Genomic DNA, 41,635 nt, shown 5'->3' on the forward strand with positions numbered 1-41,635 from the left:
GGGCGGGGCCCGTCCTGTTGAGTGCCAGGGCCCCGCCCCTTGCACGTACCGCCTTCCCGAGTAGTCGGCGCTACGCACACACCGCATTCGCCGCCCCGCCGCCGGTGGACTGCTCGAGCCTGCCCGGTCCACCCGATCGACCCACACCCCGGCCGCGCCCTCGGACACCCCCACCCCACCTTCCGGACGGGCTGCGGGTCCGGCATCGACGACACCACGCCTCCCGGACGTCGGCCGACCACGCTGAGAAGTGGGGTTCCCGTCGAGCCGCCGAACCGTCAGAGATGTCGCGGGCCGGATGCGCGCGCCGTAGCGCGGGCGGAACCGGCCCAACCGATGATTGATCGCATGAGAACCACACTTGACCGCGAAGGCCGGAACCAACTCGCCGCGCTCGTCGACCAACTGCCGGCCGTCCCCCCGGACGGCTCCAGGACCATCCCCGTGGACAACACGCTGCTCGAACTCGCGGCCACCCTCGTCGGACAGCTGTCGGCCACCTTCCACGACGAGCCGCTCGGCCGCGCCGCGGGCCTCGTCGCGGACCGCCTCCAGCTCAGCGTCCCGATGACCGCGATCCTTGCCCTGAAGAGCAAGGTCGAGGCCCACAACCTCGACATCCGATAGACCGCCTGCCACACCCCTCACGCGCATCGAAACCGCTGGTGAAGGCGGCAGCGGTCGCGGCGCACCGGCAGGGCCGCGAGACCGACGACACCGCCTGCTCGGCCCACCCGGCCACGAAGCCGATCCCCGCCCGGCCCCCGCGCCGCGCTCCTCACCCGCCGGCCGCGGGCACCACCGCCCGTGAACGCCGGGCTCGCGGCGGCCGGCACCACGAGATGGAGCCTGGCAGGGGTTCAGCCGGCGGCACGGGGGCCGGGCACGTCCGAGTCGACGGGGAAGACCCGATCGGCGCCGGTGATCTTCAGGACCCGGGCCACCGGGCGCGAGGGCCGGGCGAGGTGCACGGCCGTTCCGTGCCGGGCGGCCTCGATGCGCAGGCGCAGCAGCTCGTTGAGGCCGGAGGAGTCCATGAACGTCAGGCCCGCCAGGTCGACCAGCAGCATCGGCGGCGCCGGTCGGACCGCGAGGGCGCGGTGCAGGGCCGCGTGCAGCACCGGGACCTGGTCGAGGTCCAGCTCCCCGGAACACTCGATGACCGGGCCCGCGAGGCTGTCCCGGAGAACGGCAGCGAAGCCGTCCTCATGCTGGTGCTCGGACGTGTCGATCGGGTACTCCCATCGGTTCCCCGTGCGGTTGGCATGGCCACCCTATGGCGCCGCCGAACGCGCCTGCACCGGCCCGTGGCCAGCAGCTCGGGCTCACCGAGGATCCGGCCGCCGGGCAGCAGCGGCTACCAGGCGGCCGGGCCAGCCGGCCCGGCCGGCCGCTGAATGCGGCGCACGGTCAGCTCATCGAAGAAGTACCAACCCCAGGTGAGAGTGTCCGGTCCCCAGCGGACCAGCACCACCCACCGGGGGTCCCGCTCGTGCAGGCGCCACCGTTCGACCCGGCCCGGCCGCCACCGGCCGCCGATCCTGATTTCCACCCACCGCCAGCGGGGCTCGGTGTCCCGCGACCGACCGGGCCCGCCCATCAGCTGCGGCGGCGCCTGCTCCGCATCGCCGGGCACCCAGACCGGGTGGAGAGGACGGGAGTACGGCACCCGGTCGTCGGCCGGCGTTGAGGCCGCGCCGCCGGTGTCCCAGTTCATGGTCATCTCAGACCATCGCCAGCGGGCCGCGCACCGCCGAGGTCGACCGGCGGCCGGCGCGGTGGGCGTCCGGGTGGTCGATCCGGACAGCCCCATCGGCGTCCGGCAGCCACAAGGTGACGTCGCGCTCGCGGGCCGCCGAGCCCCGCCCACCTGCGCGCATCCGCAACCGCCGCGCGCGCAGCCGGCCCCGCCCCTGTCCGACCCCCTCCCACGTGCGAGCCATCACCTCCAGGCGCACCCGCGCCCCCGGCCACGGCCCATCGACCACCAGCACGCAGCCCGAGCGACGGGTGATCGACACCAGCTTCTCCGCCACCGACGGCGTCACCCTGCCGGTCGGGCGCAGCAGCAGGATGCCGGTGCCGTCGGCGAGGGCGGTGGCGACCTGCGGCCACTGCTCCCCCGGTGTCTCGACGACGACCAGGCGCTCGAGGTGGACGCCGAGCTCGGCGGCGGCCAGCAGGCCGAGGCCTTCGAAGCCGACCGCGGCGCACCAGGTGCCGGCCATGGTCGCGGCCGCGGTCAGCGCCAGCAGCAGCGCCGTGCCGCCACCCGTCACCGACACCACCGCCCCCGGACGCAGCCCCCGCTCCGGCAGCAGGTGCTCGAGCGCGGGCAGCACCGGGACCAGCGGGCCGGGGCGGGCCAGCTGGAGCTGCGGTGCCAGAGCGGCGAGGGAAGCCTCCATGCACCCATGGTCGAACATACATTCGAAAAAGGAAAGCGGGAAACGCGCAGGTCACCCGACCCCGGTGCGCGTCGACGCAATGAAGAGCCGACCGCTGTGCTGGCCGGGCCCGCCCGCGACGCCGGTCAGAGCTCCTGTGGCCATGGCGCGGGCGGCGGCGGGTCCACCCGGATCAACGAGGCCAGCGGGTGGCGCAGCTGCTGCCCGCCGGTGTACTCCAGCAGCGCTTCGGGGGCGCCGTCCGGGCCGGTGCGCAGCGCGGTGACGAGGGCGTGACGGGAGCGGTGTGCGCCGCTGAGGGTCCGGCCGTCGGGGTGGGCGACAACGTCCCCGACCGCGATGCCGTGCCCCGGGCGCGGTGGGTTCGCGCTGCGCAGGGGGATCGTCGTGGGGTCGGCGCGCTGGCCGAGCAGCGCCCAGCCGGCGTCGGTGATGGCGTGGTGCCGGCGTCCGTCGGGCAGGTGGGTCAGCTCCACCAACCCGTTGCGGGTGAGGTGGTTGCTGATCCCGGCGGTCATCTCCTGGGCACCGGGCTCGCCGTCCGCGAGGGCGCGCAAGGCCGCCAGCTTCTGCGGGGCGTCCGGCCGGGCGGATGACATCGCGGGACCTCCGGGTCGGGTTCGCCGGTCCCGGGTGGGACCGGTCCGTCACCGTCGTACCAAGGGGCGGGCACCGGTGTCCCGGGAACCGCGTCGGACCACCCGGCCCGGTGAGGTGTCAGGCGTCTTCGACGGTCAGGTCGGCCATGCCGTGCAGCAGCCGGCCCGCGGCCCGCGCCTCCCCCAACGCGGCGCTGAACGCCACCTTCGTGGCCTCGGCGGTCGCCACCTGCTCCGGGTCGGGCAGCGTTCCCGGGGCCGCCAGCACGACGACGACCCCGCCGCGGCTCCCGGCCGCCGCCAGCCAGCCCGGTGACAACGCGGCCGGCTCGGCCGGCTCCCAGGTGCGGCGGCCACCCACCAGCACCAGGCCGACCAGCGCACCCCCGCGGACGCGCACCGCGGCCGTGGTCACCGGCGGCTCGCCGGCCGCCACCACGAACCCGGTGTCCACCACGTCGGCGGCCAGGCCCTCGAACAGCGGAGTGCCCACCTCCAGCACCGCCTCGGCGAACGGCGGCCCGAACACGGCCTCGCACACCACGAACACCCACCGCACCGGCGCGGGAACTCCGCGGCCGCCCGCCGATCCACTCATGCCGGGTACAACGCGCCGCCGCCGTCCACGTACCGGCCTCAACACGCGCCGGGCGGCCGACCCGCCCGGCGTCCGGCCGGCGCCCGCCGGACGCCAGCGGGCGGCCGGTACGACTTCTCCCCCGCTTGGGTGACCCCGTCTCCTGACGGGTTATCAAGATCGCCCTGCTGCCGGTAGGAAGGTCCACGACAAATCGCCGACGAAGGAGCTTCCCCGTGCGCACCTCCCTCACCCGCGCAGCCACCCTCACGGCAGCAGCCGTGCTGCTCGCCACCGCAGCCGCGCCCGCGAGCGCCGCCGACGGCGCCGGCGGCGCACACCGGGAGGTCGGGCAGAGCATCACCGTGCCGCTGCGCGAGGCGATCGGCCGGCTCACCGTCGCCGACGAGGACCGCACCGGCTACGTCCGCACGGCGTTCAAGCACTGGGTGGACGCGGACAAGGACGGGTGCGACGCCCGCAAGGAGGTCATCAAGGCCGAGGCCCTCGAAGCACCCGCGCAGGGGCCGCGGTGCGCGCTCACCGGCGGGGTGTGGCTGTCGCTGTACGACGACGTCGTGGTCACCGACGCCGGCCGCCTGGACGTCGACCACCTCGTCCCCCTCGCGGAGGCCTGGGACTCGGGGGCGTCGGCCTGGTCCGCGGCCGAACGGCAGGCCTACGCCAACGACCTCGACGAGGCACGCGCCCTGATCGCCGTCACCGCGGCCTCCAACCGCAGCAAGGCCGACAAGGACCCCGCCGACTGGCTCCCGCCGGCGGCCGCTTACCGCTGCACCTACCTCACCGACTGGGTCGCCATCAAAACCCGCTGGAGCCTGAGCGTCGACACCCGCGAGCAGCAAGCGCTCACCGACATCGCGGCCGGCTGTACCGACACCGACATCACCGTGACGCTCGCCCGCTGACCCGGTCCCCGACGGTGCGGCCGCATCGGGCCGCACCGGCAGGAGGCGAGCCTCGGTGCTCGGGTCTGCTTTCTCAGGAGGTAGTGGGCTGGCCAGGGGCGAAGTGCCGTCGGCTCTCGGGGTCGTGCAGCCGGGCTCGGCGGCGGGCTTCCAGGACGCTCTGCTGGCGGGTCGTCAGGCACAGTGGTGCCGCGAGGACCTCGTTGAACCGGGCCCACCGGGTACGGGGTGAATCCAGCTGCGTTACCTGCTTGGGCACCTCTTGGAGCACGGTTTCCTCCGTCAATTCGGGCTCCGGGTGCGCCGCGTCCCACAGCGGGCGGAAGTAGGCGCGGTCGCCGCCCAGGATGCGCAGCAGGCTCAGGAGCTGGTGCCAGTCGTCGAGGGCGGAGTCGCTGAGCAGCGCGGTGACCTCGTCGGGGTGGAGTTGCCACCTGCTGGCGACGGCGATCTCGTAGGCGGTGGGCTTGCCGGCCCGTACGTGGAGGGTGAGCAGGGCGGATCGCAGGTGGCGCATGCCGTCCTCGGGGGTGAGGTCGGCAGGGGCGGTCGGGAGGTGGTCGGCGGGCTGGGGTTCGCGCAGCCGCTCGCTCTCCCAGACGTTGCGCAGGATGGCGGGGTCGGCGCCGCATGCCTTGGCGAAGCGTTCGGTGAGCGACCAGGTGGGGATCTTGTCGCCGGCGAGGATGCGGGAGATGTAGGAGCCGGAGCAACCGGAGAGGCGGCCGAGTTCCTGGAGGGAGTGCTGGCTGGTGCGGGCGAGCATCGACAGGACCGGGGCGAGCCTGTTGGTGGTCTGCCGGGGCTCGGGGGGTGGCGGGGCAGCGCTCTGGGCCGGCCGCTTCGGGGAGCTCTCGCCACCCGCGGCCGGACGGCCCGGCCCACGGCCGGGTGCGGGGGTGGTGGGCTGGGTGCGCAGGCGCACCAGCTGGCCGAGGCGCCTCTCGACGAACGCCGCGGTGTAGCGGTGGCGGGCGCTGTCCTCGCTCAGGTTGAGGAGTTCGCCGATCGCGGCCCAGGGGGTGCGGGCCGCGCGGGCCCGGCCGACCAGGCCTGCGGTCAGGCCCTCCAGTTGCGCCTGGGCCTGCATGGCCATGCGCAGCGGGTCGCTGGGGTCCTGATCGGGCCCGAGGGCGCTGCGAAGTTCGCGCAGGGTGTCCTGGATGTCCTTGGCGATCTCGGCGAGGGTCTCGTCGAGATCGGTGGAGGCCGACGGCGCGGAGGACTCGGCCGGCGCCAGCGGCGGGCCGGTGGGTACGGGGTGTTCGCCGGGGCGGGCGATCTTCTTGCGGTCCTTGTAGGCCTGCTGACGGCAGGGCGAGCTGCAGTAGAGCGCGGGGCGGCCGGTGCGCGGGGTGTCGTTGGGCGGCAGCGGGCGCCGGCACTGAACGCAGAGCGGGGAGGGCTGGGTGGTCATGGTCTCTCTGCCAGATGCGGGTTCGGAAAGGGGGAAACGAAACGGCGATCGGGGACCGGTGTGCCGTTGCACGGCCGGGGAGTCGCCGCCGGTTTCGTCGCCAGGAGGCCGGTGAGGGGGCCGGGCGGCGCTGGGGCCGCCCGGCCCGCCGGTCAGCCGCGCCGGCGGCGAACGGCCTGGTGAAGGCCGAGTGCTGCCGCGATGCCTGCCGCTGCCAGCGCGGGGAGCTCGGCGTGCGCCAGGTCGACGTGGATGTCGATCCGGGTGCTCAGCAGGAGCGGTGCCGCCGGGAGGGCAATAACCCTCATCGGCAGACCCTTTACCGATCGGTTCCGGGAGATTCGGGTTTCGTCGCCGCTGTTACAGTCCTTGGGACGGACGAAGGGCCCCTTGAGGAGTTTCGTCCGTGGACGCCGCGGGGATCTGGTCATTGATCGCACCCTTTCGGTGTTCGATTCAGAAGTGGTCGCGCAGGGGTTTCCTGGGTTCAAGGTTTGGAGAGACCACCCGGGGCCCCTGCGCGCCCGACTGTGACGATAGCTTCACTATCTGATACGAGCGAACGTGCTAAACCAGGACAAACGCCGCTATTTGGCGGTTTGCCCAGGACATATGCCAGCTCGGAATCTCGGAAACGTGAATTCTCGACCGTTTCCCCTCGAATTGGCTCGACTGACCCCTTCTATCTGATAGAAGCAGGTCACCGCACATTCGAATGGCTCGATCGAAATATCGGACGATGGCGTCGGTAGGGCTTACCTGGCGAGCGTGAGCGAGCCTTTCGTCTCCGGGCTGCGATCAGACCTGCCCGTATCTATGCCCACAGGTACTCGACCCCGGTTGACCGAAGCCGGCCGAGACGGCGTGCGGCCTGGATCGGGCTCGCCGCCGGGGCCCTGCCGCTGCCGGGTCCCCAACAACATCCGGTCGCCAGTACTCGTACCACCTCGAAAACCTGCCCTCCGTCGAGCAGGCCTCGGAGCTATCGCTGCCCTGCGAAGCGCGCACGGGAAGAACTGAGGCCCACGGCGGTCGGGGGGGACCCTCCCCGTTGCGGAATCCGAACACACCCCGGGCCGTGATGACCCTGGCCCGGGCTGGCAGATAGCCTGCCCTGCGTGATCTGGGTACAGCGAGGGCTAAGGGGCCGGGCATGAGCAGCAGGGTGATCGCGGTCTACAGCGAGAAGGGCGGGGTCGGGAAGTCCGCCCTGTCCGCCGGCCTGGCGGCCGCCGCCCGCGCACGGGACATAAAGGTCGTAGCGGGCGACCTGGATCCGCGGGGCACCTTCACCTCCGAGCTGGGCATCTCCGAGGACAACGTGCCGGCGTTCACGATGAACGACCTCCTTGCCCTCGACCCCAAGGGCGAGATCGGCCTGGCGGCCGAGGCCTTCGCGCCGGCCTCGGAGGCGTGGCCCGGTGTGCAGGTCATCGCCGCTGAGCGCGCACTGGCCAACCGCGAGACGGACAACGTCTCCGTCGGCCTGGAGTTCCGGCTGCGCCTGGGGCTGAAGGGCGTGGTGGATCCGAATTCGGTCGGCATTCTCGACCTTCCGCCGCGGGCCGGCGGAAAGCTGGTCACGGCCGCCCTGGTGGCCGCCACCGATGTGATCATCCCTGCGACCCTGGACGAGGACGGCCGCGTCGGCGCCGAGGAGGCCTTGTCCACCATCCGGCTGGTGAAGGACCTCGGCATGAACCCGGATCTGCGCATCGTCGGCATCGTGCCGTCCATCGTGCCCGGTGGCCGGAGCACGCTGAAAGACGCCATAGGGAAGTTCCTCGCCGACACCTACGGCGACCTGTACCGCGACGACCTCGCCATCCCTCGGCACTCCGTCCGGCAGCAGACCCGGTTCGCCTGCGTGCCGATCACGGCGGCCACTGGCAAGGAGGCCCAGGCGTTGATGGGCGCTTACGACCGGATCCTGACCGCAGCGGGAGTGAACAAGTGAGCAACAAGCTGATCGCGGCGGGTACCAGCCGCCTGAAGAAGGCCGCCGACTCGGCGATCGACCCGGCGGTCCCGGCCGAGCTGCAGAAGGAGGCGGCCGCGAAGGCCGCACCGAAGGGCGCCTCTCAGAACGCCCTCGCCGTCCTGGAGAACTCCGTGGCCGCACCGGCGAGCAGCTTCTCAGGCGGCCGCGTCCTGGACCCGGAGGACATCCAGGGGACCCCCGAGGAGCAGCTGGAGTTCGTCACCGCCCGTCTGGTGGAGATCGACGGCCTCGGCCGGCAGGCCGAGGACCTCGTGGTGCTGAACAAGGGGGTGCTGTTGGAGGTCGCTCAGCAGCGCGAGCTCCATGTCGTGGCCGGGCACACGAACTTCGCGCAGTGGGCGGGCTCGGTGCTGGACATCGAGGAGAAGTACGTTTTCGAGCTGCTCCAGGACGCGAGCCGGGTGCGGACGGTGGCGTCGCTCGGGCGGGAGCTGACGCAGCACCTGACGAAGGCGGCGTCCCGGAAGGTCGTCGTGGAGGCCATCAAGTCCCATGGACTGGAGGCCGCGAGGGTCGCGGTGGCCGAGGCCGTCTCCGAGGCCACCGCGAAGGGCAAGCGCCGGCCGACAGCTGCGCGGCTCGCCGAGATCGTCCAGGAGCTGACGACAGCGCCGTCGATCCCGGGCCAGAACTCGGGTGGGTCAGAAATTTCTGACCTCGCCGTTGATCCGATCGCGGGGTCAGAAATTTCTGACCCCAATGCGCAGGAGATCGAGTCCGCGCCCGTGCCGTCCGAACTGCGGGACCTCGGCCACGCGCCCGGGATACTGCGTGGGCGCGTGGCCGCCCTCCTGGCGCCGGCAGCGGTGAAGGCCGCGATCGACGCCGACCCGGCGGCAACCCACCAGCACCTGGTGGACCTCGGAGTCGAGGTCGACAAGCTCTCCAAGCGCCTCGCGGCCGCGAAGCGGGCTGCTGCCGCCGAGCTGGCCCGCCCCGTGGATGCCGAGATCGTCACCGACCCGGCGAAGTAGCGCTGAACGCACAATGGGCCCGCCTCTCCGGCTTGCGGAGAGGCGGGCCCATCTGGCGTGCGCCGGTTGGCGGGAGATCGGACACCTTTCGACGCGGACCAGGCGCCAGGTGCCGGGGCAGCGGGCGGTCGGCCTACCGCTCGATCTCGCGCTGGGCTGCGGCCCGCAGGGCGGCCAGGTCGGGGGAGAAGTTCATCTGGGGTGCTCCGTGCTTCGGTGGGCGTGACCGGTCGGACGACCGGCGCCGCCCACCGGAGCGCCCCGCCGGTCCGGCTGGGTGCCGGGGGCGGGGCGCGGGCCGGTGAGCAGCGTCAGTGCCAGGTGCGGTGCTGCCTGATCTCGTCGAAGCCCTCGGTCGCGAGCAGCTCGCGGGCCGAGCGGGACATGCGGTGCTGGCGACGCAGGACGTCCTCGGGCACCCGCTGCTCGGCCGGCCTCGCCCGGTTCCGCTCGATGCACAGCGGCAGCGGAGCGTCGAAGTGTGCGGCAATCACGCGCCGACCGTGCTGGTGCGCCAGCTCCACCAGCTGCGCCCTGTGGTGGGTGGACAGGGACGTGTTGTCTACGTACGTGGTGACTCCCCGGCGCAGCCTGGCGAGGAGGATCTGGTGCTGGAGGAGGACGGCGTCGGCGGTGGCTGTCTGGTCTCCCGGGGCGGAGACGACGGCGCGCAGCCGGTCGAGGCTGACAACCTGGTACGCGGGGACGTCGGCGAGGAGCGTGGACTTGCCGGAGCCGGAGGCACCGACGAGGACGATCAAGTCGCCTTTTTCGACGGGGCCGAGCCGACCGGCCGGGATGGCGGTGGTGGGGTTCATCGTGGGCTCCGGTGGTGTGGCGGGCGTTCAGCGGGCGGCGGAGAGTACGGCGGCGGCGGAGACGGTGAGCACGGCGACGGCGGCGGCCCGGGACGCCCACTGGAGCAGGCGCATCTTGCGCTCGCACAGGGCGCTGAGCGCGTGGAGCCGGGCGGGGCCGCGGTCGTCGTCGGCCAGTGCGTCGCGGATCTCGTCCGGGGTGCAGGTGGCCCAGCGGGAGAAGCCGTGGGCGCGGGTGGAGTCGAGCTTGGGCGTGACGACCAGGAGCGCCAAGAGCGCGCTCGCGGCGGCGGCGGTGATCCCGGCGGCGGCGAGGGTGATCGCGGCGGCGGACGCCTTGCCGAGCGCGGTCGCTCCGGCGAACAGTGTGCCGCCGGTCAGCGCGAGCAGCAGGGACGCCTTGCCGTCCGTGCGGGCCACGTCGGCGCTCACGCTGGTGAGTTCGCGATCGAGTGCCCGGTCGAGGGCGCTCGTCGGTGCGGTGGTGTCGGTGTTCATCATGGGGTTCCCCTCCCTGGCGGTTCGGTGTGATGAACGCCTAGGTGAGCCGCACGGCCGGGCCAGTTCGGCGCGGTGAGCGGTGAACCCGGGCGGGGCGGAGCGGGTGGAGCGCTCAGGCAAGGTGTTCGGCGGCGTCGGTGACCAGTGCGGAGGCCGCAGCGGTGGCGGCGGTGCGGTCCTTGTCGAGCGCGGCCTGGTCGGCGGCGCCGCGCATCGCGTAGGTCGCGTGCTCGGCGTTGGTCGCCAGATCGGCGAGCGCCGGGGCGATGATCGCCAGGGTGACCACCGGCGCGGTGATCTCCCCCCGGGTGCGGTGGCCCTCCGAGCGGGCCTCGGCGGCGATGTCCTCCGGAGCGTCGGCCAAGCGCAGCCGCTCGCGGGCGTACATGGTTCGGCGGTGTGCGGCGAGCGCGGCCATCAGCGTGGTGACGGCCGTGATCAGGGCCCGCCGCTGCTCCTGGGCGGCCGCGTCGGCGCGGCCGGCGCGTGCGGCGCGGTGCTGGAGCGCGGTGACGGGTCAGGATGCCGGCCAGCGTGCCGCCGACGCCGACCAGGGCAAGGGCGAGTTCGGCGGCCATCAGGATTCCTTGCTCGGTCGGGCGGTGCGACGGGGGTCGATGCCGGTGAGCGCCTCGGGGCGGCGGGACCAGCGCACGTAGTCGAGGGAGCTGGCGGCGTAGGTGGTGGTCATCATGCTGCCGGAGCGGTCGATGGCGTCCCGGGCGCTGTCCAGGCGCCGCCAGGCCAGCATCAGCTGGTCCTGCAACCAGGTGCGGTCGTCGTCGGTGATCTCCCCGGCGGCGGCAATGGCCTCGAGGCGGCCGACGTCCTGGACGCCGTCCGCGAGGAAGCGGTCGACCCGCTCGGCCTCGTCGCGGGTGAGTTGGTCGGCCAGGCGCCGGGCCTCTTCGGTGCGGGGGTCGTCGCTGTACATGGCGAAGGCGCGCTCGGAGATGGCGAAGTGCGCCAGCTGCCAGTCGGAGGCACTGGCATCGAGGCTGTCGGGGCGCCAGGTCCGTCCGGGGCGGGCGAACGGCTCGTAGGCGGCGGGCGTGGGCGCGGGGGTGTCGGTGGTCACGAGGCTTCCTCCCGTTGCGGGGTCCGGCCGGGCGGCCGGCGCCGCGCACCACCGCGCCCCCGCCCCGGCCTGGCTGGCCGGGGGACGACGGATGCGGTGGTGGGCAGCGTCAGCGCCCGGAGCGAGCCAGCTGGTGCTGAGGCGAGGGCGATCAGGCCGGGATGGGTATCAGCAGATTCGCTGGGCGGCCGTGCTACTCGGTGTGAGCAGGGTGTGTCACTGTGGGGCATTCGGCACGGCAGTTCAGGCTTGTTGTGCGCCGCGGGAGTTCGCGACGGGAGCGGAAGGGGTGGGCGTGAACGAGGAGTGGGCGCGCATCGATGAGGGCTTGGGGCACTACTCGGCCGCTGTGGCCGCGGCGTTGGTCCGGGATGGAACTCCGGTGGCGATCTTCGAGGTCGACGGTCCGAGGACCGAGGAGCTGACCATCTGGCCGGAGGGGTCGCTCGGTGAGGACGGGGCTGTTCCGGAGGAGATCGAGGTGGTCGAGGACGCCCGCGTCGTCCTGTCCATCGGCGTCCGGTTCAGTGAGCGGCTTGTACCCGGTGAACAGTGCGGCCTGGGCTGGGATCCACTGTCGGGCTGGTACTTCTTCGTCGGCGAGCCGCACCAGCCGCGCGAGCAGCTGATGGCGATGGCTCGTACCCGGTGGCTGAGTGATGGCCTGGTGCCGGCTCCGGCGCGGGTCGTGTCGTTCCTGTCGGGGGTGTTTCTGGACCCGTTGAGCGCTGGGAGTGCGGAGCGTCCGTACTACCGGGGCAGTGTGAGCGCGCCGGGCCTGGTGGAGCGTCTCGCTCCCTACGTCGAGGAGCCCGGCGTGGTGTGGCCGGCCAAGCCGGGGCAGGCCCGCTACTCGGCAGCGGTCGAGAGCATGGTGCTGGAGCGGTTGTTGGCCTGCCTCACCGAGGACAGCCCGGTGGTCCAGCTGCCGGTGCGCGCGGGCGAGTTGCAGGCGCTGGTGGAGTTGCTGGAGCTGCACGATCTGCACGGGCGGCACTTCCAGCTGGTCGGGGGGCTCGGCGGGCGTCTGGCCCGGGACATCGAGGGCCGGCTGCGGGCCGGCGCGGTGGGGGTCGAGCCGTCGATGGCGGTGGGCTACGCCGAGGCGATCCGGCAGCGCAACGCCGCGGTCGATGCCGGCTGGGAGGACCCGGAGCAGTAGCAGGCGCCGGATCGCGCCGAAGGCCCGCCGTGACGGGCCTTCGGCGTCTTCCGTGCTGCGTCGGCTGGCGGCGCCGAGTTCGCTCAGGCCAGCATGCGCACCAGGAGCAGGGTGATGGCGAGCACGGTGATCAGCAGGACCTTGGGGTTGAGGCTGTGCGCGTTCTGCAGTTCCTGGATTTCGGTCCAGACGGCGTCGATCTCGTGCTGCAGGCCCGCGTGGGCGGGGGTGCCGGGGACGAGGGTGTTCTGGGTGGCGCCGAGTTCGGTCAGGCGCTGGCGGAGCTGGGCGAGGCGGTCGTCGCGGGATATGGCCCAGGTCATCGGATGAGGAACCTTCCGGTCGGTGAGTGCGGGGTCAGGGCAGGGGCGGGCGGCGGGGTCAGCCGGAGAGGCGGACCGGCATGAGGAGGTGCTGGTAGGTGGCGTCGATGTCGTCGCCGACGCGGCCTGCCAGGTAGGCCGGCTTGTGCGGGTGGCGGACGCGGAGTTCTGCCTCGCCCGTGCCGAGCGCCTTCAGCCCGTCGACCAGGTACGCCGGGTTGAACGCGAGGACCAGGACCTCGGCGCCGGCGCCGGCCCCGGATTCGTCGTCGGCGGTCTCGCCTTCGACGTCGGCGGGGATGCGGTCGCTGGCCTGCGCGTCGTCGCCGGAGCCGGCCTCGACGCGCAGCTGGTGGGCGGCCCGGTCGACGATCAGGCGCACGGGGGTGTTGCGGGTGGCGACCAGGGCGACGCGCTGGATCGCGGCGACGGCCTCGGCGACCGGCACGGTGATGGCCATCGGCCACTCACCGTCGAAGAAGCCGGCCATCTTCGGGAACTCGTAGCCGTCCAGCAGGCGGGTCATGTACGTGCGCCCGCCCGGGATGGACAGCCCGAGCAGGCCCTCGGACCGGTGGAGGGTGAGGGTGTGCTCGCCCTCCAGCGCCTTCGCGGCCTCGGCCAGGCTCTTGGCGGGCACCAGCGCCGCCGTCGGGTCGTCGCCGTCCTTCTTCTTGCCGCGCTTCGCGCGTGCCGGCACGGTGCCGGTCGGTCGGACCGTCAGTTCCTTGTGGGCCATGCGGTACCGGTCGGTGGCGTCCAGGTGCAGCTGCTCGCCGTCCAGGCGCACCTTGATGCCGGTCAGCGCGGGCAGGGCGGTGTCGGTGGAGGCGGCGACGGTGACCTGGGCGACCGCCTCGGCCAGGGTGTCGGCCTGCACGGTGGCAACCGCGTCCGGCAGGGCGACCGTGGCCGGGTACTCCTCGACGGGGAGCACCGGCAGGGTGAAGCGGGCTCCGCCGCAGCCGACGACGAGGCGGGCGCCGTCGTCGACGAGCTCCAGGTCCACGTCGGCGGCCTTGGGCAGGCGGGAGCAGATGTCGTTCAGCAGCCGGCCGGGGACCAGCGCGGTGCCGTCGGCGGCGATCTCGGCGGGGACGGTGGCGGACGTATAGACCTCGCCGTCGCAGGCGGACAGGCGCAGGCCTCCGTCGCCGGTGGCCAGCAGCATGCCGAGCATGACCGGGACCGGCGCGCGGGACGGCAGGGCCTTGGCGGTGTAGCAGACGGCCTCGGCGAAGACGGAGACGGGCAGGCGCAGCTTCACGGGTTCGTGCCTTTCGCGGTGGGCTGGGCTGGTGTCGGATCGGGCGGTGGAGGCGGGGCCGGTCAGGCGTCGGCGTCGTCCTCGGTGTCCGGGCCGTAGAAGTCGCAGGAGGGGTAGTCGGTGTCCAGCACCAGGCAGGTGCCGTGGTCGTCTGCGCGGTCCACGACCAGCTCGTCGGTGCCGTTCCAGCCGGGCACGACGGCCATCACCGGGGCGTGGCCGGGCAGGCCGGCCAGCACGGCGGCGAGGTCGCCGACGGTGAGCACGCCCGGCTGCGCCCGGCGGCTGGCGGGGATCGGGGCGCCCTGCACCGGGAGGTCGGCCGGGGTGGGCGGGTCGAGGTCGAGGGGCAGGGCGCCGGGGTCCGGCTCGGCCGGGGCGATGTCGAGGACGAGCGCGCCGTTCCAGACGGTGGAGCGCACCGGGGCGATGTCGCGGCAGTCGAGGTCCGGGACGTGGAGCAGGACGGGCACCTGCTCGGACACGCCGGCGATGCGGGCGGAGAGGTCTGCGACGGTGAGGCGGGCCGCGCTGTACGGGGTGCCGATGATCCGCCAGGTGGCCTGGCGGTCGACCTGCGGGTGCTTCGCGGCGGCCTTGAGGGTCTCGGTGATGGCGGTGACCGCGGCGGTGGCCGGGGCGGCGGTGACGGTGGTGTTCACGACGTCCTCCAGGCGGATCGAGGTGTCGGCCGGTCGGCCGGCCCCGCTCCCGGACACGGGCCCACCCGGCCGGCGTTCGGCGGGGTGGGCGGGCGTCGCCGGGGGCGAGGCTGGTCGGCCGGTCAGCAGGAGAGGCGGTGGCCGTCGTCGTCCGTCTCGGGCTGGCACCCGCCGCACAGTTCGCCGTCCTCGTCCTGCGGCGCGCTGTACAGGTGCTCGCCGCAGAAGTAGCGGCCGCAGCCGTGCTCGCCGCCGCCGGGGCCGTCGCCGCACAGGAAGGCCAGGCCGCGGTCGATCTCCCTGGTGCAGTTGTCCTGGTCGCATTCGGCGACGACGCCGTAGCCGGCCTCGATCTCGGTGCCGTCGGCGCGGCGGACGGTGTAGTGGGCGTAGCCCATCGGGCCCTCCGTTAGGTGGTGGTCGGGGGTGCGGCCGGGCGGCCGGTGGCGCCCCCAGAGCCCGCGTCGCAGGTGCGGGACGGGGTGCTGGGGGCGGTGGCTGACGGCCCGGAACGGGGCTAGAGGGCCTGGTGCAGGGCCGGGGTGGTGGGGGCGTCGGGGCAGGCGGCGGAACCGTCGTCGGTGCGCCAGGTGCGTTCCTGGTCGGCGACGGTGGCTGCCCACGCGAGCGGCTGGGCGCAGTGCCGGCACCGGAAACCGCCCGCGGGGCCGGGCGCCACCGAGAGGGAGCTCGCGCTCTCCAGCGGGCTGAGGCGGCGGCGGTGCGGGGTGAGGGTGGGCATGGAGTGGGTGGCCTGCTGGGCCGGGAGGTTGGCGGGGACGGCCGGGCGGTGGGCGGCGGCGAGGCCGGCGAGTGCCTCTTCGACGCGGGGGTTCAGGGTGAGGCGGGTGCGGCGTTCGGGCCGCCACCAGCGGGTCGCGTACGCGGAAGGGGCGAGCAGCAGCCAGGCTCCGGCGGAGACGGCGACGGCCGTCAGCCGCTGGTTCTCGGGGCTGGCCTGCCACACCGCTGCGCACCCGGCGGCGCCCAGGATGGCGAATCCGATCCGGGCGGCGGTGGAGCCGCGGCGGGCGCTGACGAACAGGACCAGGGCGAGGACCAGGGCGCCGCCGCCGATCTGGGCGGGGGTGGCGGGCAGACCTTGCGCGTGCGCGCGCAGCCAGGCCCGGGTGGCGATGAACGGGATGTCGGCGAGGTCCCGGACGGTGCCGGCCGCGCCGCTGTTCCACAGGTAGGCGAGGGCGTGGGCGACGCCGCGCACCAGGCCGGTGATCAGGCCGGTGACCAGGCGGACGATGCCGGTCACCAGGGCAGCGGCCAAGCCGACGGCGAGCAGGGCGGCGAGGGCGGCCGCGGTGATCTGGCCGGCGCGCTGGGCGGGGCGGGTGTGGTTGTTCCAGATGGTGCGGGCCCGCTCGCGGGCGGGGGCGGTGGCGTCCCAGCCGTTGGCGGTCTTGTCGAGGAGCCAGAGCGCTGCATCGGTGACGAACACGGGTGACGGTCTCCCTGATCGGTGGCTGACGGTGCGGAGGCTGTGCAGGGGCGGTGCGGGCGCCGCGGCGCCTTCCGGGGCCGGCGGCCCGGCACCGGTCGGGCCGGTGCGGGGCCGCCGGTCGGCGAAGGAGCCGGGGCCGGTCAGTGGCCGGCGGGGGCCGGGCGGTGGTGGACGGTGGCGGTGCCGGCGGCGATGCGGGCTCGTACGGGCCAGTTCCGCTCGACCCGGCCGCAGAGGGTGAGGTCACCGGCGAGGTAGCACTCGCGCAGGTCGAGCGGCCACACGTCCAGGAACAGGTGGCTCGTCGCAACGGCCGTCTCGACGGCAAGGGCGCGGCCGGTGACGACCAGCTCGTGCAGCTGCTCGACCGGGCGGGCCTGGCGCAGGAGGTGCTCGGCCTCGTCGATCAGCAGCAGGACGCGCGGTTCGGCCGCGGTCGGGGTGTGGGCGGTGCGGCCGGTGGCGGTGCAGGCGTCGCGGCGCTGGGCGAGCAGGTCGAGGGCCTGGTCGAGGAGCTGCTCGGCGCTCTCGGTGGTGGTGTGCCGGTCGGCAGCGGTCAGGTTGTTGCGGCGGGCGGGCTCGATCGCCCAGGTGGTCACGATCGGGTCGGCGGCGTTCTCGGTGATGAGCTGCTGGAGGGTGCGGGTCTTGCCGGAGCCGGCCCGGCCGAGGACCAGGTGGGTGTGGGTCATGACGGGTGCCTTCTTCCTGGGCATGGGTGATCGGGCCGCCGCCCGGGTGGGCAGCGGCCTGGTGACAGGTAGCGGTCGCAGGACCGCCCGCCGGGCGGCCCGGGGCGGGCGGTTCTAGGGCGGCAGGCGCCGGGCGGCTAGGCCTCGGCGGCCTCGGCGCTCTTGGGCAGCGGCAGGCCGTACTCGCCGGGGGTGCCGGTTCGGCGGATGACGGTGCCGGCCTTGACCAGTTCGGTGAGCTTGTTGGCGACGGTCTTAAGCGCGACCTGGGTCATCTCGGTGATCTGGTCGATGTGCAGGTAGCCGATCTCCAGGTCCAGCGGGTCGCGCCGCTCCTCCAGGACCGTGAGGATCTTCTCCACGGCGGTCGGCTCCCGGCCGTAGGCAGTCGCCGGGCCCGGGGCCCAGGGCGCCGTGCCGTCTTCGCCCTCCTCGGCGGCGGGGCCGACGGGCGTGGTGGCGATCGCCTCGCGGTCCTCCCAGCCGGGGAAGTCGGCCGGGTGGGCGATCTGGTCCGGGTCGAACAGGCCGGCCGCGGATTCGAGGATCCAGGCGCGCATCATCTCGGCCCGCTCGTCCGGACCGACGACGTAGCCGACACCGAACGTCCTGCTGGGGTCGTCCTCGGGGACGGTGGGGTCGTAGACCAGCGTGTCGTTGTCGGCCTTCCAGAACGCCGGGATCTTGGACGGGTCGATGCCGTCGAAGCTGTCGGGCAGGTCGACGCGGTGCTTCTGCGCGCTGTCCGAGCGCAGCAGCACCAGGGCGCCGCCGTAGAAGATGTTGTCGCGGATGCTGGTGTCGCTGCCCATCTTGTCGAGGTTGAGGATCTGACCGCACAGGACCGCGGCCATGCCCAGGGAGCGGCCCTGCTCGGCGATCGCCGCGATGATGAACGCCGCCTCCTTCATGTACTCGGACTTTTCCGAGAGGAGCTGGGCGAACTCGTCCAGCACGACCGCGACGAACGGCCGGTCGTCGGAGGCGACGAAGTTCTTCATCCGCAGGCCCTGCGACTGCGCGATGCGGTGCAGCAGGATCGCGTACGCCAGGCGCAGCGCGCCCATCGCGCCGTCCTTGCCGGTCCCGGCGTAGGCGGCCATGTCCTCCACGTCGGGGTTGCTGCTGCCCTTGGGGTCGGCGTAGATGATGGCGATCTTGTTGACGTGGTAGCTGAGGCAGATCAGCTGCAGGACGCCGCCCTTGCCGGAGCCGGTGACGCCGGCGACCAGGGCGTGCCGGGCGCCGCCGGCCGGGTCGAACAACTGCAGGCGCGCGGGCCGTCCGGAGATACCGGTGCCCAGGCGAACGAAGCCGTTCGGGTTGGCCTTGAGCGCCTGCGGGCCGGGCAGCGGCTGGCCGTCCTCCAGCGGGGAGCGGTCCATCAGCCGCAGGATCGCCTTGCGCGGGTTCTGCGTCGGCTCGACCGAGACGAGCAGGGTGGTGGTGCGCAGCGCGCCGGCGATCCGGTACGGCTCCGGCATGCTGATCGCGTCCGTCTCCTCGTCGGCGACGATCCACGCCGCCACCCCGCCGGTGGCCGGGTCCTCGATGGCGCCTTCGAGGTGGGTGCCGGGCATGCAGCCGCTCTTGGTGGCGACCCGGCGCAGCCACAGCGCCTCCAGCTCGCTGTACTGCGCCTGCTCGACGGTCGGCGCGGTGGTGCGGACCAGGAGGTTGCGGGCGGATTCGTGCGGGCCCCTGGTGATGGTGACCCAGGCCGGGGGCAGCCGGTAGACACCGGAGATGGTCTCGGGGGTGACGGTGACCGGCCGGCCGGGCGCGGCCTCGATGACGCCTTCCCATGCGTCCGGCCCGTGGGCGGTCAGGTGCAGTTCCTGGCCGGGGTGGGCGCCGCGCTCACTGGAGATGTAGGTGTACCAGCGCTCCAGCACCTCGCGCTGAGCACCGGTCAGCGAGTCCGCGGCCGGCTGCGGGAGCGGGGCCTGGGCAGCGGCGCGGCGCCGGCGCCGGTTGCCGAGGACCTGGCGCAGTGCGAAGGCGACGTAGCCGGTGGCGCACCACCAGGCGAGGGAGACCACGCCGGTGACGGAGGGCAGGGTCATCCAGCCGGCGAGCAGGGCGTCGACCCCGGGCAGGCCCTGGAGGGTGACAGTGGCGGCCCCGGTCGCGGTCGCGATCGCGGAGACGAAGGCCGGCACCCGGTGGGCGCCCAGGATGTCGCCGCCGGGGAGCCGGTCCAGGGCCGCCGGGGAGATCAGCCCGGCGAAGTTCGCGGTGGCGACCGCGACCGGGGCGGCCAGCAGGCAGCACACGGTGCTGGTGGCCTGCGCGTCGAGGAACGGCAGGATGATCGTGGTCATCGCCGGGGCGGCGACCTCGGCGGCCGCCACCACCCTCTCCACGGTCGGGCTGCGCGGGATCTCGGCGGCGGGGGTGGTGTCGGTCATCGCGGTGTTCTCCTTACTCCTGGGCGTACCAGGCCTTGTCGGCCATGGGGACGGGCGAGCTGTCGGCGGCCTGCTTGATGCCGCCGTGGTGGTCCACGGTCGTGTTCTCGGTGGCGGTCGCCTGGCGGGCGGCGTCGTCGGCGGCGTTCGCGTAGGCGATCGCGTTCTGCGAGAGGCCCTGCATGATGCGGGAGACCTCGCGGGTCTCGGCGACGGTGGCGGTGTCCACGCGCAGGGCGCCGATCTGCTCGGCGATCCGGCCGGTGTCCTTCGCCTCGCCGGTGAGGGCGGTGGCCATCGTGCGGTGCGCGTCGGTGGCCCGGCGGACCTCTTTCGCCAGCGCCCGCACCGTGCGCAGCATCTCGATGTAGGTGGTGCTCGGTGCCTGCTTCGTGGTCGGCTTCGCCATGGTCAGCCCCCCTGCTTGTCCTGGTAGAAGGTCCGCTCGGCCGGGGTGGTCAGCGGGCTGTCGACGACGGCCTGGTAGATGCCGCCGTGGCGCATCTCGGCGTTGGCGACGAGCACGGAGACGGCCTCGGCGCCGCGGTGCGCGTCCCGCTCCACCGCCTCGGCCTTGGCCCTCAGCAGGGCGACCTGCTCGGCCAGGCGCGTGATGACGCCGACCAGGCCGTTCCCGACTCCCTCCTTCTTGGCGCTCTCCAGCAGGACCTGGGCGGACCGGGCGTGGCCCGCGGCGATCGCGGCGGTCTGCTTGCTGCCCTCGGCGATCCTGGCGAGCTGCTTCTCCTTCTCGGCCATCCGCCGCTCGAACGCCTTCAGGCTGCGCACCTCGCCCCGGCTGAGGACGTGGTGCCCGTTGTCGACGGTGAAGGCGACGACCTCGGCTCCCACGTGCCGTACCTCGGCTGGCTCTGCATCGTCACGGCTCATCGGGTGCGCGCTCCTGCCGGCGATGGTCGTGGGTGCCCCGGGCGCCGGGGCGGCGGGCCTGGGGCGGACCGCGTCCTCGACGGCCGCGGCCGCCGTCACGGCCACGACGTCCGGCCCGCCCGACGTCACCGCCGTGGCTGCGGTGGCGACCGGGCCGGACCTGGCGACCGGACCGAGCTGAACCTTCTCCGCCGCCGGCTCGGGCCGCCGCTCGGCCGGCTCCTTCACCATGTCGACGCCGTTCATCGGCCGGCCGGGCCCGCCGGTCTGGGCCGGCACGGTCGGCGCCATGGTGGGCTTGGGAGGCACCACCGGCTTCTTCGCCAGATCGACGCCGCTCTTCCGCCGGTCCGGCCCGCCGGCCTGGACCGGCACGGTCGGCGCCGTGGCGGGCTTGGGAGGCACCGGGGCGGCCTTGGGCTTCTGCTGCTCCTTCCTGGCCAGGTCTGCGGTCGACCCGCCGGCCCGTCCCATGGTCGGTGCCAGCGGCGGCCGGGGGCGGAGCGCGTTGGCGAGCTTCAGGGCGTCCATCTTCTTGCGCTCGGCCTTGTCGGCGGCCTGACGGTCGCTCCAGCCGTCCTTCACCCCGTCCCGGTACGCCTGCGCGTGCCCGACGGCGCCGGCCGCGCGCTTGCCGTCCCGGTAGCCGGCCTCGCGAGCGGGCCGGGTCCGGGGTGGCGTCGATCCGCCGTCCGCCGGCCCGCCACCGGCGACGTTCGTTCCCGACTCGGGGTTCTTCTCCTTCTTGGCCAGGTCGACCTTGGCCTCGGCCGGCTTCGTGTCTTTCCCTGCCTTGGCGCCGGCCTGGCCGGGATCGTCCGGCTTCGAGGCTGGACGGTCGGGGGTGCCCTGGCTGTCCGGCTTCGGGCCCGTGCCGCTCTTGTCGCCCGCTCGGTCCGCGCCCGACCCGGACCGGCCGCCCGGCTTCGACTCGCGATCCGCCTTGGCCGACTTGACGTCGGAGCTCTTCGATGTCTTCGCGTCCGAGCCTTTGCTGGAGCGGCTGTCGGTGCTCGCCCGCGTGGCGGTGTCGTCCTTGGCCGCCCTGCTGTCGGACGACTTGGCGTCCTTGGCGTCGGACCGCTTGGTGTCGCGGTTGTCGGCACGCTTCGCGTCCGAGTTGGCGGCCCTCTTCGACTCGCTGGTGCTCTTGCCGTGCTGCGCCGACGTCTTGTTGTTCAGGTCGGCGACCTTGGCGTCCCGGCTCGACTTCGCGTCCTGGTTCGACCGGTGCTGCGCGGAGCGCTCGTTCTTCGCGACCCGGTCGGACTTGTTGTTGTTACTGGTGGTCGTCGAGTTGCCGGAGACCCGGGTCTCGGTGACCGCGTGGTTGCGCTTGATGGCGGTGGTGGTGCCGGTGCGGCCCCACCGGGAGGCGAGCGCCCGCACCAGCGCGGACAGCGGCCCTTCGCTACCGGGGTCCGGGCCCTTGCCGTCGGCGGTCTTGGCGGCGTCGGGGGTGCCCGCGGTGCCTTGGCCCAGGGTCGCGGTGGAGCCCAGCGGAGCGGTCGGACGGGCCGGGGAGACCGGGGTGAGCAGCTGGGCGAGCGGGCCCTCCGGGGTCTGTCCGGCGGGGGCCGGGGAGGCGCCGGCGGGGGCTGCGGTCGGCGGGGTGTCGCCGGCCGGACGGGCCTCGGCGGGGGCCGGGACGGGCGGGTGGGCGGTCGGCGGATCGGGCGGGGTGGGCGGTGGGGTGGGTGTCGCCATCGCTTGAATTCCTCACGTTGGGTGACTTCCTTCCCTCCTCCCTCCCGGCCCGGAGAAGGGCCTCCCGCGCTTGTGAGCATGGAAGGGGTGCCTGGGAGGAGCATTTCCCGAGCGGGAGGGAGGAGGGAGGGAAGTCACGGATTGTCACTATCGGATGAAGCGCTTCTTGGCCCAGCCGTAGCCGACGACGGCGATGACGGAGCCGAGGACGAGCAGGCCGACGGTGGGTGCCGGGCCGGTCTGCTCGGTGTCGGAGGAGGCCGAACTGGCGGTGTTGACCATCCCGGCGGAGACGTTCGCGGGGAAGGCCTTGCCGCAGTCGGCGATGGCGTTGAAGCCGCCGCCGGCCTTCGCCACACAGGCCTGGACCGCCTCCCGGCGCGCCTTCTGGGCCGGGGTCTCCTGCTCGCCGGCCTTCGCCAGCTCGGCCGCCTGCTGCTGCCGCGCGAGGTCGAGCTTCTGCGCGTCGAGGGCGATCTGCGCCTTACGGACCTCGGCGTCGGCCTGCGCCGCCGAGTAGTTCGACCAGGCGACCATCCCGGCCGCGGCGAGGACCACCGCGCCGGCTCCGATCGCGGCCTTCGCCCGGGGGGAGAGCTTGGCGTTCGGGGCGACGGCGCCGTGCAACGGCGGGCTCTTCCAGGACGGAACGGAGGAAATGTCGTACGTAGGGTCGTTGTAGACCGACTGCTCGGCCATGGTGGGTGGTCCCTTCTCTGAACTGGGGAAACGCGGTGCTGGCGGTAATGGCCCGGCCGGATGGCCAGGTCTTGACGTGTCGGCCGGACGGCCGTGGCCGGCCCCGCACGCACCCGCTCGGGGTGGTCGGGGCCGGCTACGAACAGCCGGACGCGCATGGTGATGTGACCTGCCGTTTTGCCCTGCGAAGGGCGAAGCAGGTGGTTGGATGGAGGTCGGACGGGGGCGGTACCAACACCCCCGTCCGACCTCGTGTCCGCTCACTCCTGGGTACCGGCCCCGCCGCGCTCGGCGAGGATCTGCCGGGCCCGCTTTCGCCGCTCGCTCGCCGTGGTCTGCGAGACACCGAGCTCCCGCTCGATGTAAGCGAGCGTCACCACGCCCTCGCCCTCGGCCTCGATCCAGTCGGCGACCTTGCGGGCCTCGCGCTCCGCCGGAGTCAGCCGGGCCTTCGCCTCGGCTTCGGCAGCCGCCTCGCGGGCTTCGGCTGCCCGAAGCTCGGCGGCCGCGGCCTCCTGCGCCGCGAGCGCTGCGGCCAGACGCTGCTCGTCGGCCAGACGCTCGGCCTCGGCCTTCGCGGTGGTGCCGGCGGCATGAGCTTCGGCCGCCTTCCGGACCGCTTCGGCGGCACGAAGCTCGGCTTCTCCAGCCCGGAGCTTCGCTTCGGCCCGCGCCCGCTCGGCCGCCGCGGCACCGGCCGCGGCCTCCTTGCGCTCCCTCTCCGCGCGGGCCTTGTCGGCCTCCGCCCGAGCTGCTGCGGCGGCGGCCTTCGCCTGCACTTCGGCGGCCCGGACCTGCTCGTGCTCCTGCTCGTCCCAGCGGGCCATGCGCTGCTCCCGCTCCCACGTGAGCTGCGCGTCCTCGGCCTCGCGGCGGGTGCGGGCGAGGGCGGCCTCCGCGTCCGCAGCCACCTTCAGCGCGTCCGCATCCGCCTGCGCGGCGAGCCGCTTGGCCTCCGCCTCGGCCTCGGCTTCGCGCAGCCGAAGCGCCGCTTCGGCCTTGCGAAGGACCTCCGAAGCGGCCGATTCGGCCTCCGCGCGGGCGATCTCCAGGGCCGCTTTCGCGGCCAGCTCGTCCGCCTGCGCCTTGGCCTTCGCCGCATTGATCTGAGCCTCGGCTTCGACCCGGCGAAGCTCGGCTTCGGCTCGGCGAAGCTCCTCCGCCGTTTCCGCTTCGGCTCGGCGAAGCTCGGTTTCGGCCTCGCGAAGGCGCTCGGCGGCCTCCTCGGCGGCCGGCTTCTCCAGCGCCTCCTCGACCGTGAGCCCGAACGGCGCCAGCGTCAGCGGCAGCAGCTCGTTCGCCCGCGCCTTCTTCTTCCAGCCGCGCTTGCCGTACTTCTGCTTCAGCCGCTCCCGGTAGACCTGGCGCGCCTTCAGCAGCTCCAGCGCCTCGGCGTAGGAGGTGATCTCCCACAGCTTCATCTGCCGGGAGATGGCCGCCGTCGCGAACGGGGCGAGCAGCCACCGGGAGGCGCGGATGCCGTCCATCCGGGCCCGGCCGTGAATCGCGCCGATGTGCGCGGCGTAGATGTGCGCGGCGACCTCGGAGAAGACGACCCAGAGGAAGACGAGCGCGGCGTGGCCGAGCTGCGAGGCGAGCGTGGCGGCGGCTTGCCAGTTCAAGGCGATGGTGACCGCAGCGCCCAGGCGCGGCACCCACTTGACCCAGGCCAGCTCGCTGTTCGCCTTGATGAGCACCAGGTTGACGATGGAGAACGCCAGGATGCTCAGGTCGAGGCCGACCGGGAGCATCCACGGGTCCTCCCACGCCCATCCGCCCTGGGCCACCGGCAGCGCGGCCTTGCGCTCCAGCGCCTTGTAGGAGGCCATCAGGCCGATCGTGGACACCCCGGCGGCGAGCAGACCACCGATGCCGGCGAGCGCCCAGTCGCCCGTACCGAAGTCCAGGCCCTTCTTCCCGGCCGCCGCCGGGGCACCGGCAGCGCGGTCCGGGACCGGCAGGCCCTGCGCGTTCAGCGGCCGGCCGCTGCCGTTCACCGCGGCCGGCGCGGCCAACGGCGCCGCGCTCTCGTACGTCGTGCTCATGCGGATCCGTCCTCTCGGGGAGCGACCGGCGTCAGGCCGGCCGGCCCACGCGGTAGTTGATGTAGTTGCCGCCGAGCGTCTCCAGCAAGACGGCCAGGGTGGCCACCGGCTCCACGTCCCAGGTGCTGCGGCGGCTGGCGATCAGGCAGATCCGCTCCGGCTCCGGGAAGAAGTGGGCCCGCCCGGTGCGCAGCTTGGTGCGGCCGGGGTGGTAGTGCAGCCACCGGCCGGCGCCGAGGTAGTGGACGGCGGTGCCGTCGGGGTAGCCGGTCCAGCGCTCGGTCACGGCCAGGCCGAGCACGTTGTTCTGGTCGAAGCTCCGCTCGGCGAAGTCGGCGGCCCGGCAGGCGGCCTCGTCGCGAACACCGGCGTCGACGTACCGCAGGACGGCGGCCAGGTCGCCGTCGACCGGCGGCTGCGGGGGCTCCCAGCCGGCGGCCCGGGCGGCGAGGATGGTGACGGCCGCCTCGAGCTCGCCCTCGGTTGCCAGCAGACGGCGCCGGGTCGCGGTCCAGGTGGCGGTGCGGATCAGACGGAACACGATGGTCCTCCTGGTGATCGTGGGGCGGTGCGTCGTCAGATGCGGTTGGGCTGGATGTCGAAGAACAGCGTCGAAGCGCCGGCCAGCTCCGGGTTGCGGCGGGCCATCTCGCCGATCAGCCACTGGTAGATGTCGTGGCGGCTCATCCCGGTCGGCGAGCAGGTGCCGGAGGCCGTGGACACCATGTAGCCGGCGCCGCCCGGCATCGGCTTCTGGAGGGTGATGACGTAGTGGTGGGTGTCCTGCGACGGCGTGGCGGCGGGGGACTGGGCGGGGGTGGTGGTCTGGGACATCGGGCAACTCCCTGGTCGGTGGATCGGTGCGTCGGGCACCTTCGAACACCACCGCGCCCGGCCCCGGGTGCGACTGGGGCGGGCGCGGCGGCGAACGACAGCAACCGACGGTCAGGCCGACGGGGCCAAGCGGGCGAGGCGCTGGAGCGCGGCGACGGTCTCCGGGTGGGCGGCCTCGTGCAGGACGTGCCGCTGCTCCAGGAGCGCGCCGCCACCGGCCGCCTGCTCCAGGAACGGGTCGGCCCACGCTGCGACGACGCTGGCGTCGAGTTCGTCCAGCCAGGCGACGTACTCGGCCTGGTCGGCCTCCTCGTACCTGCGGTTCATCTGCTCCAGCCCGGCCTGCCAGGCGTCGTACTCCTCGGTCGTCCTCACGGTCGTTCCCCTCTCGTGTCGTGGGTGGCTCTTGCTACTGCTGCTGTCCGCCGGCCTTCTCGGCCTGCGCACGGGCGTGCATCTCGCGGGCCCGGCGCAGCAGCTCGTCCATCTGCCGCTGGCTCCAGGCCTGGTCCTCGGGGCTGCTCACCGGCCACCGCCCTGCGCCGCACGGGCGGCGGCCTCGGCAGCGGCACGATCGGCAGCGCGCTGCGCCTCCAGGACGGCCTGCTGCTGGCGGATCTGCTCGTCCATCTGCCGCTGGAGGGCGGCCATCTGCTCGCCGGTCACCGGGATCACCCGGCCAAGGGGAGCGCGCGCAGGGCGGTGACGGCGGCCGACACGGTGGCCGGCAGCGGCCGGAGGGTCAGGATCGCGGTGCCCGCCGTGGCGAGGTCGTCCAGGTCGATGACGGCCTCGCGGATCGCCTCGGTGGCGGCGAGCGCCCGGGAGCGGACCCGGCGGACCTTGTCGCGCAGCAGGACCAGCAGGCCGGCGAGGCCGCGGCGGCCCTCGGGGTAGCGGCCGGCGGCGACGTCCTCCCAGACCGCCTCGGCCAGGTCCTCGTCGAGGTCGGCGGCGGCCGGGCTGATCTCGGCGAGCTGCTCGCCGGCGGCGACCAGCAGCGCGGTGGCGTACCGGCCGTACAGGTCGTCGAAGTCGGTGTTGGTGGTCTCCGGGGCGTCGACGGAGAGTGCCATCATGGTGTCCACGGTCGTGTTCCTCTCGTCACTGCTGGTGGGTTGGTGCGACCGACGAAGGCCCCGAGGTAGCCGCCTCGGGGCCTTCTTGCTGCTCTGTGCTGCGTACGAGCAGCCACGGCCGCCGCCCACCCGGATCTCCGGGTGGGCGGCGGCCGTGGTCGTTCGTACTGATGCTGGGTCAGGCGGCGGTGGGGTGCAGCGTCGTCTTCGGGACCTCGATGCCGCGGATCGGACCGACCGAGCCCTCCAGGGGCTTGGCCCGCAGGTCGTCGGTCTCCTTGACAAGCTCCACCACCTTCTTCCAGTGCTCGGTGCGCTGCCGGGCCTGCTTGTTGCGCTGGCTGGCCGTGGGCTCGTTGGCCTTCGGCCGGGGCATGGCCATCAGGTGCACCGGGCCGGGCTGCGCCGGCAGCGGCTTGTAGTACTGGGTGGCGGGGCGGCGCGTCTCGGCCGACAGGGCGTCGAGCTGCTGGCGCCGCAGGCGGGCGAGCCACCGGTCCGGCGTCAGGTCGACCTCGACCCGGCGATTGCCGCCGGGGCAGCGGTCGAGCGTGCCGCGCTCGTGGCCGATCACCTTGAGGTCGGTCTTGCCGACGACGCGGCGCCAGGTGTCGCAGTCCGGGCAGACGATCGACGTCTGCACCATGTCGATGTTGGCGGGGTTGAGCTGGCTGAGCTTGAGCGGTGCGTGGCCGTAGGTGCGGCGGGAACGGGTGCGGGTCGACATCGGGTTCCTCCCGGGAGGTCGAGGGGGAGAGGGGCGAGAGGTTGCTGCTCTCTCCGCCCGCCAGGGCCGGCCCGATGACGGGTGGTCCTGGCGGACAGGCAGCGCAGCACGCTGCTCAAAGATCGTTCTGGTGTTGCTATGAGGTACGGCGTCCGGCGCTTGGGGGAGCTAGAGCATCAACCCCTGGACCCGCCACCGCCCGAAGACGGCTGACAACCGCTGTTTTGCAGGTTGGATACGACTGGCTACCACCCATCACTGAGCGTTATAGCTATCGCTATTGCCAAGTAGAGCGGATGGGCGGCATGATGTCAATACCGATAGCTATAACCCGCCGGCGATGTTGTGTCGGACCGTCAGCGCCTGATAGAGCTATCGCTAGACTTGACCCGTCCAGCCTTAGAAAGGGGTGATCACCGTGGCCGCCTCGTATCGCGAGATCGCAGCCGACCTGCGTCAGAAGATCGCCGAGGGCCAGTACCGGCCCGGTGACAAGCTCCCCATGCTGACAGAGCTCCAGGAGCTGTACGGCGCGGGCTACCAGACAGTCCGCAGCGCCATCGCGCTGCTAGAGCAGGAGGGGCTGGTCATCGCGGTTCGCCGACGCGGAACGATCGTCCGCGAGCGCCCCGAGAGGCTCCGCGTCACCCGCTCCCGCGAGGTCTTCCGCGACGAGATCGGCTACTACTTCGATCCCACTGCCCAGCCCTGGAAAGCTCTGCGAACTCCCGCCGTCCGCTGGGGTGTGGTTCCGATCGACTTGGCCGCGCTGATGGGCATGGAGCCCGGATCCGAGGTTCTGGTACGCGACCGGGTGATGGGCGACCCGGAAACTGACGCACCCAAGCAACTCGCGACCAGTTACCTGCCGGCGGACCTGGCACGCGGCACTCGCCTCGCCGACACCGACACCGGACCAGGAGGCATCTACGACAGGCTTGAGGAGATGGGCCACCGTCCTCTGGAATGGAGCGAGAGCGTCTCCGCCCGCATGCCGTCGCCCGAGGAAGCCGAAGCTCTTCGCCTGCCGACCGATGTTGGCGTCCCGCTTCTGCGCGTGCTGCGGATCACCACCTCGCCGAACGGCCAAGTCGTAGAAGTCAACGACACACGCATGAGCAGCGAACTCTTCGAGATCGGCTACACGATCAACCGGCACCCGAGTGCTCGTATCCCGCGTGAGGTTGGCTACGCCGAGGACGATCACTGATGCACACCTCCGATTCATTCGGATCACCTAACTGCTGCAAGGTCCATCACAGCGGCTGGTGACCTGACAAAGAATCACAGCGACGTCATCAGCTCCATCAACACGTTCATACACACGTATTCACATCTGCGTACACACGGGTTTTGGCTGGTCAGCTCTAGGCTGCCGGGCATGGTGACACTAGAGGGTGGGGGCATGGTCAAAGGACGTACGGGGTGGCGGCCTGACCTTCTGCGCGCGCAGCGGGAGGCGCACGGGCTGACTCTGGAGAAAGCGGGAGAGCGGCTGCGCCAGGTTGCCGAGGACGCGAAGCTCAAAGGCATCCCGGCCGCGAACCCGCAAACCTTGTGGCAGCACGAGCAGGGTGAGGTCTATCCCGGACCGCACTACCGCCGGGCGTACTGCCTCCTCTACAGGGCGACAGATCCTGAGCTCGGATTCCGAGCCGCCTTGCCGGGTGAAGAGACGAAGTTTCGTCTGACGCCTGCGAGCGATGATCACAACGGGACGCACGTGCTTGCCGTTGAGCGGGCGATCCACCGGATCGCGCCGGGCAGCGGCGAGGCCGACCACATGGGCGTGCAGCAGCGGATCCTGGATGCCTGGAAGCGCCGACACACCGGCGGCGATCCGCATCGGCCGGTCGTGGTCCTGGTCGGCGGCTACGCCGGGTCCGGGAAGAGCGAATTCGCCCGGTTCCTGGCCCAGCTGACCGGCTGGCCGCTGCTGGACAAAGACCCGCTGACTCGGCCGCTGGTGGAACAACTGCTGGTGGCACTCGGAGGAGATCCGAACGATCGGCACACCGGCCTGTACCGCGAGCAGGTGCGCAACATGGAGTACGACTGCCTAATGCAGGCGGCCTGGGCCAACATCAACTGCCGTATCAGCACCGTGCTGTCCGCGCCGTTCATCTCGGAGATGACCAACCAGGACTGGATGCAGCGGCTCACGAACCGCTGCGCCTCGCTCGGCGTCGATGTCGCGCCGATCTGGGTCCAATGCGACCCGGAGTCGATGCGCGAGTACATCACATTCCGCTCGGCCGCCCGAGACGCCTGGAAGCTGCAGCGCTGGAACGAGTACCTCCAGACCATCGACACGGAGCTACGGCCAGCCGTGCCGCACCTGGTGGTCGACAACCGGCTCGGCGCCGCAATCTCCCTTGCCGACCAGGCCCGCCAGGCCATCCGGGAGGTCTACGCATGAACGGAGCCACTGCGGTGCGCGGCGTGATCCTCTACGGCCCGCCGGCTACTGGGAAGGACACCGTCACGCGGGCGCTCACCGCGCTGGACCCCGCCTTCGCGTTGTTTTCTCGGGTGAAGGTCGGGCCCGGGCGGTCCGCCGGCTATCGCATGGGCACGCCCGAGCACTTGGAGGAGCTTCGGGCGTCGGGCGCGGTCGTGTACGAGAACGCACGCTACGACAGCACGTACGTGACGGACCGGCCCGGCCTGGATGAAGCGTTCGCATCCGGGGTCCCGGTTATGCACCTAGGCCAGGTCGACGGCGTGCGGGCGGTGCGCGACGGCTACCCGGCCGGGTGGCTGACCGTCCTGCTGTGGTGCCCGCGGGAGGTGACCGAGGCTCGGTCGGCCGACCGGGGCGACGCGGACACTCCCGCGCGGCTGAGTGCATGGGATGCGACCCGGGCCGACCTCGACGCCAACCCCGACTTCCCGTTCGACCTGACGATCCGCACAGACGAGCTCGCACCCACGGCAGCCGCCGAGCAGATCCGCCAAGCGCTCACCGAGCCCTGCGGCGAACTGGTGATGGTGGACTTCGACGACACGCTGATTGACCGGTTCGCGGCGGTGACAGCCTGGCTGGCTGAGTACTGCGCCGACAACGACCTGGGCCCGGAGGTCGAACAGCGGATGCTCGAGGCCATGCGCATCCGAGCGGACCAAGACGTGATCGGCCGCCTCAGCGCGGAGCTTGGCCTGCCGGAATCGCCCGAGACGCTCTGGGAGCGCTACAGCTCGGAGCTCCCGGCGGCAGTGCAGCCGTTCCCCGGCGTGATGGAGGCGCTGGCCGCGTCGAGGAAGGCCGGCGACCAGGTCGTCGTGGTCACCAACGGCGGAGCGCAGATCCAGCACACCAAGCTGAAGGCCTCCGGCATCGACAACCAGGTCGACGCGCTGTGCATCTCCGAGGAGGTGGGCGTCCGCAAGCCGGACCGCCGGATCTTCGAAGCTGCGGCAGCCGCCGTCGGCCGCGACCTGGCCCAGGGCGGATGGATGATCGGGGACAACGCCGAGCTGGACATTGTCGGCGGCCGTCAGGCCGGCCTGCGCACCGTCTGGATCTCGCACGGCCGTCCCTGGCCCGGCGGCGCGGAGCCGGACTACATCGTGCCAACCGCCGCCGAGGCTTTCGTCCACATCCGCGGCGGTGCCCGGTGACGTCGGATCAGGTGGCGCTCGGTGTGCTGCACCCGGGCAGCATGGGCGCGGCTGTCGCGGCCTGTGCGGTGTCGGCCGGGTCCCGGGTGCTGTGGTGCCTGGCTGGGCGTTCGGCCGCGACTGCGAACCGTGCCGAGCAGGCAGGGCTGGAGCCGGTGGCCGAGCTGCCCGAGCTGCTGGAGCGGGCGGATGTCGTGCTGAGCCTGTGCCCGCCAGCCGCCGCAGAGAACGTCGCCCGCGAGGTCGCCGGGCACGGGTTCGCCGGCGTGTACGTCGAGGGCAACGCGATCGGTCCGAACCGGGTTCGGCGGATCGCCGCCCTGGTGGGCCGGACCGCGCGGGCGGTGGTCGACGGCGCGGTGATCGGCTCCCCACCGGTCGGCGGCAAGCACGCGAAGCTGTTCCTCTCCGGCCCGCCAGCCGCCACCGCGCTGGTCACTGACCTGTTTGCCGATACGGCGGTGTCGACGCCGGTTCTGGGCGAGGAGGTCGGGCAGGCGTCCGCGTTGAAGGTCTCGTACACGGCGTACCAGAAGGCGTCCCGGGTTCTGGCGGCGCTCTCGTACGGACTGGCGCAGCATCACGGTGTCGAGCAGGCGTTGCTGGACGTGGCCGGCAAGCGGCAGGGCAGCTACCTGGTCGAGACCGACTACATCGCCAAGACCGCGGCGCGGGCGTGGCGATGGGCTCCGGAGATGGAGGAGGCCGCCGACACCCTGCGGGCAGCGGACCTGCCGGACGAGGTCCTGCGCGCGGTGGCGGACACGCTCCAGCGCTGGACGGTTGCGAAGGATGACGGCGGGCTCTCGGTCGACAGCGCCCTCAGGCTGCTCCGAGTGCCCGAATGAGCGGGGCCTGTCAGACCGTCCGATCGATGGGGCGTCAGCTCAACACGGTAGGTCTGCGGCTACGCCGTGTGCTATCCACAGGGGTAGGGTGGCCTCGTCAGTGATCCAAAACGCACTTCGCCGTCCGGCCCGAAAGGGCCGGACGGCGGTTAAGTGGAGCGGCGCCCCCGGCCAGGGGCCCGTCCCGGTCAACCATGCGAAGGGTGGTGACGTGATGAAGGGTACCCGCAGTCGGGCCCTGACATACGTACGGCACCCCGCCGTGGAGTTGACCGAGTCGGTCCTCCGGCGGGGTGCCGCAGTCGTTTTGTGCGGTGGCCGGCAGCCCCCTGATGGGGGGTGTTCCGTGACCTGACCGCCGGGCCTGACCCTTTCCAGGTCTAGCCCTGCCGGGCCGCTCCCCGGACTTTCCACCCGGATCAACGCGGCCCACCTGCACTACCTGCTCTCGGGCTTCCAACCGTCGAGCGGGCTTGCTGGAGATCGGACTTTCCAACCGAGACACCAGCGGCACTACGCGATTCGCACCACCACCGGCTTCCCAGCCGGTCGCAGTACCCGGCCCCCTGCAAGGGGCCAGTAACACCGGCCCCGTTTCCAGGGCCTTTGCAGTTCCGCAGTCGGGGCCTTTCCAGGGGCCTCGGCTGCACACGGCCAACGCCGCTCCCAGAGAGGCCGAGGCCAGCAACGAGAGAAGAACAGGAGGTGGCAGTGGTTTTCACCCCCGCCAGGGGGGCTTTTGTCAAGTGCCCCGAGGGGCACTTCCCGGCATCCCCGAGGGGTGCCGCGCGCCCATACCCATGTAGCAGCAGGGAGCGAGTCCATCTTGCAGCAGGTCATTGGCCCTTTCCAGTCTTGCCGTGGCGGGCCTGTCGATCATGGTGTCCCCGGATTGAGCCCGGCTGCAGATCCCGCGGGGCGGGAAGTTGGCTCGACCCCCGCTCCTGCCTTGGGATCTGTTGGCGGACGGGTTGACGGACCGGTTGTCGGGTCCGCCGCGCACGCCGTCGACAATGTGACGCACATCACCCATTCGGGTGACACCTCGAGTGTCGCCCGGTCGGGTCCGAACCATCTTCTTCCGGCCGCGCCGCTGCTTCCCGGCCAGCGCCAGGAGCCGGCCGTGGCTGTCGGGGGTGGCCGGTGAGTGCCGCCACGATGGTGCCGAACCAGCGCTCCTCGACTCCCGCGGTCGGGGCCGGGTGCCGGGCGCCGCGTGCTCGCCGGATGTCCCTTGGGCCGGTTCCGGGCCCGCGCTCGGCCGAGTCCCGGCCGGTGCTGCATCCGTTGGTGCTGACCGACGTGATGCGTTCGCGGCTGCGTGGGGCGGTGCGGGCCCTGCTGGCCGACCCCGGGCTGGCAGGCGTTCCGGACGCGGTGCGGTGGGCGGCCGTCGTGCTGCTGTCCCGCACCGGCGCGGGCGAGGCGTCGGTGGAGATCCGCACCCCGGAGCTCGGCCGCTGGTGCGGGCTGTCGGCGGACCGGACCAGGACCGTGGTGAACGGGCTGCGCGGCGCCAAGCTGCACGACGGCATCCAGCCGGTGGTGACCACCGGGGTGAAGGCATCCTCGACCAACGCGGACGAGGCGCTGGTGTGCACGCTGGTGCCGGTGGCCCGCTCGCTCGCCACCGCGGTCGGCCCGGCCGGGCGCTGCCCCGAGACCGGGGAGCGGGATCCGCTGGTGCTGGAGCGCGGGGAGCTGGCTGTCCTGCACGGTGTCGTCGAAGCGGTGGCCGGCCCGGGGTTCGTCCACCGGGACGGGCGGATCTCCCCGCCCGGTCTCCTCGCGCACCGCACTGGCCACGGCGCGGCCGTGGACCGGCTCGCCGTGCTGCTGATGGTCCTCGACGCTGGTGCCCACGGCCGGGTCCGGCTGTGCGGCGGCCGGGTCGACACCGAGATCGGCCGCCCGGCCATCACGCTCTCCCGGATGCTCGGCTGCTCGCCGCTGGCAGCGGTCCGGGTGCTGGCGCGGCTGACGGAGGCGGGGTTGGTGGAGCGGCCGCGGCGCGGTGCGTCGGGGCTGCGTTCGCGGTCGCGGCTGGTACTGCCCGCGGTCGCGGCTGCGCACCAGGCCGGCATGGTCGGCATGGGGGAAGCGTCGACCGCTGGGGATGGCCATGCTGCCGGTGCCCGGCCGGGTGGCCGAGCCGAGGCGGGCGGTCCGGGCCGCAAGCCGGCGCGTGGACGCCGGGGCCGGGCCGGCCACCCGGCTGTCGGCGGCGGCCAGGTGGAGACGGTCCTGCACCAGGACGGTGCTGGTCCGGTACACGAACCGGCGCCGGCCTCGCCGAACCTCTGGGAGGGCTTCGACCACATCGAGCCTGTCGAGGAGCCGCTGCTGCTCGACCTGGAGGGCGTCGGCTACGGGCGCCGGCCTGCCGCTGGTACCCCCTCGGTCTCGACCCCCCCAGCACCCGAGGGCGAGGAACCCGAGAACATGCAGGTCAAGATGCTGGAGGAGGTGGACAAGTCCGGGGTTGCAGACCTTGCGGTTACGACCCCCCTTCACGCCCTGCACTCTCCTACGGCTCAGGTAGGTGGTGATCTCGATGTAGTTGGTGGCTTTTCCGGCAAAGCCGTCGTCGTGGCCGACCACCGTCGGCCAGAGCGCGCGGGCACGCGCGGGGACCACGGCCCGGCCGGTGAGGAGGTCCAGGTCGGCGCCGGCCTGCCGGTCACCGATTGCGGGGGTCGCCCGCTGCGCGGGGAAAAGCCAAAGACCAGCGCGATCGAGTACACCCGGGAAGGGACCCGCACCCCCGCCCGCCACGGCCGGCAGCCTGCCCCGAAGCGCCGGATGATGACAGCCCCTCAGCCACCTGCGGACCTGCTGGCCGCCTTGGCCCCGGTGGCCGGCCTGTGGGACCGGCTGGAGCGGCCCTGGGAGCGCGACCGGATCACCACCGCCGTCCGGGACGAACTCGGCGTCATCGCCCGGTGGACCGGACCGCAGGACGCCCGACAGCAGCTCGCCGAGCGCCTGCGCCACCGCCTGAAGGTCGAGGGCGGCAGCGCCCGGGTGAACGACCCGGTCGGCTGGATGCTGACCAAGGGCCTGCCCCAGCGCCAGCTCTGCGCGAGCCCCGCCTGCGACGACCAGATCGCCCTCGACACCGGTGGCGACTGCGGCAGCTGCGAGATGCGCATCGCCGACCGCCGCCACACCCGCCGCCTCTTGGTCCGCGAGGTCATCGCCCAGAACCCGGGCGTGGAACGGCCGCAGCTGCGCCACGCGATCGACCAGCGGCTGCGCCAGCACGCGGAACTGCGGGCCGAGCAGCAGGTGGCGGACCGTCAACAGGCCGAGTGGCAGCGTGCCGAGGCCGATGCCCGCCGCGCGGTCCGCCAGGCGCAGGCCGAAGCCGCCGAAGCCGCCCGGCAGGCGCTGCCGTGCGAGGACTGCGGCACCGAACAGGCCGCGGGCCTGTGTGCGTCGTGCTGGGCCGTGCGGGCCACCCGGGACGCGATCCGCGAGTGCGTCAACCTGGCGCTCGCCGGATCCGCCGACCTGGGCGACCACCGTGACGTCAACGCCATCGCCAGCCACGTCCGCGGCGAGCTGCGCGCCGAGATGCTCCGGACGCGCCCGGCCGGCGCGGACCTGTCCGGCCTTCGGGCCTCCGACCTGCTCACCGCTCACAACGCCGCCGCCGAGTATCGCGCATCCGCGCTCGCGCTGCTGGCCCGCTGCCCGCTGGCGGACGCCGAGGCCGAGCAGGCCCACGCCGCCGCGATGCGCTCCGCCCACCGCCATTCCACCCGTGCCTCGGCTCAAGAGGCTGCGGATGGTGCTGCCGAGAAAGCCCGAACCACCACCGCTCAGCACCTGCTGGCTCGCCACCTGGGCATGGTGGAGGCTCTGCGCCGTCGTGCTGGCCGAACCCGCACCGCCGACTTGGCCTGCGAGGCGGCGAATGCCTGATGGGGCAGCCTGCAGATGGCGGCGCCCGCTTGGCCCGCTCAGGCCCAGGCGCCTTCTCGGTTCGCGGCGTGACCACCTGATTTGGCTGCTGGCACCCAAGAATCTGCACAATTGGCACGGTGCTCGCCCGATGAGGGCATGATTATCAATCAGATGCGTTTGGTCACATCTCGTTTGGGTTCTGAGGCGCCGCCGACCTCGGTCTCGTTCGGCGGCTCGGTAGGGGAGCTGAGGTGACGTTCCGTGGAGTCGTCCGGTGCTGGCCAGCGCGGCGATGGGCTTCAAAACACGCGTCTGCATGCCAGTAACCCGTCAAAGGTCCTCCGGGCTCGCGCCCGGGCGACCTGCAAGTGGTGTGGCAACCTGATCGACTGGTTCGACCGCTTTGACGGCGGCCGGATTCCGCTGACTCCGATGACCTTCCCGAGTGATCAGGTTCCTGCCCAGAACCGATGGAACGTTGACCGAGGGATAGCTCACCATGGCGCTATCGCGGGCGAGTGCCGCATCCCTCATCCCGCGATCTGCCCGTCGGTCGACCACGTAGGTCAGGACCCGGAGATCGCCCGCATGACCCATGTCCTGCGTCTGAACACCCGCAAGCTGATCGACTCGGGCGTGTTTACTCCCCCCGTGGCCGCACCGGAGGACGAGGAGGAAATCGCGCAGCCCGAGCCGGCCGCCGCCGCGGCGGCCGGTGAAGTTCGGCACGTGCTGTGCCACGGCTCGGTACTGAAGATCTGCCCCGGCCGAGTCGAGGATCTGCGATGCGTCGCAGACGCGGATCGTACCGGCCGAAGGTGCGAGAGCCCCGTCTTCGATGCCACTGAAGGTCGCTGGACGCGAGTCGACATTCCCCACGCCGCCGGCCGCAACGGCAAGGCGATTCTGCTCACCTACCGCGGCCAGATGTGGGTGTGGGAGATCAACCCGCTTGAGTTCAAGGACGCGCTGAGGTGGCTCTGGCAGAAATGTCCGAACCATCGGGATGCCCCCGAGGCGTACGAGCGCGAGCTCATCGACTTCTCGACGGCCCGGCACGCGCCGTTCATCCTGAGCAGGCGGCCCGAGGGCTACGGAGCGCCCGGTGAGGAGCGCCAGGTCGTCAATGGCTTCGCCCTCTTCTCGGAGCCAGCCCGGACGCAGTGCGCCGCCGACGGTTGTTGGAACGGCACCGTCGTGGCCGTCAAGGACGGATGGCTGTGCTGGCAGTGCACAAAACGGGCTCGAACACGAGAGGTCGTCCGCCGCAAGTGGCAGCAGCCGACAACACTGCCCCGTCCTCAGGAGCCGATCCCTGCGCAGCAGACCTACGAGCCATCCGGCGATGTCACGGCGGCGTTCATCGGCGACCTGAGCCCGACGGAGTCTCTGATCGCCGACAGCTTCACCGCGCGGGATGACGACACGCCGTTCTGACCCGAGCCGGCGCAGGAGGTGGCGCCCGAACGGAGGAGAATCTGTGCCAGATCTGTTCGAACCAGACTACGGCGATGACTTCCGCTACATCCCTCGCCCGTCAGTGGAGCTCCCCCTCTCCGACGATCCCGTCGATGACCCCGTCGATGATTTGATCGGCGACCCGATGGAAGCGAGCTTCGAGGCGGCTTGGCGTGAAGGCCGGATAACTCGCGACAGCCCGGAAGCCCGCAGATGGAAAGAGCTTCGGAACCGCAGGTTCGATGAGGCGCCCCCGGGTGAGTGATCGTTCTTGAGTACACAGCTCCGCCCGAGAGCCGCCACGACGCCATGCCCCGACGCACCAACGGCATGCGTGCGGAGCACCGTCGACAGGCTCTTCCACTGAGGACCCCATCGGCGACAGGAGAAGGCTCCCAGCCAGCCAGGCGTTCGCCCGCCACCGTGCCTCCAGCAGCCGGTGGTCTGCCGACCACCCCCGCACGAACGGACATCGATAGGTGACTGATGTCCGGAACCAGAAGGTGATCTAGCACTAGAATTCAAGCGAGCGTTCTATTTCACGATAGATGTGATCAAATGTCAGCCCTTGGATCTACACTTCTTCGTATGACGAATGGCGTGTTCCATACCGGATACGGCATAGTGATCAACTTGAGTCGGCCTGATCTTGGACACCCGGACAGGCCGGACCTGCTCGAAGAGATAACCATCCCAGTGGCGCAGCGGGAGCGGGACCTCTTGGAGTGCCTTGAGCATCGTGATGGTGGGGTGTGTCGTTCGGAGCTTGCGGAGAAGTCGCCCTGGATGACGATTCGTACCGTTCGGCGTGGTGGGCGGCTCATGCTGACCGCGGCACATCTGCCGGTGACGCATACGGCTTCTCCGGAGGAGCGGGCCAAGCACAAGGCGATGAAAGAGCGGATCGCCCGGGCCGCAGTGCGGGCCGGGCTCGGCGCGGACATTGAGGTCAGATCCCCAAGCGGAAACCGCAGGACGGATGTCCTGGTCACGGGGCCTGGAGGCCGGCTCATTGGCTGGGAGGCGCAGTATTCGCCCATCAGTGCTGAGACCGTTCGGCGCCGCTCACGGACCGCGTCCGACGACGGGATAACCCCGCTGTGGGTGACCGCGTCCAAGGAAGCCGCGTTGATTGACCGGGCGCCATGGGCGCGTGTGGACGACGTGCCCTGGCCGTTGATCAATTCTCCGTACGAGATGTCCATTCGCGGCGGGGTACGGCATTTCCAGCGTTGGAAGTGCACAGCGACCAGCCAGCGCACCTGCCCCATCGAGAAATCCGCGTACTGCGGCGCGTTCCATTTCGGCTGGTACCTACCAGCACTGTGCATCCCGACCAGACCCGCCACCGCGCTCGACCGGCTCGTCGTCGCCAGCGCAGAAGGCGAGCTGGTCGCCATCCGAGTCCCCGACCAGCAGGACGCCCGCAAGAGCTCGCGCATGTGGGTCAGCTCAGCCGATCGGGACTCTTGGTGGACGACAGTCGGGCCGCCTCCGCCAACGGATGACGGGCAGGACGAGCCTGTAGAGGACGAGGAACTCGCCTTCACCAACGATGAGGTCGACCGCGCCTGCCACTACGGCGAGGAGACACTTTCCTTCAGTGAGCGCCGCCCGCACCGAGGAGGCTCGAGCCTCGTCTACACCTTCGCCGACGTCCCCGAAGCGCTACGGCCCGTCGAAAACGCCCCGCACCTTCGGATCAGCCCGCGCGAGCGTACCCTGGCTTCCCAGCGACTGGGCTGCCCGCCATGGGAGATTGGCCCCTGCGACCTCTGCTCCGCACCGATCCGCAGGTACGGAGCACTCTGCGGAATCACCTGCTCCGAGTGCCGAGCGAAAACTGCTGCCCGAGCCGGATGATTCCACTGCCCGAACGCGAGGTCGCCACACGCGCTCAGCGGCAGTCCCTTGGTGACCATCACGGTGGGCCCCGGTGGGCCGGCGGCACCGCCCCCGAGGTCGTTCGCGGCTGCCCGGCCTTCCCCACTGCGCACCCGTGCACCCGCGATCCCGAGGCTCAGCCGGACCCCGCGCGTGGCCCACCTCGACGGAGGTCGCGGTGGGCTCTGCCGGGTCCGTGGTCGCGGCGGATGCGACGGGCGCCGTCATCAGCCCCGATGCCGCGAGTGCCACTGTCGCCACCGCGGTGGCGAGCTTTCGATACGTCATGTCCCTCCCCTTTGCAGCCGACAGCCCCCCGGCTGTCAGAGACATGACTATCGAACCGTAGGCCCCACCGGCACCCTCCACACCGGAGGTGGCCAGATCGCCCCGGCACACACCACCATCGGGTCCGGCCGGGGCACCTCGCGTGCCCCGGCCGGACCACCGGAAGGGAAACTCGATGATCCGCGTCCCCGGCCCGCTCGGGCCCCACCACCCCGCCGACCCCGACTGGGAGCGGACGCTGCGCGAGTTCGAGGGCCGGGTCGCCGTCCTCGCCCACCCCCACCCGGGCTGGACGGCCCTGCACAGCCGCCAGTCCTCCGACGGATTCCTCACCGACGTCGACGTCCAGTACCACCAGGACGGCCGGAACCGCCTGCTGGTGCGCACCGTACGCCCCACGCCCGCCAGGGCCCGCGTCAAGCCCGCCTTCTCCCTCGACGGCTTCCTGCGGACCTACATCGCGAACCACAGCGAGGACGCCCCGTTGCCGATCGCCCTTCCCGACATCGGGGAGCTGGCCGCCCTTCACCTCGACGGAACCCCGGTCACCGCCACCGCGATCGCCCGCGACGGCTACTTCGCCCTCAGCACCACCCTTGGCACCGAGACCTTCGCCATCGCCGGCACCGACAACCTGCGCGCCATGGCCCAACACCTCACCTTCCAGAGCGCCGCACCGCCCAACTGACCACCTGCACCTGCCCTGAGAAGCCCCTGCCCGGCCCCAGCCAGGGGCTTCTCAGGGCAGGTGCAGGTGCGCCCTGCGGGTGGTGACAAGCGCGCCAGGCGGTCGCGGACGCTCTGCTCGTCGTAGAGCCGGCGTGCCGCCGGCCCGGCCTCGGCGTACGCACTCCTTCCAGCCAGACCTGGCGATCACCTCCCCTGCGGTCCCCGCGCCCGCCATCCTGAAGACCGGTCCGGGAGGGGAGACGATGGACTTCGAGTTCGACTGCTGGTCCTGCGAGGCGACGAACACCGTCTACGGCGAGCCGCTGGGTTTCTTCAGCGTCCACAGCTACCGGCTGCCCTACGACTGGACCTGCTACTGGTGCGACGCCATCAACATCACCCCGGACGACGACTGACGGCGCCTTCTGCGGCGCGGGTACGGGTACTCGATGTTGGTTCGGGGGTTCACCGGCAGCGGCGTAGCCTACGGTTCGACGGCATACCGACGATCTTGGGGGAGCCATGGCGGGGACGGCCTCGCTGATGGACTGGACGGACGACGAGATGCGCGGGGAGCACCTGCGCCGTACCGCCCGCGGAGGCTGGTCCCGAATCCGCCCTATGGTGACGATGATGCTGCTCATCGGCGCCGCCATGGAGGACGGGCCCCTCACCCGCGAAGAGCTCGGCCCGTTCGTCGCAACGAAGGCCAACCCGACCGGCCTCCTCACCCACTCCTGCTGGGACACCGGCGACGACTACGACGAAGAGGAGGCCGCCGAAGCGGCTGAGGCTCTGCCCGGCCAGATCGCCGACGGCACCCGTTACGCCGCGCAGTACGGACTGCCGCCCTTGGAGACCATCAACGAGGTCATCACCCTGCTGGTGGCCGCGAAGGTGCTCCACGAGATCCCGGACGACGCCGGAGTGCCGCGTCTGCACCCGGCCAGCCCGCTGCCGTTCCCAACCGAGGTGCTGCCGCTGGGCGCCGAGGAGGAGCAGATCCAGCGCGAGCTGCGGATGAGCTTGATCTACTCCGACGACTCGTTCGAGATCATCGCCCTGTTCGAACCGGACGGGCGCCGCCTCGCAGAGATCACCACCAGCCTGCAGCGCTTGGCCAAGGCCATCGACGGCGACCCCCACGACGCCCGGCAGGCGGTCCTGATGCTGCTCGACCAAGGCGACTTCACCGCCACCGAGGGCGTCGCCGTGATCCCGCCGCACAAGGTCTTCCGGTTGCAGTGCGACTGGGAGAAATTCGACCAGAGCCGCATCACCATCCACGGTGTCAACGACAACGGCCAGATCGTCGTGACGCTCCCGGAGGACTAGCAAGCCCTCAGCCCGGCTCGGGCCGGGACCACTTCTGGCGTCCCCGCCTGAACCGAGCCTCCCCTTCGCTCTTCCCCACCCGCGAAGCAACGGACATCTGCCCTGTCGACCACCCCGGAACGGGCGGCAACGACAGGACCATCGCGGACCGCAGCCCTGCAGCTGGCTGGGCGCGGCGTGCTCCGCCCCCGCACCCGTGGCCAGCGCCCGGATGCGCTGGACCATCCTTTGCTGCCGCCTGGACTGCGGTGCTGATCCGCGGCCGGGGCCGCGGCCGGGCCCCCCCCCCGCTCCCCACCCCCCCCCGCGCCCCCCTCCCCCGCCGCCCCCGACCCGTGGGCCCGGGCAGGTGCGCCGGGTCCCGA

General features: G+C 72.1%; 43 protein-coding genes. 16 read left to right on the top strand and 27 right to left on the bottom strand.

The annotated features are described in order from the left end of the window. Nucleotides 1-348 precede the first annotated feature (348 nt). Nucleotides 349-627 (top strand): hypothetical protein, encoded by a 279-nt coding sequence (locus tag ABT014_RS31745; RefSeq protein ID WP_350642852.1) that lies wholly within the window; start codon nucleotides 349-351, stop codon nucleotides 625-627. A gap of 233 nt (nucleotides 628-860) precedes the next feature. Here the strand turns inward: ABT014_RS31745 and ABT014_RS31750 are convergent, their stop codons facing one another. From ABT014_RS31750 to ABT014_RS31765, 4 genes are all read right to left on the bottom strand, one after another. Further along, entirely contained in the window at nucleotides 861-1,232 is a 372-nt protein-coding gene (locus ABT014_RS31750; RefSeq protein ID WP_350642933.1) for an STAS domain-containing protein, read from the bottom strand. A gap of 492 nt (nucleotides 1,233-1,724) precedes the next feature. Further along, nucleotides 1,725-2,408 carry a DnaE2-dependent mutagenesis accessory factor ImuA' gene (gene imuA' / locus ABT014_RS31755; RefSeq protein WP_350642854.1) on the bottom strand — a complete coding sequence of 228 codons (684 nt, stop codon included), beginning with the start codon at nucleotides 2,406-2,408 and terminating at the stop codon, nucleotides 1,725-1,727. A 125-nt stretch (nucleotides 2,409-2,533) separates the two neighbouring features. Then, nucleotides 2,534-3,007: a hypothetical protein gene (locus ABT014_RS31760; protein ID WP_350642856.1), complete on the bottom strand. Its 474-nt coding sequence runs from the start codon at nucleotides 3,005-3,007 to the stop codon at nucleotides 2,534-2,536. A 118-nt stretch (nucleotides 3,008-3,125) separates the two neighbouring features. After that, the gene (locus ABT014_RS31765; RefSeq protein ID WP_350642858.1) at nucleotides 3,126-3,605 is read right to left on the bottom strand and encodes a hypothetical protein; all 480 of its coding nucleotides are present in this window, start codon (nucleotides 3,603-3,605) and stop codon (nucleotides 3,126-3,128) included. A 215-nt stretch (nucleotides 3,606-3,820) separates the two neighbouring features. On the opposite strand from ABT014_RS31765, the gene ABT014_RS31770 reads away from it, so the two are divergent. Further along, nucleotides 3,821-4,513 carry an HNH endonuclease family protein gene (locus ABT014_RS31770; RefSeq protein ID WP_350642860.1) on the top strand — a complete coding sequence of 231 codons (693 nt, stop codon included), beginning with the start codon at nucleotides 3,821-3,823 and terminating at the stop codon, nucleotides 4,511-4,513. Between the two features lie 73 nt (nucleotides 4,514-4,586). Here ABT014_RS31770 and ABT014_RS31775 read toward each other — a convergent pair whose 3' ends face one another. Together ABT014_RS31775 and ABT014_RS31780 are read right to left on the bottom strand one after the other, a co-directional pair. Further along, a complete protein-coding gene (locus ABT014_RS31775) occupies nucleotides 4,587-5,930 on the bottom strand; it encodes a helix-turn-helix domain-containing protein (protein WP_350642861.1) in 1,344 nt (447 codons plus the stop codon). 152 nt (nucleotides 5,931-6,082) lie between these two features. Further along, nucleotides 6,083-6,238, bottom strand: a complete 156-nt coding sequence (locus tag ABT014_RS31780) for a hypothetical protein (RefSeq protein WP_350642863.1) — start codon at nucleotides 6,236-6,238, stop codon at nucleotides 6,083-6,085. Between the two features lie 845 nt (nucleotides 6,239-7,083). On the opposite strand from ABT014_RS31780, the gene ABT014_RS31785 reads away from it, so the two are divergent. Further along, nucleotides 7,084-7,887: a ParA family protein gene (locus tag ABT014_RS31785; RefSeq protein WP_350642865.1), complete on the top strand. Its 804-nt coding sequence runs from the start codon at nucleotides 7,084-7,086 to the stop codon at nucleotides 7,885-7,887. Further along, nucleotides 7,884-8,906: a hypothetical protein gene (locus ABT014_RS31790; RefSeq protein WP_350642867.1), complete on the top strand. Its 1,023-nt coding sequence runs from the start codon at nucleotides 7,884-7,886 to the stop codon at nucleotides 8,904-8,906. Before ABT014_RS31785 ends, ABT014_RS31790 begins: the two co-directional genes overlap by 4 nt. A 311-nt stretch (nucleotides 8,907-9,217) precedes the next feature. Here ABT014_RS31790 and ABT014_RS31795 read toward each other — a convergent pair whose 3' ends face one another. The 4 genes from ABT014_RS31795 to ABT014_RS31810 all read right to left on the bottom strand — a co-directional run bounded on the left by ABT014_RS31795 (nucleotide 9,218) and on the right by ABT014_RS31810 (nucleotide 11,303). Beyond that, complete coding sequence (locus tag ABT014_RS31795; protein WP_350642869.1) at nucleotides 9,218-9,724, bottom strand: AAA family ATPase; 507 nt, start codon at nucleotides 9,722-9,724, stop codon at nucleotides 9,218-9,220. A 27-nt stretch (nucleotides 9,725-9,751) separates the two neighbouring features. Then, nucleotides 9,752-10,225 (bottom strand): Pycsar system effector family protein, encoded by a 474-nt coding sequence (locus tag ABT014_RS31800; RefSeq protein ID WP_350642871.1) that lies wholly within the window; start codon nucleotides 10,223-10,225, stop codon nucleotides 9,752-9,754. Nucleotides 10,226-10,337: 112 nt separating this feature from the next. Beyond that, nucleotides 10,338-10,613, bottom strand: a complete 276-nt coding sequence (gene kilB / locus ABT014_RS31805) for a plasmid transfer protein KilB (protein ID WP_350642873.1) — start codon at nucleotides 10,611-10,613, stop codon at nucleotides 10,338-10,340. 189 nt (nucleotides 10,614-10,802) lie between these two features. Further along, nucleotides 10,803-11,303: a hypothetical protein gene (locus ABT014_RS31810; protein ID WP_350642876.1), complete on the bottom strand. Its 501-nt coding sequence runs from the start codon at nucleotides 11,301-11,303 to the stop codon at nucleotides 10,803-10,805. Between the two features lie 295 nt (nucleotides 11,304-11,598). Between ABT014_RS31810 and ABT014_RS31815 the strand changes: the two genes are divergently transcribed. After that, the gene (locus tag ABT014_RS31815; protein WP_350642879.1) at nucleotides 11,599-12,465 is read left to right on the top strand and encodes a hypothetical protein; all 867 of its coding nucleotides are present in this window, start codon (nucleotides 11,599-11,601) and stop codon (nucleotides 12,463-12,465) included. Between the two features lie 83 nt (nucleotides 12,466-12,548). Here ABT014_RS31815 and ABT014_RS31820 read toward each other — a convergent pair whose 3' ends face one another. From ABT014_RS31820 to ABT014_RS31900, 17 genes are all read right to left on the bottom strand, one after another. Beyond that, complete coding sequence (locus ABT014_RS31820) at nucleotides 12,549-12,788, bottom strand: hypothetical protein (protein ID WP_350642881.1); 240 nt, start codon at nucleotides 12,786-12,788, stop codon at nucleotides 12,549-12,551. Between the two features lie 58 nt (nucleotides 12,789-12,846). After that, the gene (gene dnaN / locus ABT014_RS31825; protein WP_350642882.1) at nucleotides 12,847-14,055 is read right to left on the bottom strand and encodes a DNA polymerase III subunit beta; all 1,209 of its coding nucleotides are present in this window, start codon (nucleotides 14,053-14,055) and stop codon (nucleotides 12,847-12,849) included. Nucleotides 14,056-14,117: 62 nt separating this feature from the next. Continuing rightward, on the bottom strand, nucleotides 14,118-14,717 hold the full coding sequence (locus ABT014_RS31830) for a hypothetical protein (RefSeq protein ID WP_350642884.1): 600 nt from the start codon (nucleotides 14,715-14,717) through the stop codon (nucleotides 14,118-14,120). 122 nt (nucleotides 14,718-14,839) lie between these two features. After that, nucleotides 14,840-15,115 carry a hypothetical protein gene (locus ABT014_RS31835; protein ID WP_350642885.1) on the bottom strand — a complete coding sequence of 92 codons (276 nt, stop codon included), beginning with the start codon at nucleotides 15,113-15,115 and terminating at the stop codon, nucleotides 14,840-14,842. A 119-nt stretch (nucleotides 15,116-15,234) separates the two neighbouring features. Beyond that, the gene (locus ABT014_RS31840; protein WP_350642887.1) at nucleotides 15,235-16,170 is read right to left on the bottom strand and encodes a hypothetical protein; all 936 of its coding nucleotides are present in this window, start codon (nucleotides 16,168-16,170) and stop codon (nucleotides 15,235-15,237) included. Nucleotides 16,171-16,313: 143 nt separating this feature from the next. Then, entirely contained in the window at nucleotides 16,314-16,865 is a 552-nt protein-coding gene (locus tag ABT014_RS31845; protein ID WP_350642889.1) for an AAA family ATPase, read from the bottom strand. 137 nt (nucleotides 16,866-17,002) lie between these two features. After that, nucleotides 17,003-19,276, bottom strand: coding sequence for a hypothetical protein (locus ABT014_RS31850; protein WP_350642891.1), 2,274 nt, complete (start codon nucleotides 19,274-19,276; stop codon nucleotides 17,003-17,005). 13 nt (nucleotides 19,277-19,289) lie between these two features. Next, the gene (locus tag ABT014_RS31855; RefSeq protein ID WP_350642892.1) at nucleotides 19,290-19,685 is read right to left on the bottom strand and encodes a hypothetical protein; all 396 of its coding nucleotides are present in this window, start codon (nucleotides 19,683-19,685) and stop codon (nucleotides 19,290-19,292) included. Nucleotides 19,686-19,687: 2 nt separating this feature from the next. Beyond that, nucleotides 19,688-21,874: a hypothetical protein gene (locus ABT014_RS31860; RefSeq protein WP_350642894.1), complete on the bottom strand. Its 2,187-nt coding sequence runs from the start codon at nucleotides 21,872-21,874 to the stop codon at nucleotides 19,688-19,690. A 147-nt stretch (nucleotides 21,875-22,021) separates the two neighbouring features. Next, a complete protein-coding gene (locus ABT014_RS31865; RefSeq protein ID WP_350642896.1) occupies nucleotides 22,022-22,573 on the bottom strand; it encodes a hypothetical protein in 552 nt (183 codons plus the stop codon). Nucleotides 22,574-22,833: 260 nt separating this feature from the next. Beyond that, complete coding sequence (locus ABT014_RS31870) at nucleotides 22,834-24,618, bottom strand: DUF2637 domain-containing protein (RefSeq protein WP_350642898.1); 1,785 nt, start codon at nucleotides 24,616-24,618, stop codon at nucleotides 22,834-22,836. A 31-nt stretch (nucleotides 24,619-24,649) separates the two neighbouring features. Next, a complete protein-coding gene (locus ABT014_RS31875) occupies nucleotides 24,650-25,159 on the bottom strand; it encodes a hypothetical protein (protein ID WP_350642900.1) in 510 nt (169 codons plus the stop codon). A 35-nt stretch (nucleotides 25,160-25,194) separates the two neighbouring features. Further along, the gene (locus ABT014_RS31880; RefSeq protein ID WP_350642902.1) at nucleotides 25,195-25,452 is read right to left on the bottom strand and encodes a hypothetical protein; all 258 of its coding nucleotides are present in this window, start codon (nucleotides 25,450-25,452) and stop codon (nucleotides 25,195-25,197) included. Between the two features lie 111 nt (nucleotides 25,453-25,563). Further along, nucleotides 25,564-25,827 carry a hypothetical protein gene (locus ABT014_RS31885; protein WP_350642903.1) on the bottom strand — a complete coding sequence of 88 codons (264 nt, stop codon included), beginning with the start codon at nucleotides 25,825-25,827 and terminating at the stop codon, nucleotides 25,564-25,566. Between the two features lie 147 nt (nucleotides 25,828-25,974). After that, nucleotides 25,975-26,127, bottom strand: coding sequence for a hypothetical protein (locus tag ABT014_RS31890; protein WP_350642905.1), 153 nt, complete (start codon nucleotides 26,125-26,127; stop codon nucleotides 25,975-25,977). Continuing rightward, on the bottom strand, nucleotides 26,124-26,540 hold the full coding sequence (locus tag ABT014_RS31895; RefSeq protein WP_350642907.1) for a hypothetical protein: 417 nt from the start codon (nucleotides 26,538-26,540) through the stop codon (nucleotides 26,124-26,126). Before ABT014_RS31895 ends, ABT014_RS31890 begins: the two co-directional genes overlap by 4 nt. A gap of 169 nt (nucleotides 26,541-26,709) precedes the next feature. Then, complete coding sequence (locus ABT014_RS31900; RefSeq protein ID WP_350642909.1) at nucleotides 26,710-27,258, bottom strand: hypothetical protein; 549 nt, start codon at nucleotides 27,256-27,258, stop codon at nucleotides 26,710-26,712. 409 nt (nucleotides 27,259-27,667) lie between these two features. On the opposite strand from ABT014_RS31900, the gene ABT014_RS31905 reads away from it, so the two are divergent. The 11 genes from ABT014_RS31905 to ABT014_RS31955 all read left to right on the top strand — a co-directional run bounded on the left by ABT014_RS31905 (nucleotide 27,668) and on the right by ABT014_RS31955 (nucleotide 41,270). Further along, entirely contained in the window at nucleotides 27,668-28,468 is an 801-nt protein-coding gene (locus tag ABT014_RS31905; protein ID WP_350642911.1) for a GntR family transcriptional regulator, read from the top strand. A 195-nt stretch (nucleotides 28,469-28,663) separates the two neighbouring features. Then, on the top strand, nucleotides 28,664-29,677 hold the full coding sequence (locus ABT014_RS31910; protein WP_502895136.1) for a P-loop nucleotide/nucleoside kinase family protein: 1,014 nt from the start codon (nucleotides 28,664-28,666) through the stop codon (nucleotides 29,675-29,677). Continuing rightward, nucleotides 29,674-30,879: an HAD-IA family hydrolase gene (locus ABT014_RS31915; RefSeq protein ID WP_350642915.1), complete on the top strand. Its 1,206-nt coding sequence runs from the start codon at nucleotides 29,674-29,676 to the stop codon at nucleotides 30,877-30,879. Before ABT014_RS31910 ends, ABT014_RS31915 begins: the two co-directional genes overlap by 4 nt. Next, nucleotides 30,876-31,727, top strand: a complete 852-nt coding sequence (locus tag ABT014_RS31920; protein WP_350642917.1) for a DUF1932 domain-containing protein — start codon at nucleotides 30,876-30,878, stop codon at nucleotides 31,725-31,727. The genes ABT014_RS31915 and ABT014_RS31920 overlap by 4 nt, the downstream gene beginning before the upstream one ends. A 1,275-nt stretch (nucleotides 31,728-33,002) precedes the next feature. Further along, the gene (locus ABT014_RS31925; protein WP_350642919.1) at nucleotides 33,003-35,654 is read left to right on the top strand and encodes a hypothetical protein; all 2,652 of its coding nucleotides are present in this window, start codon (nucleotides 33,003-33,005) and stop codon (nucleotides 35,652-35,654) included. A 243-nt stretch (nucleotides 35,655-35,897) separates the two neighbouring features. After that, on the top strand, nucleotides 35,898-37,073 hold the full coding sequence (locus tag ABT014_RS31930) for a DUF6083 domain-containing protein (RefSeq protein ID WP_350642921.1): 1,176 nt from the start codon (nucleotides 35,898-35,900) through the stop codon (nucleotides 37,071-37,073). Between the two features lie 43 nt (nucleotides 37,074-37,116). Then, entirely contained in the window at nucleotides 37,117-37,359 is a 243-nt protein-coding gene (locus ABT014_RS31935; RefSeq protein WP_350642923.1) for a hypothetical protein, read from the top strand. Nucleotides 37,360-37,682: 323 nt separating this feature from the next. Beyond that, nucleotides 37,683-38,957 (top strand): competence protein CoiA family protein, encoded by a 1,275-nt coding sequence (locus ABT014_RS31940; RefSeq protein ID WP_350642925.1) that lies wholly within the window; start codon nucleotides 37,683-37,685, stop codon nucleotides 38,955-38,957. Nucleotides 38,958-39,441: 484 nt separating this feature from the next. After that, nucleotides 39,442-39,954 (top strand): hypothetical protein, encoded by a 513-nt coding sequence (locus ABT014_RS31945; RefSeq protein ID WP_350642927.1) that lies wholly within the window; start codon nucleotides 39,442-39,444, stop codon nucleotides 39,952-39,954. Nucleotides 39,955-40,198: 244 nt separating this feature from the next. After that, complete coding sequence (locus ABT014_RS31950) at nucleotides 40,199-40,351, top strand: hypothetical protein (RefSeq protein ID WP_350642929.1); 153 nt, start codon at nucleotides 40,199-40,201, stop codon at nucleotides 40,349-40,351. Between the two features lie 127 nt (nucleotides 40,352-40,478). Beyond that, nucleotides 40,479-41,270, top strand: a complete 792-nt coding sequence (locus ABT014_RS31955; protein WP_350642931.1) for a DUF6042 family protein — start codon at nucleotides 40,479-40,481, stop codon at nucleotides 41,268-41,270. Nucleotides 41,271-41,635 lie beyond the last annotated feature (365 nt).

The organism is Kitasatospora sp. NPDC094015 (genome assembly GCF_040304075.1).
Lineage (GTDB): Bacteria > Actinomycetota > Actinomycetes > Streptomycetales > Streptomycetaceae > Kitasatospora.

Coding starts and splice junctions, on each gene's coding strand:
- ABT014_RS31870 (WP_350642898.1), bottom strand. CDS start 24,618: ATGAGCACGACGTACGAGAGCGCGGCGCCGTTGGCCGCGCCGGCCGCG.
- ABT014_RS31880 (WP_350642902.1), bottom strand. CDS start 25,452: ATGTCCCAGACCACCACCCCCGCCCAGTCCCCCGCCGCCACGCCGTCG.
- ABT014_RS31800 (WP_350642871.1), bottom strand. CDS start 10,225: ATGATGAACACCGACACCACCGCACCGACGAGCGCCCTCGACCGGGCA.
- kilB (WP_350642873.1), bottom strand. CDS start 10,613: ATGTACGCCCGCGAGCGGCTGCGCTTGGCCGACGCTCCGGAGGACATC.
- ABT014_RS31945 (WP_350642927.1), top strand. CDS start 39,442: ATGATCCGCGTCCCCGGCCCGCTCGGGCCCCACCACCCCGCCGACCCC.
- ABT014_RS31785 (WP_350642865.1), top strand. CDS start 7,084: ATGAGCAGCAGGGTGATCGCGGTCTACAGCGAGAAGGGCGGGGTCGGG.
- ABT014_RS31940 (WP_350642925.1), top strand. CDS start 37,683: ATGACGAATGGCGTGTTCCATACCGGATACGGCATAGTGATCAACTTG.
- ABT014_RS31855 (WP_350642892.1), bottom strand. CDS start 19,685: ATGGCGAAGCCGACCACGAAGCAGGCACCGAGCACCACCTACATCGAG.
- ABT014_RS31795 (WP_350642869.1), bottom strand. CDS start 9,724: ATGAACCCCACCACCGCCATCCCGGCCGGTCGGCTCGGCCCCGTCGAA.
- ABT014_RS31780 (WP_350642863.1), bottom strand. CDS start 6,238: ATGAGGGTTATTGCCCTCCCGGCGGCACCGCTCCTGCTGAGCACCCGG.
- ABT014_RS31820 (WP_350642881.1), bottom strand. CDS start 12,788: ATGACCTGGGCCATATCCCGCGACGACCGCCTCGCCCAGCTCCGCCAG.
- ABT014_RS31745 (WP_350642852.1), top strand. CDS start 349: ATGAGAACCACACTTGACCGCGAAGGCCGGAACCAACTCGCCGCGCTC.
- ABT014_RS31950 (WP_350642929.1), top strand. CDS start 40,199: ATGGACTTCGAGTTCGACTGCTGGTCCTGCGAGGCGACGAACACCGTC.
- ABT014_RS31900 (WP_350642909.1), bottom strand. CDS start 27,258: ATGTCGACCCGCACCCGTTCCCGCCGCACCTACGGCCACGCACCGCTC.
- ABT014_RS31850 (WP_350642891.1), bottom strand. CDS start 19,276: ATGACCGACACCACCCCCGCCGCCGAGATCCCGCGCAGCCCGACCGTG.
- ABT014_RS31835 (WP_350642885.1), bottom strand. CDS start 15,115: ATGGGCTACGCCCACTACACCGTCCGCCGCGCCGACGGCACCGAGATC.
- ABT014_RS31775 (WP_350642861.1), bottom strand. CDS start 5,930: ATGACCACCCAGCCCTCCCCGCTCTGCGTTCAGTGCCGGCGCCCGCTG.
- ABT014_RS31760 (WP_350642856.1), bottom strand. CDS start 3,007: ATGTCATCCGCCCGGCCGGACGCCCCGCAGAAGCTGGCGGCCTTGCGC.
- ABT014_RS31910 (WP_502895136.1), top strand. CDS start 28,664: ATGGTCAAAGGACGTACGGGGTGGCGGCCTGACCTTCTGCGCGCGCAG.
- ABT014_RS31860 (WP_350642894.1), bottom strand. CDS start 21,874: ATGGCGACACCCACCCCACCGCCCACCCCGCCCGATCCGCCGACCGCC.
- ABT014_RS31955 (WP_350642931.1), top strand. CDS start 40,479: ATGGACTGGACGGACGACGAGATGCGCGGGGAGCACCTGCGCCGTACC.
- ABT014_RS31865 (WP_350642896.1), bottom strand. CDS start 22,573: ATGGCCGAGCAGTCGGTCTACAACGACCCTACGTACGACATTTCCTCC.
- ABT014_RS31915 (WP_350642915.1), top strand. CDS start 29,674: ATGAACGGAGCCACTGCGGTGCGCGGCGTGATCCTCTACGGCCCGCCG.
- ABT014_RS31765 (WP_350642858.1), bottom strand. CDS start 3,605: ATGAGTGGATCGGCGGGCGGCCGCGGAGTTCCCGCGCCGGTGCGGTGG.
- imuA' (WP_350642854.1), bottom strand. CDS start 2,408: ATGGAGGCTTCCCTCGCCGCTCTGGCACCGCAGCTCCAGCTGGCCCGC.
- ABT014_RS31845 (WP_350642889.1), bottom strand. CDS start 16,865: ATGACCCACACCCACCTGGTCCTCGGCCGGGCCGGCTCCGGCAAGACC.